Origin of the sequence: Phenylobacterium sp., from assembly GCF_035309685.1 — a bacterium.
Taxonomy (GTDB): domain Bacteria; phylum Pseudomonadota; class Alphaproteobacteria; order Caulobacterales; family Caulobacteraceae; genus Phenylobacterium.
Map to the genome: position 1 here is coordinate 1 of NZ_DATGEX010000056.1, position 56,448 is coordinate 56,448.

Annotated in this window: 51 protein-coding genes (1 of these 51 only partly in view); 26 read left to right on the top strand and 25 right to left on the bottom strand. The window is 68.7% G+C overall.

Annotated features, from left to right (window positions below):
* The coding region (locus VKQ35_RS17335) for a hypothetical protein (RefSeq protein WP_324363881.1) at positions 1 to 256 on the top strand (256 nt) is incomplete at its 5' end.
* A gap of 24 nt (positions 257 to 280) precedes the next feature.
* Here VKQ35_RS17335 and VKQ35_RS17340 read toward each other — a convergent pair.
* Positions 281 to 1,039, bottom strand: a complete 759-nt coding sequence (locus VKQ35_RS17340; protein WP_324363883.1) for an N-acyl homoserine lactonase family protein — start codon at positions 1,037 to 1,039, stop codon at positions 281 to 283.
* Between the two features lie 11 nt (positions 1,040 to 1,050).
* Positions 1,051 to 2,217 carry an MFS transporter gene (locus VKQ35_RS17345; RefSeq protein ID WP_324363885.1) on the bottom strand — a complete coding sequence of 389 codons (1,167 nt, stop codon included), beginning with the start codon at positions 2,215 to 2,217 and terminating at the stop codon, positions 1,051 to 1,053.
* An 83-nt stretch (positions 2,218 to 2,300) separates the two neighbouring features.
* On the opposite strand from VKQ35_RS17345, the gene VKQ35_RS17350 reads away from it, so the two are divergent.
* From VKQ35_RS17350 to VKQ35_RS17360, 3 genes are read left to right on the top strand one after another with little or no spacing between them, the layout of a single operon-like run.
* A complete protein-coding gene (locus VKQ35_RS17350; protein ID WP_324363887.1) occupies positions 2,301 to 3,581 on the top strand; it encodes an aminotransferase class III-fold pyridoxal phosphate-dependent enzyme in 1,281 nt (426 codons plus the stop codon).
* 10 nt (positions 3,582 to 3,591) lie between these two features.
* Positions 3,592 to 5,004 carry an amidase gene (locus VKQ35_RS17355; RefSeq protein ID WP_324363889.1) on the top strand — a complete coding sequence of 471 codons (1,413 nt, stop codon included), beginning with the start codon at positions 3,592 to 3,594 and terminating at the stop codon, positions 5,002 to 5,004.
* On the top strand, positions 5,004 to 5,381 hold the full coding sequence (locus VKQ35_RS17360) for a DUF423 domain-containing protein (protein ID WP_324363892.1): 378 nt from the start codon (positions 5,004 to 5,006) through the stop codon (positions 5,379 to 5,381). Before VKQ35_RS17355 ends, VKQ35_RS17360 begins: the two co-directional genes overlap by 1 nt.
* Here the strand turns inward: VKQ35_RS17360 and VKQ35_RS17365 are convergent.
* Positions 5,378 to 6,595 (bottom strand): multidrug effflux MFS transporter, encoded by a 1,218-nt coding sequence (locus tag VKQ35_RS17365; protein ID WP_324363894.1) that lies wholly within the window; start codon positions 6,593 to 6,595, stop codon positions 5,378 to 5,380. The genes VKQ35_RS17360 and VKQ35_RS17365 overlap by 4 nt on opposite strands.
* Before the next feature lie 80 nt (positions 6,596 to 6,675).
* Between VKQ35_RS17365 and VKQ35_RS17370 the strand changes: the two genes are divergently transcribed.
* From VKQ35_RS17370 to VKQ35_RS17380, 3 genes are all read left to right on the top strand, one after another.
* A complete protein-coding gene (locus tag VKQ35_RS17370) occupies positions 6,676 to 7,659 on the top strand; it encodes an alpha/beta hydrolase (protein ID WP_324363896.1) in 984 nt (327 codons plus the stop codon).
* A 9-nt stretch (positions 7,660 to 7,668) separates the two neighbouring features.
* Complete coding sequence (pip, locus tag VKQ35_RS17375; RefSeq protein WP_324363898.1) at positions 7,669 to 8,661, top strand: prolyl aminopeptidase; 993 nt, start codon at positions 7,669 to 7,671, stop codon at positions 8,659 to 8,661.
* Between the two features lie 98 nt (positions 8,662 to 8,759).
* Positions 8,760 to 9,161 (top strand): CHRD domain-containing protein, encoded by a 402-nt coding sequence (locus tag VKQ35_RS17380; protein WP_324363900.1) that lies wholly within the window; start codon positions 8,760 to 8,762, stop codon positions 9,159 to 9,161.
* Between the two features lie 97 nt (positions 9,162 to 9,258).
* On the opposite strand, the gene VKQ35_RS17385 is transcribed toward VKQ35_RS17380, so the two are convergent.
* The 6 genes from VKQ35_RS17385 to VKQ35_RS17410 form a co-directional block, all read right to left on the bottom strand.
* Entirely contained in the window at positions 9,259 to 10,350 is a 1,092-nt protein-coding gene (locus VKQ35_RS17385; protein ID WP_324363902.1) for an acyltransferase, read from the bottom strand.
* 245 nt (positions 10,351 to 10,595) lie between these two features.
* Positions 10,596 to 11,750, bottom strand: coding sequence for a rod shape-determining protein RodA (gene rodA / locus VKQ35_RS17390; RefSeq protein ID WP_324363904.1), 1,155 nt, complete (start codon positions 11,748 to 11,750; stop codon positions 10,596 to 10,598).
* Positions 11,747 to 13,720: a penicillin-binding protein 2 gene (mrdA, locus tag VKQ35_RS17395; protein WP_324363906.1), complete on the bottom strand. Its 1,974-nt coding sequence runs from the start codon at positions 13,718 to 13,720 to the stop codon at positions 11,747 to 11,749. The genes rodA and mrdA overlap by 4 nt, the downstream gene beginning before the upstream one ends.
* A gap of 9 nt (positions 13,721 to 13,729) precedes the next feature.
* On the bottom strand, positions 13,730 to 14,239 hold the full coding sequence (locus VKQ35_RS17400) for a hypothetical protein (protein WP_324363908.1): 510 nt from the start codon (positions 14,237 to 14,239) through the stop codon (positions 13,730 to 13,732).
* Positions 14,236 to 15,411, bottom strand: coding sequence for a rod shape-determining protein MreC (gene mreC, locus VKQ35_RS17405; protein ID WP_324363911.1), 1,176 nt, complete (start codon positions 15,409 to 15,411; stop codon positions 14,236 to 14,238). Before mreC ends, VKQ35_RS17400 begins: the two co-directional genes overlap by 4 nt.
* Positions 15,412 to 15,473: 62 nt before the next feature.
* Entirely contained in the window at positions 15,474 to 16,517 is a 1,044-nt protein-coding gene (locus tag VKQ35_RS17410) for a rod shape-determining protein (protein WP_012522835.1), read from the bottom strand.
* 227 nt (positions 16,518 to 16,744) lie between these two features.
* Here VKQ35_RS17410 and VKQ35_RS17415 point away from each other — a divergent pair, with 227 nt between their 5' ends.
* Complete coding sequence (locus tag VKQ35_RS17415) at positions 16,745 to 17,539, top strand: TOBE domain-containing protein (RefSeq protein ID WP_324363923.1); 795 nt, start codon at positions 16,745 to 16,747, stop codon at positions 17,537 to 17,539.
* 2 nt (positions 17,540 to 17,541) lie between these two features.
* Here VKQ35_RS17415 and VKQ35_RS17420 read toward each other — a convergent pair whose 3' ends face one another.
* The 8 genes from VKQ35_RS17420 to VKQ35_RS17455 all read right to left on the bottom strand — a co-directional run bounded on the left by VKQ35_RS17420 (position 17,542) and on the right by VKQ35_RS17455 (position 25,718).
* Positions 17,542 to 18,546, bottom strand: a complete 1,005-nt coding sequence (locus VKQ35_RS17420; RefSeq protein WP_324363925.1) for a cytochrome-c peroxidase — start codon at positions 18,544 to 18,546, stop codon at positions 17,542 to 17,544.
* 4 nt (positions 18,547 to 18,550) lie between these two features.
* On the bottom strand, positions 18,551 to 19,012 hold the full coding sequence (locus VKQ35_RS17425) for a homogentisate 1,2-dioxygenase (protein ID WP_324363927.1): 462 nt from the start codon (positions 19,010 to 19,012) through the stop codon (positions 18,551 to 18,553).
* Between the two features lie 146 nt (positions 19,013 to 19,158).
* Complete coding sequence (locus VKQ35_RS17430; RefSeq protein WP_324363929.1) at positions 19,159 to 20,727, bottom strand: hypothetical protein; 1,569 nt, start codon at positions 20,725 to 20,727, stop codon at positions 19,159 to 19,161.
* Positions 20,724 to 21,485 (bottom strand): ABC transporter ATP-binding protein, encoded by a 762-nt coding sequence (locus VKQ35_RS17435; RefSeq protein WP_324363931.1) that lies wholly within the window; start codon positions 21,483 to 21,485, stop codon positions 20,724 to 20,726. Before VKQ35_RS17435 ends, VKQ35_RS17430 begins: the two co-directional genes overlap by 4 nt.
* Before the next feature lie 86 nt (positions 21,486 to 21,571).
* Positions 21,572 to 22,453, bottom strand: coding sequence for an EamA/RhaT family transporter (locus tag VKQ35_RS17440; protein WP_324363935.1), 882 nt, complete (start codon positions 22,451 to 22,453; stop codon positions 21,572 to 21,574).
* Positions 22,454 to 22,598: 145 nt separating this feature from the next.
* Complete coding sequence (locus VKQ35_RS17445; RefSeq protein ID WP_324363937.1) at positions 22,599 to 24,182, bottom strand: 2-isopropylmalate synthase; 1,584 nt, start codon at positions 24,180 to 24,182, stop codon at positions 22,599 to 22,601.
* Between the two features lie 211 nt (positions 24,183 to 24,393).
* Complete coding sequence (locus tag VKQ35_RS17450; protein WP_324363939.1) at positions 24,394 to 25,014, bottom strand: glutathione S-transferase family protein; 621 nt, start codon at positions 25,012 to 25,014, stop codon at positions 24,394 to 24,396.
* Positions 25,011 to 25,718, bottom strand: a complete 708-nt coding sequence (locus VKQ35_RS17455) for a TVP38/TMEM64 family protein (protein ID WP_414692361.1) — start codon at positions 25,716 to 25,718, stop codon at positions 25,011 to 25,013. Before VKQ35_RS17455 ends, VKQ35_RS17450 begins: the two co-directional genes overlap by 4 nt.
* Positions 25,719 to 25,850: 132 nt before the next feature.
* Here VKQ35_RS17455 and VKQ35_RS17460 point away from each other — a divergent pair, with 132 nt between their 5' ends.
* From VKQ35_RS17460 to VKQ35_RS17470, 3 genes are all read left to right on the top strand, one after another.
* Positions 25,851 to 26,972: a calcium-binding protein gene (locus tag VKQ35_RS17460; RefSeq protein WP_324363943.1), complete on the top strand. Its 1,122-nt coding sequence runs from the start codon at positions 25,851 to 25,853 to the stop codon at positions 26,970 to 26,972.
* Positions 26,973 to 26,999: 27 nt separating this feature from the next.
* The gene (locus VKQ35_RS17465) at positions 27,000 to 28,112 is read left to right on the top strand and encodes a calcium-binding protein (RefSeq protein WP_324363945.1); all 1,113 of its coding nucleotides are present in this window, start codon (positions 27,000 to 27,002) and stop codon (positions 28,110 to 28,112) included.
* 91 nt (positions 28,113 to 28,203) lie between these two features.
* A complete protein-coding gene (locus VKQ35_RS17470) occupies positions 28,204 to 29,406 on the top strand; it encodes a pyridoxal phosphate-dependent aminotransferase (protein WP_324363947.1) in 1,203 nt (400 codons plus the stop codon).
* A 57-nt stretch (positions 29,407 to 29,463) separates the two neighbouring features.
* Here VKQ35_RS17470 and VKQ35_RS17475 read toward each other — a convergent pair whose 3' ends face one another.
* A complete protein-coding gene (locus VKQ35_RS17475) occupies positions 29,464 to 30,852 on the bottom strand; it encodes a M28 family metallopeptidase (protein WP_324363949.1) in 1,389 nt (462 codons plus the stop codon).
* Between the two features lie 97 nt (positions 30,853 to 30,949).
* On the bottom strand, positions 30,950 to 31,186 hold the full coding sequence (locus VKQ35_RS17480) for a DUF2171 domain-containing protein (protein WP_324363951.1): 237 nt from the start codon (positions 31,184 to 31,186) through the stop codon (positions 30,950 to 30,952).
* Between the two features lie 64 nt (positions 31,187 to 31,250).
* Between VKQ35_RS17480 and VKQ35_RS17485 the strand changes: the two genes are divergently transcribed.
* Positions 31,251 to 31,427 (top strand): DUF4169 family protein, encoded by a 177-nt coding sequence (locus tag VKQ35_RS17485; protein ID WP_324363953.1) that lies wholly within the window; start codon positions 31,251 to 31,253, stop codon positions 31,425 to 31,427.
* A 289-nt stretch (positions 31,428 to 31,716) separates the two neighbouring features.
* Positions 31,717 to 33,759: a hypothetical protein gene (locus VKQ35_RS17490; protein WP_324363954.1), complete on the top strand. Its 2,043-nt coding sequence runs from the start codon at positions 31,717 to 31,719 to the stop codon at positions 33,757 to 33,759.
* A 59-nt stretch (positions 33,760 to 33,818) separates the two neighbouring features.
* Here VKQ35_RS17490 and VKQ35_RS17495 read toward each other — a convergent pair whose 3' ends face one another.
* Complete coding sequence (locus tag VKQ35_RS17495) at positions 33,819 to 34,571, bottom strand: Coq4 family protein (RefSeq protein WP_324363956.1); 753 nt, start codon at positions 34,569 to 34,571, stop codon at positions 33,819 to 33,821.
* A gap of 141 nt (positions 34,572 to 34,712) precedes the next feature.
* Here VKQ35_RS17495 and VKQ35_RS17500 point away from each other — a divergent pair, with 141 nt between their 5' ends.
* Positions 34,713 to 34,931, top strand: a complete 219-nt coding sequence (locus VKQ35_RS17500) for a ribbon-helix-helix domain-containing protein (protein ID WP_324363958.1) — start codon at positions 34,713 to 34,715, stop codon at positions 34,929 to 34,931.
* Here the strand turns inward: VKQ35_RS17500 and VKQ35_RS17505 are convergent.
* Together VKQ35_RS17505 and VKQ35_RS17510 are read right to left on the bottom strand one after the other, a co-directional pair.
* Entirely contained in the window at positions 34,913 to 35,524 is a 612-nt protein-coding gene (locus VKQ35_RS17505) for an HAAS signaling domain-containing protein (RefSeq protein WP_324363962.1), read from the bottom strand. The two genes, VKQ35_RS17500 and VKQ35_RS17505, sit on opposite strands and share 19 nt — an antisense overlap.
* A complete protein-coding gene (locus VKQ35_RS17510; protein ID WP_324363963.1) occupies positions 35,521 to 35,898 on the bottom strand; it encodes a PadR family transcriptional regulator in 378 nt (125 codons plus the stop codon). Before VKQ35_RS17510 ends, VKQ35_RS17505 begins: the two co-directional genes overlap by 4 nt.
* A gap of 64 nt (positions 35,899 to 35,962) precedes the next feature.
* Here VKQ35_RS17510 and VKQ35_RS17515 point away from each other — a divergent pair, with 64 nt between their 5' ends.
* From VKQ35_RS17515 to VKQ35_RS17525, 3 genes are read left to right on the top strand one after another with little or no spacing between them, the layout of a single operon-like run.
* Positions 35,963 to 36,637, top strand: coding sequence for a type II CAAX endopeptidase family protein (locus VKQ35_RS17515; protein ID WP_324363965.1), 675 nt, complete (start codon positions 35,963 to 35,965; stop codon positions 36,635 to 36,637).
* Between the two features lie 59 nt (positions 36,638 to 36,696).
* The gene (locus VKQ35_RS17520) at positions 36,697 to 37,038 is read left to right on the top strand and encodes a hypothetical protein (protein ID WP_324363967.1); all 342 of its coding nucleotides are present in this window, start codon (positions 36,697 to 36,699) and stop codon (positions 37,036 to 37,038) included.
* Positions 37,039 to 37,095: 57 nt separating this feature from the next.
* Complete coding sequence (locus VKQ35_RS17525) at positions 37,096 to 39,441, top strand: ATP-dependent helicase (protein ID WP_324363969.1); 2,346 nt, start codon at positions 37,096 to 37,098, stop codon at positions 39,439 to 39,441.
* A 4-nt stretch (positions 39,442 to 39,445) separates the two neighbouring features.
* On the opposite strand, the gene VKQ35_RS17530 is transcribed toward VKQ35_RS17525, so the two are convergent.
* Positions 39,446 to 39,691: a hypothetical protein gene (locus VKQ35_RS17530; RefSeq protein ID WP_324363971.1), complete on the bottom strand. Its 246-nt coding sequence runs from the start codon at positions 39,689 to 39,691 to the stop codon at positions 39,446 to 39,448.
* A gap of 86 nt (positions 39,692 to 39,777) precedes the next feature.
* Between VKQ35_RS17530 and VKQ35_RS17535 the strand changes: the two genes are divergently transcribed.
* Together VKQ35_RS17535 and VKQ35_RS17540 are read left to right on the top strand one after the other, a co-directional pair.
* Complete coding sequence (locus tag VKQ35_RS17535) at positions 39,778 to 40,260, top strand: hypothetical protein (RefSeq protein WP_324363972.1); 483 nt, start codon at positions 39,778 to 39,780, stop codon at positions 40,258 to 40,260.
* A gap of 41 nt (positions 40,261 to 40,301) precedes the next feature.
* On the top strand, positions 40,302 to 41,168 hold the full coding sequence (locus VKQ35_RS17540) for a 50S ribosomal protein L11 methyltransferase (RefSeq protein WP_324363974.1): 867 nt from the start codon (positions 40,302 to 40,304) through the stop codon (positions 41,166 to 41,168).
* On the opposite strand, the gene VKQ35_RS17545 is transcribed toward VKQ35_RS17540, so the two are convergent.
* Positions 41,165 to 41,626 (bottom strand): hypothetical protein, encoded by a 462-nt coding sequence (locus tag VKQ35_RS17545; RefSeq protein WP_324363976.1) that lies wholly within the window; start codon positions 41,624 to 41,626, stop codon positions 41,165 to 41,167. The genes VKQ35_RS17540 and VKQ35_RS17545 overlap by 4 nt on opposite strands.
* A 24-nt stretch (positions 41,627 to 41,650) precedes the next feature.
* Positions 41,651 to 41,995 (bottom strand): GIY-YIG nuclease family protein, encoded by a 345-nt coding sequence (locus VKQ35_RS17550; RefSeq protein WP_324363978.1) that lies wholly within the window; start codon positions 41,993 to 41,995, stop codon positions 41,651 to 41,653.
* A gap of 108 nt (positions 41,996 to 42,103) precedes the next feature.
* Between VKQ35_RS17550 and VKQ35_RS17555 the strand changes: the two genes are divergently transcribed.
* The 7 genes from VKQ35_RS17555 to VKQ35_RS17585 all read left to right on the top strand — a co-directional run.
* On the top strand, positions 42,104 to 43,918 hold the full coding sequence (locus tag VKQ35_RS17555) for an aminopeptidase P family protein (protein WP_324363980.1): 1,815 nt from the start codon (positions 42,104 to 42,106) through the stop codon (positions 43,916 to 43,918).
* A gap of 581 nt (positions 43,919 to 44,499) precedes the next feature.
* Positions 44,500 to 47,499: a TonB-dependent receptor domain-containing protein gene (locus VKQ35_RS17560; protein ID WP_324363982.1), complete on the top strand. Its 3,000-nt coding sequence runs from the start codon at positions 44,500 to 44,502 to the stop codon at positions 47,497 to 47,499.
* 118 nt (positions 47,500 to 47,617) lie between these two features.
* Entirely contained in the window at positions 47,618 to 49,306 is a 1,689-nt protein-coding gene (locus VKQ35_RS17565) for a tetratricopeptide repeat-containing sulfotransferase family protein (protein ID WP_324363984.1), read from the top strand.
* A complete protein-coding gene (locus VKQ35_RS17570) occupies positions 49,303 to 51,048 on the top strand; it encodes a tetratricopeptide repeat-containing sulfotransferase family protein (RefSeq protein WP_324363986.1) in 1,746 nt (581 codons plus the stop codon). The genes VKQ35_RS17565 and VKQ35_RS17570 overlap by 4 nt, the downstream gene beginning before the upstream one ends.
* A 91-nt stretch (positions 51,049 to 51,139) precedes the next feature.
* Positions 51,140 to 51,646, top strand: coding sequence for a hypothetical protein (locus VKQ35_RS17575; RefSeq protein ID WP_324363988.1), 507 nt, complete (start codon positions 51,140 to 51,142; stop codon positions 51,644 to 51,646).
* 404 nt (positions 51,647 to 52,050) lie between these two features.
* Positions 52,051 to 54,510 carry a TonB-dependent receptor gene (locus VKQ35_RS17580; RefSeq protein WP_324363990.1) on the top strand — a complete coding sequence of 820 codons (2,460 nt, stop codon included), beginning with the start codon at positions 52,051 to 52,053 and terminating at the stop codon, positions 54,508 to 54,510.
* Between the two features lie 109 nt (positions 54,511 to 54,619).
* Positions 54,620 to 56,448, top strand: the 5' portion of a protein-coding gene (locus VKQ35_RS17585) for a tetratricopeptide repeat-containing sulfotransferase family protein (RefSeq protein WP_324363992.1). It continues 148 nt past the right edge of the window; only the first 1,829 of its 1,977 coding nucleotides appear in the window; the start codon lies at positions 54,620 to 54,622; the stop codon falls past the right edge of the window.

Below are 56,448 nucleotides of genomic sequence, written 5' to 3' on the forward strand. Positions count from 1 at the left end.
CGGCGCCGACACCGTCGTCACCCTCGCAACCGGCGACCACATCACCCTCACCGGCGTCTCCATGACCGCCCTCAAGGCCGGATGGATCACCGAGGTCGACAGCCTCTTCGGATCACCCTCCGTCGCACCACCACCTATCGACGACTTGACCCAGTCGACCGGCGACGCCGCCGCTGTGGCGCCCGACGCCAACTCCATCATGGCGATGATGAACGGCGTCGGCATGTCGCTGTTTACGATGGGCGTGGACCTCTAGCCCTCCGCGGCGCCTATCCAGGGCCTAAGCCCTCGCACTCGGCAAAACCGGCGTCTCGCCCCATTGCCCGGGATCATGACCGAAGACCATCACGGTCTCCGGGCCACCCAGGGTCAGCAGAGCATCCAGGGACCGGTTCATCGCCTGCGCGTCGGCGAAGGCTGGGAAGGCGCGGGTTTCGACCACCTCGCAATTGTAGCAGGCGTCGCCGACCAGGATGTGGTCGCCCTGGGCGTTCCTCACCCGCAGGGACTGGTGGCCGGGCGTATGGCCGTAGCTGGGGACGCAGATGGCCGAGCCGTCGCCGAACAGGTCGTGCTCCCCGTCGACCAGCTGGACCTTGTGGCCGAGGTCGAAGTAGCGCCGCGGCAGGAAATAGCTCGCCGCGACCTCGCGGTCGAAGCCGGCTTCCCATTCGCGGCGCTGGACCACCAGGGTGGCGTTCGGGATCTGATGCAGGCCGCCGGAATGATCGAAATGCAGGTGCGACAGCACCACGTGGCGGACGCGGCCCGGATCGATGTCCAGCCGCTCCAGATGCGCGGTCACCGTCTCGTCGGGCGCGAAGGTCACGTCCTGCCCCTGGCTCCGCAGCGCCTGCCGGTAGTCGTCGTTGGGGTCCGCCATGGCGGTCGGCAGGCCGCAGTCGAAGAGCGCCACGCCGTTGGGATGCTCCAGCACATAGAAAGGCACCGGCGCGGCGATCGGCTGGTCGCCGCCCCTCATGCCCATGCCCGCCGCCGTCGAGTGGAACTGGCCGCAGACACACCCGAACAACCGCATCGCCGTCTCCCTCAGACAGGGTCCAGTTTGCGCACGCCATAGAGGCGCGCCACACCCACCATACCTGCCGCGCACATGGCCGCCATAAGCAGATAGCCGTGGACCCCGGCGTGGTCGAACAGCCAGCCGGAGAGCAGCGTCGCGATCCCGGAGAGCACGCCGCCGGACAGCGCCGAGTTGATCGCCTGGGCGGCCGAGGCGTTGCGCGGCGTTGAAAGCTGCTCCACCAGCAGCAGCGAGGCGATGAAGGTCGCCGCGTAGCTGAAGGCATGCAGCGCTTGCAGCGGGAACAGCGCCCAGAGCGGCGGCGAAAACGCCAGCGCGGTCCAGCGCACGACCGCGCCCAATCCGCCCAGCGCCAGCAGGTTGCGCGGCCCGATCCGGCGGCGCCACGGCTCCAGGAACCACAGGAAGCCGATCTCGGCGGTCACCCCGGTCGCCCAGAGGACGCCGCTCATGTCCTCGGCGATCCCCTGCCGCTTCCAGGCGAGCGTCGAGAAGCCGTAGTAGAAGGCGTGCGCCGACTGGATGAGGCCGGCCGAGACCACCGCGGTCATGAATACCGGATCCTTCAGCAGGCCGGAGAGCCCCGCCATCCGATCTGAAAACGCGGCGACGTGGTCGCCCTCCTCGTGCACCGGGTCGGGCGGCAGCAGCAGGCGGGCGGCGAGCGACGTCGCCGCAACGGCGGCCACCATCCAGACCAACACCGCCTCGGGAGAGCCCCTGGTCAGGATGAACCCCATGCCGAGGTTACCGACGATGAAGGCTGCCGAGCCGATGCCCCTGGGCCAGCCGAAGTTGAAGCCGTCCAGGCGCGCGCGCCGCAGGGTGATCACGTCGGCCAGCGGCGGAATGGTGGTGAACATCGACGACGCCGCGAACCAGACCACCGCCTGCCAGGCGAACCCCCAGGGAAGCGCCATCAGGGCGTAGGCCACGGTCACCGCCAGCGACAGGAACAGCAGCGCCGTCCGCCGCAGCGCGAAGCTGTCCGCCCAGACCGCCAGCAGCGGGGCGCTGACGACCCTGGCCAGCATCGGCAGGGACAGGATCAGCCCGATGCGGCTCCCCGACATCCCATGATGGTGGAACCACACCGGCAGGTAGGGCGAGCTCACGCCGGAGCCGATGAAGACCGCCCCGTAGAAGAGGCCAAGGCGCACGGTGAGCGGCATGGAAGCCGGACTTACACGGAGTCGCTGTGGACGCCGCCGCGCCCTCGCGTAATGTCGCTGATCGTCGATAAGGGAGACGCCGCATGGCCCGCACCAACAGCCACGATCGGGAGCTGCGCGCCCGCGCCGAGGCGGTGATCCCCGGCGGCATGTACGGCCACCAGTCGACCGCGCTGCTGCCCGACGACTATCCGCAGTTCTTCGAGCGCGGCGAAGGCGCCCACATCTGGGACGTCGACGGGCGGCGCTACCTCGACATGATGTGCGCCTACGGCCCGAACCTCTTCGGCTACGCCAATCCGCAGATCGACGCCGCCTTCGTGCGCCAGCTGGGCCTGGGCGACACCCTGACCGGCCCGACCGCCCTGATGGTCGAGCTGGCCGAGACCATGGTCGGCATGATCAGCCACGCCGACTGGGCGATGTTCTGCAAGAACGGCACCGACGCCACCACCATGGCGCTGACCTGCGCGAGGGCCCACACGCGCCGCAAGACCGTGGTGCGGGCCAAGGGCGCCTATCACGGCGCGGCCCCCTGGTGCGTGCCCAGGCCCACCGGCACCCTGGAGAGCGACCGGGCGCATCAGATCCTCTGCGACTACAACGACGTGGCGAGCCTAGAGGCCGCGGTCGCCCAGGCCGGCGACGACCTCGCCTGCATCTTCGCCGCGCCCTTCAAGCACGACGCCTTCATCGATCAGGCCGAGCCGGACCCGGCCTACGCGCGCCGCGCCCGCGAGCTTTGCGACCAGACCGGCGCGCTCCTGATCATCGACGATGTCCGCGCGGGCCTGCGCCTCGCCCGCGACTGCTCCTGGTCGAAGATCGGGGTGCAGCCGGACCTGTCGACCTGGGGGAAGTGCCTGGCCAACGGCCATGGCCTCTCGGCCCTGCTGGGCAGCGACAAGGCGCGCGAGGCGGCCTCGAAGATCTTCGTCACCGGTTCCTTCTGGTTCCAGGCCGCGCCCATGGCGGCGGCGCTGGAGACCATGGGGCTGGTGCGCAACACCGACTATCTCGAGCGGATCACCGCGCTCGGCCACCGCCTGCGCGACGGCCTGGCCGAACGAGCGTCGGCCGCTGGCTTCGCGTTTCGCCAGACCGGCCCCGTGACCATGCCGCTGTTCCTGTTCGACGACGACCCGGACCTGCGCAAGGGCTTCTGCTTCTCGTCGGAGATGCTGGACCGCGGGGTCTACGTGCACCCCTGGCACAACATGTTCCTCTGCGCGGCGATGACCGAGGGCGACATCGACGATCTGCTGAACGCCGCCGAGGGCGCGTTCGGCGCGCTGAAGGCGCAATCGCCCAGCCTGCAGCCCGTCCCCAAGCTGGCGTTCCTGAGCACCGGCGGCACGAGGTAGTCCCATGGAAATGCCCGAGTACTCTGACTACGACGGCCTCGGCCTCGCCGAGCTCGTCGCCAAGCGCGCCGTCACGCCTTCGGAGCTGGTCGAGGCCGCCATCGAGCGGATCGAGCGGCACAATCCGGTGGTCAATGCAGTGGTCTACAAGGGCTACGACGACGCTCGAAAATGGGCGACGGGCGACCTGCCGAATGGGCCGTTCCGGGGCGTGCCCATGCTTCTCAAGGACCTCCACATGCCGGTGGCCGGATGGCCGCGCACCTCGGGCAGCCGATACTGCCGCGACGTGGTGGACACCTCAGACGGGGGTCTCACCCGCCGCTATAAGCAGTCCGGTGCGGTCGTCCTCGGCAAGGCCAACTGCTCGGAATTCGGCATCCTCGGCACGACCGAGAACGCCTTCCTGGGGACCTGTCGAAATCCCTGGAGTCTCGGCCATTCCGTGGGCGGATCGTCGGGCGGCTCGGCCGCCGCCGTCGCCGCCGGAATCGTGCCGTTGGCCCACGGCGGAGACGGCCTCGGATCGATCCGTATCCCGGCCGCTTGCTGCGGACTTGTCGGCCTGAAGGTCACGCGCGACCGCGTGCCCAACGCCCCGGCCGGCTACGACTACGCCTATGGCCTCGTCGTCGACAATGTGATGACCCGCACAGTCCGAGACTCGGCCGCCATGTTGGACGCCACCGGCGTCCCCGAGCCCCATAGTCCCTTCGCGCCGCCCGCCAAAGCGCGGCCCTACATGGAAGAGATCGAGGCGAGCCCTGGACGCCTGCGCATCGGTTGGCGCGGTCGCCCGGGCCTGCACCCTGACGTGGAGGCTACGCTCCACGCCACCATCGACCTGCTCACCCGGCTTGGCCACGAGGTCTTTGAGCACCGTCTCGACATCGACCTGCGCGCCCTCAACACCGCCCGCGGCCCGTCAGGCGGCGGCAACTTTGCGGGGGGTATGGCCGGTCTGATCGAACAGGTCGGGCGCGAACCCGAAGAAGAAGACTTCGAGCCTATGACCTGGGCGTCGCTGAAGTCCGGCCGTCGCGTGACCGGCTCCGAAGCGATGCGTTCGCTGCAAGAAATGCGGCGCCTCTCTCATCAGCTGATTGCCGCCTTCGACGATCTGGACGCCTATCTCTCCCCAGTGATGACCGCGCCGGCCGCCGAGCTTGGCTGGCTCGATCCGCTCAAAGCCTCGCCGCGCGAACTCTCGGAGCGTCAGGGCGAGCTCTATCCCTTCTGCGCGCCCTTCAATTTCTCGGGCCAGCCATCGATCTCACTGCCGCTCGGAATGTCGCAGGACGGCCGCCCCATCGGCATGATGTTCTCCGGCCGCTACGCCGACGAGGCGACGCTGTTCCGGCTGGCCGCCCAGCTGGAGAAGGAAGCCCCCTGGAAGGACCGCCGGCCGCAGGTCTGGGGCTGATGGGCTTCTGGAGCCGCCGAAACTGGATGACGCTGGCGGCGGCCGGCGGCTTCGTCGCCGTCGCGGTCGGCGCCTTCGCGGCGCATGGCGTAACCGATCCCCGGGCGCAGGAGCTGCTGCGCACCGGCGCCATGTACGGCTTCATGCACACCATGGCGACCTTCGCCTGCGCGACCTTCATGCAGGTGGGCGCCAAGCGCGCCCGGTTTGCGCCGGCCTTTTTCCTGTCGGGCGTGCTGCTGTTTTCCGGTTCGCTCTACGCCATGGCCTTCGGCGCGCCGCGCTGGATCGGCGCCGTGACGCCGATCGGAGGCCTTTGCTTCCTGACCGGCTGGGCGATCCTGGCCTGGGCCGCGCGCGGGGTCGATCCGGTCTAGGCTGGGACCGTTCCGCGGTCCTTCGGTAGCGCCAGGAACCGCAGACAAAGCGCCGAACCCACCAATGCCGCGAACATCACCACCGCCATGGGCCTGGGCGTGCCGTCATGGAGCACGCCGGCCGCGGCCGAGGCCACCGCGCCGGTGCCGAACGACACCGCGCCCATCATGGCCGAGATCGCGCCGGCGCGGCGCGGATCGACGTTCAAGGCGCCGGCCATGGTGTTGCCCTGCATGAAGCCATAGGTCGACAGCAGCAGGAACAGCAGCGGCAGCACGCTCCAGCGCTCGCCAAAGCCGGTGACCGCGGCGATCATCAGCAGGAAGCCGAACCCGACCGCGATCAGGCTTGATTTCGCGAGGATCTGATCGGTGGTGTGGCGCCGCAGGAAATAGCGGTTCACCTGGTTCGATCCGATGATCCCCACCGCGTTCAGCCCGAACACCCAGCCAAAGGCGCTGGCGGGGATGCCGTAGATCTTGATCAGCAGGTCCGGCGACGAGGCGAGGTAGGTGAAGAGCGTCGCCCCGTTCAGCGAGCCGGCCAGCGCATAGCCCATCAGCCTGGGCTCCTGCAGCAAGGCCAGATAGGCTTGGATCGGCGTTTCGCTGGCCGCGTGCGCCGTGGTCTCTTCCGAGCGGCTTTCCTTCAGGCGGAAATAGCCGACCACGCCGACGATCACCCCGAAGGCGGTCATGAACCAGAAGTTCAGCCGCCAGCCGCCCAGGCCCAGCAGCGCGCCGCCGAGCAAGGGCGCCAGGATCGGGGCCAGCCCCATGATCAGCATCATCAGGCTGAGCGCCCGGGCGGTCTCGGTGTGGTTGAAGCGGTCGCGGATGATGGCGCGCGAGATGACGCCGCCGGCGCAGGCGCCCAGCGCCTGGATGAAGCGTCCGCCGATCAGCATGGCCGGCGAGATCGCCAGCGAGCAGGCGATCGAGGCGGCGATATAGACCACCGTCCCGAACAGCAGCGGCGGCCTGCGCCCCAGGCGGTCGGACGCCGGGCCGTAGAACAGCTGGCCGATCGCCATCCCCGCCAGAAAGGCCGAAACCGTCGCCTGGGTCTCGCTGGTCGTGGCGTGCAGGCCCACGCCGATCGACGGCAGGCTCGGCAGGTACATGTCGATGGCCAGCGGCCCCATGGCGGTCAGCGACCCCAGCAGGATCACAAGGCCCCAGGGTGTCTTGTCGGCGGTCTGCACGGCGCTCATCCCGCGCCTTCTGAACGGCTTTGCCGTTGTTGTCTTCCCTCGCCGCTGCAAAGGTGCCGGCAACAGGGAGCCCAAGCAGAATGTCCGCGCTCGAAAGCCAGATGCCGCCGGTCAAGCGCGCCCAGGTGAACGGCATCGAGATGGCCTACTACGAGGTCGGCCCGCGGCAGGGTGTTCCCATCGTTCTCTGCCATGGCTTCCCGGAACTGGCCTTCTCCTGGCGTCACCAACTCAAGGCGCTGGGCGACGCCGGCCGCTGGGTGATCGCGCCGGACCAGCGCGGCTATGGCCTGACCTCGCGCCCCGAAGCGGTGACCGACTACGACATGGAGCACCTGACCGGCGACCTGGTGGCTCTGCTGGACCATCTGGGCGTCGAGACCGCGATCTTCTGCGGCCACGACTGGGGCGGTTTCGTTGTCTGGCAGATGCCGCTGTTCCATGCGGGCCGCGTCGCCGGCGTGATCGGGCTCAACACCCCGTTTCTGCCGCGCGCGCCGATCGATCCGATCGTCGCCATGCGGATGCGCTTCGGCCCCGACATGTACATCGTCTGGTTTCAGACGCCGGACGAACCGGAGGCGGTGCTGGGGGCCGATGTCGAAAAGACCATGCGCTTCTTCATGCGCAAGCCGCAGGGCCTGGCCGCGACCGCGGCGCCGGCGCCCGAAGGCGGCTCGACCTTCGCCTTCAAACAACTGCTTGAGCAATGGGACGCCTCCGACCTCGGCGGCCAGCTTCTGGACGCCGAGGAACTGGCCGCCTTCGTCGAGACCTTCCAGCGCACCGGCTTCGGCGGCGGGATCAACTGGTACCGCAACTTCAGCCGCAACTGGGAGCGCTCCGAGGGTCAGCCCGCGCGCCTCGACAACCTGCCCTGCCTGATGATCACCGCCGAGCTCGACCCGGTGCTTTCGCCGGCCATGGCTGAGGGCATGCCCGGCCTGATCGGCGACCTGGAAATGCACATGGTGGCCGGTTCTGGCCACTGGACGCAGCAGGAAAAGCCGGAAGAGGTGAACCGGCTCATCCTTGACTGGCTGCGACGGCGCTTCCCGACGTAAGATCGGACCATGGAACGCAGCACCCCGCCGCCCGCCGTCTCGGCCGCCTCGAACCGGCGGGGCCTGTTCGCGGACAACGAGCCGTTCGGCTCGGGTTGGCTGCCGCGCGATGGGGCGCACGAAATCTATTACGAGGAATGCGGCAATCCGCACGGCAAGCCCTGCGTGATCCTGCACGGCGGCCCGGGCGGCGCGATCAACCCGACCATGCGGCGGTTCTTCGATCCGGGGAAGTGGCGCATGGCGCTGTTCGATCAGCGCGGCTGCGGCAAGAGCCGGCCGAACGCCAGCCTGGAGGACAACACCACCTGGAGCCTGATCCGCGACATCGAGCGCCTGCGCGAGCATCTGGGGATCGAGAAGTGGTGCGTGTTTGGCGGCTCCTGGGGCTCGACGCTCGCGCTGGCCTACGCGATCCAGCATCCCGAGCGGGTTGAAAGCCTGGTGCTGCGCGGCGTCTTCCTGCTCACCGAGCGCGAGCTCTCCTGGTTCTACCAGGACGGCGCCTGCATGATGTTCCCCGACGCCTGGCAGAGGTTCTGCGCGCCGATCCCCGCGGCCGAGCGCGGCGACATGATCGGCGCCTATCACAAGCGCCTCACTCACCCCGACCGCCGCGTCCAGGCCGAGGCCGCCGCCGCCTGGAGCCAATGGGAGGGCGACACCATCTCGATCCGCGGCCCCGAGGCGCGGCCGTCGAAGTTCAACGAGATCGACTTCGCCATCGCGTTCGCCCGCATCGAGTGCCACTTCTTCGCCAACCACGGCTTCTTCCCGGAAGAAGGTTGGATCCTGAAGAACGCCGCGGCGCTGAAGGACATCCCCGGCTGGATCGTCCAGGGCCGTTTCGACGTGGTCACGCCAATGGAGGCCGCCTGGAAGCTGAAGGCCGCCTGGCCGCAGACCCGTTTCGAGGTGGTCTGGGACGCGGGCCACGCCTCCACAGAGCCGGGCATCGTCGACGCGCTCGTCCGCGCTACCGATCAGGCCCTCAGCGTCTGAGGCAGTTGCGGCCGCCGCCAAGGTTGCGTCGCCGCGCTCGGGCGCGCAACCTGCCGCCCGGTCCGGGGGAAGCCCGGAATCCGAGGGAGAAACATCCGATGCGTCATACTCTGTTCGCCGCGGTCGCGGCGATGAGCCTGCTGGTCGCTGGGGCCGCGTCCGCCCAGATGGCCCACTACACCGCCAAGCTGGCCGGCGGCGCCGGCGTCAAGGGCAGCGGCGATGTCATGGCCATGCTCGACGGCAAGACCCTGACCTACACCGTGAACTACAAGGACCTGACCGGTCCGGCGGTCGCTGCCCACTTCCACGACGCCCCCACGCCGGGCGGCAACGGCCCGCCGATCGTGCCGGCCAGCAACGTCGGCACGAGCCCGATCAAGGGCACGGCCACGCTGACCGACGCCCAGATCGCCGATCTGAACGCCGGCAAGGTCTATTTCAACATCCACACCGCGGCCAACCCCGGCGGTGAAATCCGCGGGACGCTCTCGAAGTAGACCTGAGAAACTGCGGCCGTCGGTCCAGGAACCGACGGCCGTCACGGAGGCCCGGCGCCTCGGCGCTGCCCGCACTGCGCTCGCATATCGCGTGTGGTCAGGGCGGCGCCAGTTCGCCGCCGGGAACCGCATCGCGACGTGCGCGTGAAAGGGGAATTCGTCCTTTCAGCGCGAGGGCGGGTTTTTCCACCAAGCGCCAACTGATCGCGCCGCAGACGGCCGCCCCAACCAGCGTTACCATCACTAACGCCGCCAGGGACACATCGCGCCAGTACCAGATGGTCAGTTCGCTGATCGGCCATGCGTAAAGATAAACGCCATACGAAATATCGTCCTCGGCGTTCAGGACTAGCATCGGCCGCCATTTGACCTGCAGCGCGACCCAGAAAAGCACGTAGCCACCTGCGGTCATGACGGCAACTTCCGCCAATGCCGGAAAGGAAAGCGCCGCCGCGAGAGTTGCGACGCAGGCCAGGGCGATCCACCCGTGATAGCGCATCCCCTGCACCCGAAAGACCACGCCGCATAAGAAAGCGCTGGTTAGGCGCACGGCCGGAACAGGTTCGCCAAAAATTGCCCAGACCGGGCGCGTGGCCGCCACAACAGCTTTCCCGAACGGGAAGAGAAACACAAAATTCGCCAGCACCACGGCCAAGGCGATGGCGAACAACAGTCTCCTGTGTCGATAGAGGCCGCATAGGCCTAGGAGAGCGGCCAGCACATAGCAGCGCGCTTCGTAGGCGATCGTCCACATTGAACCATCAAGAGCGGGGATCGGCAGTCCCACGAAGGCGCTGTCGATCTGCGGGGCCTTCAGGACGGCCGCGCGGGCGACAAGCAACGCCCAGTTTTTCGGACCGAGTGCGTTGAAATTCGCTCCCGCCAAAGGCGCGACGAAGAAGATGCACAGCAGGTAGCAAAGAACAAAGGCTGGATAGATTCTCAGTATCCGTTTCCAGGCATAGAATTTCGGATCCGCGACGAAACTGGCACTGATCAAATAACCACTGATCAAAAAAAAGCCATCGACTGCAAGGGACCCGAGGCTGAGGGTACCAAATACCAAGTGCAATGGTTCTCTCGACATGTTGCCGTCGAGCATCTGAGGTGCATGGGAAAAGATGACAAGCGACGCCAGGAGCAACCGCAAGGCTCCGAAGCTCCCCTGTCGCGCCATCTTCGCATCCATGCGCCAGCCCCTCCGCCGAGCCGGCAGGTCGGGTTCCCCAACGCGCCGCTGGTCGAACGGGATCGCCGTGGGGTTGCGGCGCCGTGGCGCCGCACAACGAGGCTTCCCGCCCATTCACTGCGTGAACGCAGACGGGACTCAATCGTTCCGGGTGATAAACAACCCTGCATAGTGAAGCTTGTTTGACGGCGAAGTATGGCGCGCACTTGAGCTTGGCTGACCGCCGATGGCGCAGCGCCGCTTTTTTACAGCAAGGAGCCCTTGCCGCTGGTGATTTCGGAATAGCGGTGGACGCGCACGGCCATGACCAGGCCAAAGCCCACCATGACGGTGAGCATGACGGTGCCGCCGTAGGACAGCAGCGGCATCGGCACGCCGACCACCGGCGCCAGGCCCATGACCATCGATCCGTTGATCAGCACATAGAGGGCGAAGGTCGCCGTCACACCGGCCGCGGCCAGCCGGCCGAAGTGGCTGTGGCTCAGGTACGCCGTGCGCAGCGCCATGAAGATCACCATGGCGTAGAGCACCAGGATCGCGACGCAGCCCACGAAGCCGAACTCCTCGGCGAGCGTCGCGAAGATGAAGTCGGTCTGCTTCTCCGGCAGGAAGTTGAGCTGGCTCTGTGAGCCCAGGCCATAGCCCTTGCCGAGCAGGCCGCCGGACCCGATGGCGATGGCGGATTGCAGGTTGTGATAGCCGGCGCCCGAAGGGTCGGCCTGCGGATCGAGGAAGGTGGTCAGCCGCGCCTTCTGATAGCCGTGCAGAGCGAACATCACCACCGGCGGGATCATCAGCGCCACGCCCAGAAGCCCGGCCGCGATCAAGCGCCAGGAGAGCCCCGCCAGGATCACGACGATAGCGCCGGTAAGCAGCATGACGATGGCGGTGCCGAGGTCCGGCTGTTTGTAGACCAGGTACACCGGCGCCAGGATCAGGACCGCCGGGATCAGCAGCCACCAGGAGAGCTGCGCGCTCTTGCCGGATAGGCCGTGATAGAAGCGCGCCAGGGCCAGAACCATGCCGATCTTCATGATGTCCGACGGCTGGATCTTGATCGGCCCCGCCTGCAGCCAGCGCTGGGCCCCCAGGGCGTGATGCCCGACAAGCAGAACGGCGATCAGGAGCAGGAAGCCGATGCCGTAGATCGGATAGGCCAGCGCGAACCAGACCCGCAGGTCGATCAGGCTGAGCACGATCATGATCGCGAAGAACAGGGCGAACCTCGCCAGGTGCGCGCCGGCCCAGGGGGTCCAGGACGACCCGGCGATGGAGAACAGCATCACCGCCCCGGCCCCGGCGATCAGGCACAGCACTAGGCAGAAGATCCAGTCGATCTCGCCGATCTTGACGATCAACCGGTCGCGTTCGCCGGGACGGGTGAGCGCTGAAACGGTCACGTGGTCGCCTGGGTCGCAGTCTGGACGGCGGCGGCGGCCGGCGTCGGCGGGTCGACCACATCCGGATCGGTGTTCACGGTCGGCGCTTCAGGGATCGGCAGAGGGTGCTCGACCTTGGCGCGGATTTCCGGGTCCTTCAGCAGCGCCACGCGCAGCAGCTCGCGCGCCAGCGGGCCCGAGGTGCTCGCGCCGAATCCGCCGTGCTCGACGAGCACGCTGACGGCGTAGCGGGGCTCGTCGACCGGAGCGAAGGCGATGAACCAGGCGTGGTCGCGGTTCTTCCATTCGCCGGTGGCGCCTTTCTGGCCGCCGTGGCCGGCGGTGTAGTTGAACGCCTGGGCGGTGCCGGACTTGCCGGCCATCTTGATGTCGCCCAGCCCCATGTCGCTTAAGCCCGTGCCGGTGCCGGAAACGGTCACGGCGGCCATGGCGCCGCGGATGAAGTCGATGTGCTTGTCGTCGAACGGCAGGTCGCCGAAGGCCGCGCCAGACGGTTGCTCGACCCCGCCGATCGAATGGATCAGCCGAGGGTGCAGCGCCTTGCGGCCGTTGGCGAGCCGCGAGCACTGCACACAGAGCTGCAGCGGATTTAGGTGGGTGTAGCCCTGGCCGATCCCCATGCTGGGCGTCTCGCCGGGGTGCCAGACCGGGTCCTTGGGGAAGGCGCGGCGCTTGTAGGCGGTGTCCGGCACCAGGCCCTTCTTCTGGCCGGGGATGCCGATGTTGAATTCCTCGCCCAGGCCGAAAGCCCGGGCCACCTTGGCGATCTTGTCCGGCCCGACGGTCAGCGCCGCCTGGTAGAAATAGATGTCGCAGGACTGGGCGATGCCGCCCTTCAGGTCCAGCGCGCCATGCGCCTTGTCGCAGTGCCAGACGCGACCGCCCCAGGCCCAGGCCTTGCCGCAGACATGCACCGTGGCAGGATCGTAGCCGTTCTCCAGGCAAGCCAGCGCCACCATGGTCTTGAAGGTCGAGCCAGGCGGGTAGTTCGCGGTCAGCGCCTTGTTGAACAGCGGCTTGTGGTCGTAGCTGGCGAGTTCCTTGTACTCGGCGCCCGTCAGGCCGCGGACGAACTTGTTCGCATCGAAACTGGGGCCCGAATACATGCACAGGATGTCGCCGGTGCGGCAGTCCATCATCACCGCCGCGCCCGACTGCTCGCCGAACACCTCCATGGCGCGGTTCTGGATGTCGGCGTCCAGCGTCAGCACGATCTCCTTGCCGGGGATCGCCTTGATGTCGCCGGCCGGGTCGGTCGCCACCTCGTGGCCGTTGGCGTCGACCTCCACCTTCTGGGCGCCCGGCTTGCCCCGCAGGTCCAGGTCGAAGGCCTGCTCGACGCCCTGGCGGCCGATGCGGAAGCCCGGGTTGAGCAGGATCGGGTCGGCGTTGGGGCCGGTCGGCGTCAGGTCGGTCTTGTTGACCTTGGCCACATAGCCGATCACGTGGGCGAAGGCGCCGCCGTAGGGATAGACCCTGACCTCGCCCATGTCGGCGGTGACGCCCGGCAGCTCCGGCGCGCGGATGTTGATCGCGCTGAACTGCTCCCAGCTCATGTCCTCCATGATCTGCACCGGCGACTTGCGCGGGGCGTTGGAGATGTCCTTCAGGAGGCGCGCCTGGCGGTTGTCGTCCAGCGGCACGAACTCGGCGAGCGTCTTCAGCGTCGCGCGCGGGTCGATGCCTTTGTCCTTGGCGACCATCAGCCGGAAGTTCGGGCGGTTGGAGGCCAGCACCACGCCGTTGCGGTCGACGATCAGGCCGCGCGGCGGCGGGGTCATCTTGAAGTTGAACTGGTTGTTGGCCGAGAGCTTCGTGTAGCGCTGCGTCTCCAGGAGCTGCAGGTGCGCCAGCTGGGCGCCGAGCGCCACCAGCCCGACGCCGGCGAAACCGCCCAGCAGGAAGGCCCGGCGGTGGAAGACCCCCTGCCGCTCGTTGACCTCGGCGAAGAAGATGGACGGCTCTGCCATCCCTAGCCCCTACCGGAAGCGCACATCGGCGTCCTCGAAGAGGTCGATGAGCCGCTGGGAGAATGGATAAAGCACGATTGTGGCGAGGAATTGCCAGGCCATTGGGATCAGGCCGGGGCTGGATCGGGAATCCAGCATCACAAAGAGGTAGCCGGCCACCATCGCCGTCGCCACCGTCAGCCCGTACCAGGCCCACAGGATCAGGCGGCTCTGCCCAGCCATCATATTGCGCCCGGCGAGCGCCACGCCATAGGCGATCAGCAGGCAGAGCGCCCACAGCCCCATGGGCCCGCCCCAGAAGAGATCGAGGAACAGGCCCATCAGCAGGATCGCGAAGGGCGCCAGGATCGAGGGCCGGATCACCGCCCAGGCGAAGGCCAGGGCCAGCGGGAAGACCGGCTCCGGCAGCTGCAGGCCAAAGACCCGCAGCGGAATACCGAACAGCACCGTTGCGGTCAGGACCTGCAGCATCGGCACGCCCAGCCAGCGCCAGGGCTCCAGCGGCCGCGCGCCGCTCACGGCTGGCCCCCGTCCGCCGGCGGCTTGGGCTTGGGTTTCGTGGGCGCCGCCGGCTTGGGGGCGGCGTCGGGCTTCTTCGCCGACGGCGAGGTCGTAGCCGGCTTCTTCTCGCCGCGCGCCGGTTCGGCGGCCTTGGGCTTCGGCGGGGCCGAGGGCGACTGGGCCGAGGGCGACTGGGCCGAGGGCGATTGGGCGGTGGGCGGCGCAGCGGGCGGTTTGCCGACCGTCGGCGGCGCTGGGCTGTCTGCGGCCTTGGCGGACTCCGCGCCATTGGGCCCGGGGGTCGGCGGCGGCGCTGGCGCTTCGTTGAGCGCCTTCTGGTTCACCACCTGGGTGAAGTCCTGGAACAGCAGGATGCGCACGAAGTCGATGGGCGCCTTGTCCGAGGCCAGCACCACCCGCCAGCGCCCGTCCAGCCCCTTGACCGCCGTGCCGACTGGCAGGCCGCGCGGCACCACCCCGCCATCGCCGGAGGTCAAGAGCCGGTCCCCCTCGCGGATCGGGTCGTGGCCGCGCAGATAGTCGAGCCTGGGGTTCGGCCCGCCGTCGCCTGTCAGGATGGCCCGCGCATTGGTCCGGTCGATCATCACCGGCGTGCGCGAGGCGATGTCGGTGAGCAGCAGCACCCGGCTCGCGCCATCGGTGACCCCGATGACACGGCCCACCAGGCCGTTCTCGCTCATCACCGGATTGCCGACCTTCACCCCGTGCTCCGAGCCGGTGTTGGCGAGCCGCGTGTCGGCGAAGGGGCCTCGGGAGTCGGTGACGATGCGGGCCGCCACCATCGGGATCGGCGGATCGGTCTTCAGGCCCAGCAGGGTCTTGTAGCGGGCGTTCTCGTCCTTGAGCGCGATGGCGACGTCGCGCCACTGCTTCATGACCTTCAGTTGCGCCTTCAGTTCGGCGTTCTGCGAGCCGGCGGCGAAATAGTCGCTGACCGTATCGACCCCGGCGCCCGTCCAGCGGCCCGGCGCGGCCAGCACGTCGCCGACCGGCGCCAGCACCGTGTCGCTGGCCTTGCGCGAGACGCCATAAGCCTCGGCCTTGAAGGTCTCGCGGCGGTCGGAGAGCAGGATGGCGGTCGCCGCCACCACGGCCACGATGAGCGCAATGGCCGCCGCCCAGGTCAGCGGGACCTTCAATTCACCGAGCGGATTGTCCCTGAAGGACACGTTCTAAGCCTCGTTCGACCGGTGTTGCGACAGCCCCCGCTGCGCAGCGACTCAAGCCGTCCCTAAGCTAACGTGGATTCCAGAACGCCCTTCATCCATTTCGGATGTTCTAGCACCTTGCCGCACCCCAGCGCCACGCAGGAAAGCGGGTCGTCGGCCACGGTCACCGGCAGGCCGGTGTGGTCGCGGATCTCGGCGTCCAGGCCGCGCAGCAGCGCCCCGCCGCCGGTCAGCATGATGCCCTTGTCGGCGATGTCGGAGGCAAGCTCAGGCGGCGTGGCTTCCAGCGCCATCTTCACCGCGTCGACGATCTGGCCGACCGGTTCGCTCAGCGCGTCGGAGGCCTGCTTCTCGGAAATCCGCACTTCACGCGGCACGCCCTGCATCAGGTCGCGGCCCTTGACCTCGATGGAGAGGCCCTCGCCGTCGGCCGGCGCACGGGCGGTGCCGATCTCCTTCTTGATCCGCTCGGCGGTGGTCTCGCCGATCAGCAGGTTATGGTTGCGGCGCATGTAGCTGATGATCGCCTCGTCCATCTTGTCGCCGCCGACCCGGACCGAGCGCGAATAGACGATGCCCGACAGCGACAGCACCGCAACCTCGGTGGTGCCGCCGCCGATGTCGACGACCATCGAGCCGGTCGGCTCGTGTATCGGCAGGCCCGCGCCTATCGCGGCGGCCATCGGCTCATCAATGAGGCCCACGCGGCGGCCGCCGGCGTTCAGGCAGCTGTCGTTGATGGCCCGGCGTTCCACGGCGGTCGCGCCCGACGGCACGCAGACGATGACCTTGGGATTCACGAAGCCCTTGCGGTTGTGAACCTTGCGGATGAAGTACTTGATCATCTCCTCGGCGACTTCGAAGTCGGCGATGACCCCGTCGCGCATCGGGCGGATGGCTTCCATGTGGCCGGGCGTGCGGCCCAGCATCTGCTTGGCCTCGATGCCGACCGCGTGGACAACCTTGCGTCCGCCCACGTTGCGCAGCGCCACAACCGAGGGTTCGTTCAGCACGATGCCCTTGCCCTTCATGTAGATGAGCGTGTTGGCAGTGCCCAGATCGATGGCGATGTCGTTGGAGATGGCGCCGAAGAGCGAAGAGATCATGGAAGGCCCTGGAGACTGGGGGCTGAAAGGAGATTGCCGGCCGGAAATCCGAAACGATCCCGTCTACGCCCAAAAGGCGTCCTGAGTCGTTACGATTTACCGGAAGGCGTCGGCACCCTCTGCCCTGTGCCATGCTCGATTTCAAGGCATAAAGAGCCGTATGCGGTGTACCGCCGCTAACCAACGAGGCCTGCGCGCCGCGAGGCGTCCCGGTATAGGTTGTTTCCATGTCTGCAAGTGACGACCTCAGCGCATCGCTCACGCTTCGCCGCGGCGCCATGGCGCGCGTCGGCCTGGACCGCGTGGCCCTGGTGGAAGCCGTCGCCGAGCTGGGCTCGATCAGCGCCGCCGCCGGCCGGCTTGGCGTCAGCTACCGCAGCGCCTGGGAGGCGGTGCAGGCGCTGAACAACCTCTTCGACGGCCCGCTGATCGAGGCCACCACCGGCGGCAAGGCCGGCGGCAAGGCCGTGGTGACCGCGCGCGGCAAGGCGGTGGTCACCGCGTTCCGGCGCGTGCAGGCCGAGATCGACGCGGCGCTCGTGAAACTCGAAGGCAATCTGGCGGGCGACCCGGCCCGCGACCTCTTCTGGAGCCTCGGCATGCGCACCAGCGCCCGTAACGCCCTCCGTGGCGTCATCGCCCACGTCACGCCCGGCGAAGTGAACAGCGAGGTGACGCTGCGGCTCGGCGAGGGCGTCGACATCACCGCCATCCTGACCAAGCGCAGCGTCGAGGACCTGCAGCTCGCGCCCGGCAAGCCGGCCATCGCGCTGATCAAGTCGAGCTTCGTGATCCTGGCCAAGGGCGACAACCTCCGCACATCGGCGCGCAACCAGATCGCCGGCGTGGTCTCCAGCCGCGAAGACGGGGCGGTGAACAGCGAGATCGGCCTCGACATCGGCGGCGGCAAGACGCTCACCGCCACCATCACCCTGGAAAGCGCCCGCGCGCTCGCCATCGAGGTCGGCGAAAAGGTCACCGCGCTCATCAAGGCCCCGCACGTGATCCTGGCGGTCGAGTAGCCCTAGAGCGGCTTGCCGCAGCGGGTCTTGGGCAGGCCAAGCTTGGGATCGGTGACGAAGGTTTGATCGGTGAGCGCGCCCAGGAAGGCGGTCAGGTCGGCCATCTCCGCGTCCCCGATCCCCGCCGCGCCGTCATGGCGGCGGATCGCCTCTGCGAGCGTCTTGGCCGAACCGTCATGCAGATAGGGCGATGACAGCGCCACATTGCGCAGGCTGGGCGTGCGGAAGCGGCCGGCGTCGTCCGTCTTGCCGGTGATCTCCGACAGGCCGGGATCGCGCGCGTTGGCCGGCTCGATCCGGTGGAAGGCGCTGAGCGGATCGGCGGCGTCGGCGTCGGTGAACAGCCGGCCCTTATGGCACGCCGCGCAGCCCAGCGTCGCGAAGACCCCCTGCCCGCGCTTCGCCGCCTCGTCCAGCGCGCCGCGGTCGTAGGCCGAGCCGAAACTGACCAGGGTCCGCTCGAAGGCGGCGATCGCCTTGGCCACATGCGGCACGTCGATGGCGGCCGGCTCGCCGGGAAAAGCCTCGGCGAACTGGCGGCGGTAGCAGGCGTCGGCGGAGAGCCGGCGCGTCAGCTCCGCCTCCTGGCCCTTCATGCCCATCTCTACCGGGTGCTCGCCGGTCAGCGGGGTCAGCACCTGGGCCTCCAGGCTCCGCTGGCGCGGATCGGCCCAGGTCAGCGCCGACAGATAGGCCACGTTGCCCAGCATCATGGCGTTGCGGCGGCCCGGCGCGCCCTTGACGCCCGGATGCACGGCGTTGCTCTCGGTGAAGCCGCGGTGCTGGCCGTGGCAGTTGAAACAGCCGACCGTGCCGTCGACGGAGAGGTCGCCGTCGTAGAACAGCCGGCGCCCCAGCTCGACCTTGGCCGCGCTCATCGGATTGTCGGCGGGAACCGGCGGCGGGGCGACTCCGGGCGGCAGGTCCCAGCGCCATTGCGGCGGCGCGAAAGCCGCCAGGAAGACCGCGGCCGCGGCGAGGGCCAGACTTGCGGCCAGCGCCTTCACGGCGTCAGGGCCGTCTCGCCAGCAGGATCGGCAGCTTCGCGTCGGCGTTGGCGGAAACCTGCAGGACGTAGCGGCCCGGCTCCAGCGGGAAGTCGACCATCTTGCGCAGCGTCGAGCAGGCCGGGCCCGGGCTGTGGGCGGTCGAGGTGAGCGGCTTGCCGTCCTTCAGCACGTCGATCCAGGCGCCGGACCCGAGCGCGATCAGATAGGTCCCGGCCTTGTCGATCTTCAGTTCGAACATGCCGCCGTGGCTGACCGACCCGCCCGGCCGCTCCGGCTGGGTGACGAACTTGACCGTCGAGGTCTGCGGCAGGTCGCCGGCGATCGCCTTGCCGGGCGTGATCGTCGCCTTGGCGAGGCCCGCGGGGCTGGCGGCGGCGGCGAGCGGCGTCTGCACGGTCCAGCCGGCCAGATCGGCGGGCAGGTTCTGATCCATGGCCGCGCAATTGGCTTTGGCGGCGGGCATTTCCTGCGCGCCGGCGGCCAGGGGCAGAAGGCCGAGAGCGGCCGCAATCGTCATCGTCGCAAGGCGCAAGGGCGATCTCCGTCCGAACCGTTGTGAACCGTCCGGTTATATCGCTTTCCGGGCCGTGGACGCCAGCGGACGCGCGCTCACGTGGCGGCGCGCAGGGCCTGGGCGATCTGGGCGTCGGAGCGGCTGAGCAGCAGCACGCCCACCAGGGCCAGCGCGGCGGGGATCAGCGCCCAGCCGAACGCGCCGAACGCGACCAGCGACGTGGCGGCGGCGATGATCAGGCCCAGGAAGAACTCCGCCAGCGTCACGAACCACGAGGCCTGCCGCGCGCGGCGGAACTCGGCCCGCTTGCCCGGCCGCTGCCACCAGACGTTCAGGGCCGCGGTCATGGCCATCGAGGCCGCGCAGCCCGCCGTCGCCGCGATCCCGGCCAGGGGCGCCATCACCGTCAGCGCGAGCAGTACCGGCGCGAGCAGCGCCGCCACCGGGGCTATGGCGGCGATGATCTTGGCCCGGCGGAGGGTCTTCACCGGGGTCGGCGCGCAGCTGAGAAGGTCCGGCGCGTCCTCCGCTGAGACGGTGATCCAGGCCAGGCTGCCGACGATCTGGCCGGCGATCAGGCTGAGCGCGCCAGCGCCGCCCGGCAGCGCCAGGGTCTGGCCGCTGCCTGCGTTGCGCAGCAACAGGAACCCCAGCGGCAGGATGTAGAGCACCCGCAGCAACACCTGTGAGATCAGCGCCGGATCGCGCAGGATCAGCCGCAGTTCCTTGATAAGCGTGGCGCGGAACGCGCCGGCGGCGAAGGCCATGCGGCCCGACGCCTTGGCCTTGCGCCCGGAATTGCCGACCCCGGCCGCAGCCGCCGCATCCTCGGCGAAGCGCGCGCCCAACACCTGATTGGCCAGCAGGAAGACGCCCGCTCCGGCCGCCACGACGGCGACCAAAGGCAGGGGCTCGCCCAGCATGGCGCGCAGCGGCCAGTCGAAGCCCGGCGGCGGCGTGAACCCCGAGTGGGTCGCCGCCTGCACGATGCCGGCCCAGAAGCTGGCGCTCTGATGGCGGCCCAGGATGTTGTAGGCCTGCCCCGACAGGAAGGCGGCCGCGCCGGTGATGGCGGCCAGCACCTGGCCGAGCGTGCGCGTGCGCCTGGGCCCGATCAGCCGGAACAGCGCGCCGGCCAGCAGCAGGCCAGCCCCGGTGGCGGCCAGCGCGGTGGCGAACAGCACCGGCTCCAGCGCCAGCCAGCCTGGATGGCCCATGAAGGCGCTGGGCAGCAGGATCGGCGTCGTCAGGATGCCGAACAGGAAATAGACGTTCGCCGCCACCGCCAGGAACCGCACGGTCAGCACCCGGCGCGGCTGCAGGGGCGAGGAGAACAACAGGTCCAGGTCGGCCCGCTCGTAGAGCGCGTCCACCGCCGCGCTCAGGGTCTGCGAGAGCATCAGCGTGAACAGCGCCACGGCGATCACCGCGGCGATCGCCGCCGAAAGCGGCATGACCGGAACCTGCACGTGGCGGAGCGCGAAGCCGAGCGGCAGACCGGCTGTGACCAGCAGGATGACCGGCAGGATCGCCGTCAGCCACAGCGTGCGGAACCGCCCGCCGCCGCGGCCGGACCCGCGCATGCGCCGCCCGACCAACCCGCGCCAGGTCAGGCGCAACTCATGGCGCAGCAGCCACAGCGTCGATCCGGCCGGCGCGATCACGCCCGAAGACCTTCGCTCGCGCCCTCGTCCGCGCCGGTCAGCTCCAGGAACAGGTCCTCCAGCGTCGCCTTGCCCTCGCCGGTCCGCGCGCGCAGCTCGTCCAGCGTGCCCTGCGCCACCAGACGGCCGTTCTGGATGATGCCGATGCGGTCGGCCATCCGCTCGGCGACCTCCAGGATGTGGGTGGTCAGGATCACCGTCGCCCCGCTCTTCACCCGCGCCTGCAGCAGGTCCTTCACCTGGCGCGCCACCGCCGCGTCGAGACCGGTCAGCGGCTCATCGAGGATCAAGAGCTGTGGGTCGTGGATCAGGGCGCCGGCCAGCGCGGTCTTCTGCTTCATGCCGCGCGAGAAGCCCTCGCAGCGTTCGGACCGGTTCTCCCAGAGGCCCAGCCACTTCAAGAGCTCCTCGGCCTTGGGCATGGCGACCGCCGGCTCGATGCCCCACAGCCCGGCCACGAACTCCAGGTATTCCAGCGGCGTCAGCCGGTCGTAGAGCATCGGCTCGTCCGGCGCCCAGGCGATGATCTGCTTGGCCGCCGCCGGGTCGGCCAGGACGTCGTGGCCGAAGACCTCGATCTGGCCGGCGTTGGGCTTCAGGAGGCTGGCGACCATCCGCAGGGTCGTCGTCTTGCCGGCGCCGTTGGGGCCCAGAAGGGCGTAGAGCTCGCCGGCCCGCACGCTCAGCGACAGATCGTCCACCGCCACCTTGCCGCCAAAGGTCTTGGACAGGCCCCGGATACTCAACGCGTCGGTCATGCGAACTCCCCGAACCGATGGGGACTATGTCCGAACGGCCCCTCGCGGAATAGTCGCCGCGAGGGCCGAAAACGGATGCGGGTGCGTTAGCCGAGCGCGGCGGCGACGACGCCCAGCGCGGCCATGATCCCACCCGCGAGTTGGCGGCGCGACAGGGTCTCCTTGAACAGCCTGCGCCCGACGCCGGCGGCGATCGGCGCCTCGATGACCCCGACCGCGCGGACCGGTCCGGCCGCGTGCAGCGCCAGCGCCGCGAACCAGCAGGCCGACGCCGCCGCCCCAAAGAAGCCCGCGCCCAGCGACGGCTTCCAGGACTGCGCCACGGCCCTGAGCGCGCCCGGCCGCCAGATCGCCAGCGCGGTCAGCAGCACCGCCGACTGGATCGCCTGGGCGACACAGACCGACGCCGTGCCGGCATAGATCGCATGGTGCGGCTCCAGGCCAAGACCCGCCTGCCGATAGGCGTTCAGCGCCACGGCGAAGGCCGCGCCGGAGGCCAGGCCCAGCAGCGAACCCAGCCCCGCGCCCGCCAACTGGTCGCGCCGGGGCCAGGACAGGATCGCCAGGCCCAGCGTCGTCACCGCGATGCCGGCCCAGGCCTGAACGCCGATCTTGTCGCCCAGCGCCAGCCAGCCGAACACCGCCGAGAGCGGCAGGGACGACTGCTGCATCACCGTCGCCACCGCGAACCCCGCCCGGCGCATGGCCATCAGCAGGGCCGCGGTCGCGCCCATCTGGGCGATCGCCCCGATGAACACCGCCTCGCCATAGGCGCCCGTCAGGTGCGGCGCCGCGCCCGGCGTCAGCAGCGCCACCACGCCGAAGATCGCAAAAGAGAACGGCAGGCCGAACAGGAAGCGGACCAGCGTCGCGCCCCACGGCCCGGCGTCGCCCACCAGCCCGCGCTGCAGCGCATTGCGCGCCACCTGAAGCGGCGCGGCCGCCGCCGTGAGAAGGATCCAGAGCATCTACATTTCCAGTGTCATCCCGGTTTCGCGGCACGCGAAGACCGGGACCCATAAACACCGCGGTTCATGGATGGCCGGAGGACTTCGTGATCATGGGTCCCGGACAAGCGCTGCGCGCTTTCCGGGATGACACGAGGATGGGACGCTAAAAGCCCGACGCGATCGCGCCGGGGTCGGTCTTTTCCTTGCGCGCGGTGAGGTTGTTGAGCGCGTTGACGTAGGCCTTGGCCGAGGCCGTCAGCGTGTCGGTGTCGGCGGCCTGGCCGGTGGCGATGCGGCCGTCCTCCTCGAGCCGGACCGAGACCTGCGCCTGGGCGTCGGTACCCTCGGTCACCGCATGCACCTGGAACAGCCGCAGCACCGCCTCGTGCGGGGCGACCTTGTGGATGGCGTTGAACACCGCGTCGACCGGACCGTCGCCGGTGGCGTTGGCGCTCTTCTCCTCGCCGTCGATGGTGACGGTCAGGAACGCCTCCTGCGGCCCCTCGGTGCCGGCGATGACCCGCAGGTTCTTCACCTGGATGCGGTCGGCGCCCGACGCCAGCGCATCGTCCACCAGCGCGATGATGTCGTCGTCGAAGACGTGCTTCTTCTTGTCGGCCAGGTCCTTGAAGCGCTGGAAGGCCTCGTTCAGCGCGTTCTGGCCGAGCTCGTAGCCCAGCTCCTTCAGCTTCTCGCGGAAGCCGGCGCGGCCGGCGTGCTTGCCCATGACCAGGTTCGACGCGCCCTGCCCCACCGTCTCGGGGCTCATGATCTCGTAGGTGCCGCGATCCTTCAGCATACCATCCTGATGGATGCCGCTCTCGTGGGCGAAGGCGTTCTTGCCGACGATCGCCTTGTTGAACTGCACCGGGAAGCCGGTGATCGCCGAGACGTAGCGGCTGGCGCGGGTGATGTGCTGGGTCTCGACGCCGGTGTGGAAGGGCAGCGCGTCGCCCCGCACCTTCAGCGCCATGACGATCTCTTCGAGCGCGGCGTTGCCGGCCCGCTCGCCGATGCCGTTGATCGCGACCTCCACCTGCCGCGCCCCGCCCTGGACGCCGGCGAGCGAGTTGGCGACGGCCAGGCCCAGGTCGTTGTGGCAGTGGGTGGACAGGATGACCTTATCGGCGCCCGGCACGTGCTCCAGGATATCGCGGAACATGTCGGCGTATTCGGATGGATAGCTGTAGCCCACCGTGTCCGGCAGATTGATCGTGCCGGCCCCGGCCTTGATCGCCGCCTCGACGCAGCGGCGCAGGAAGTCCTGCTCGGTGCGGGTGGCGTCCTGAGCCGACCACTCGACGTCGCCGCAGAGGTTGCGCGCGTGTTCCACCGACTTGGTGATCATCTCCAGGATGTCCTCCTGCGAGGCATGCAGGATGTGGTCGCGGTGGCTGGGGCTGGTGGACAGGAAGGTGTGGATGCGGCCGCGCTTGGCCTTCTTGATCGCCTCGGCGCAACGGTCGATGTCGGCCATCCCGGCGCGGGCCAGGCCGCAGACCGTGCTTTCAGTGACCAGTTCGGCGATCTGGCGCACGGCTTCGAAATCGCCGTTCGAGGCGATCGGGAAGCCGGCCTCGATCACGTCGACGCGCATTTCCTCAAGGATCTTGGAGAGCTCGATCTTCTCTTCCAGCGACATCGAGGCGCCGGGCGATTGCTCGCCGTCGCGCATGGTGGTGTCGAAGACGATGACCCGATCGCGCTCAGCGCGCGGGGCTACGGATTCATTGGCGGGGGCAGTCATGATGTTTGGTCTCTTCGCGGGGTTTCGTTGGGGTCAGATGGCTTTGGAAAACCCCTGAACGCCCGGCCGCGAAGACGCGCAGCCTAGAGAGGCGCCCAGGGGCGGCTAAGCCCCAGCGAAAGAAGAAGCAGGCTGGCGGTGCGCGTGCGCATGACGCAGCGTCCTAGCGAAAGGGCCTTAACGGCGCAACCATCTTGCGTCGAATGGCCGCTCAGGACCCCTGCAGAGCAAGAACCTTGCGCACGGCCGGCCGGGCCGCCACCCGCGCGCTGTGCTCATACAGGCGGCTGAACTGGCTGGTGTCGACGCCGTCGCCCGGAAGCCAGCCGAACAGCGTGAAGAGATAGGCGTCGCAGACCGAGAAAGCCTCGCCCAGCACCCAGGGGCCTTGGAACATCTCGTCCTCGATCAGCCGGAAGCAGGCGATCTCGTTCTTCGGCACCGCGGCGGTCATCGCCGCCTGGGCGGCGGCATCGTCTGTCCAGCGGTAGCCGCGGTGCTTGTGGGCGTGCGCGACATGCACGGTGGAGCAGAGGTAGGAATTGAACGCGTGCGCCTGGGCCCGCACCCAGGCGTCGACCGGCAAGAGCCCCGCGGCGGGATAGGTCTCGGGGATGTAGGACAGGATCGCCGGCGTCTCGGTCAGCACGCCCAGGTCGGTGACCAGGGCCGGCACCCGGGCCTTGGGGTTGATCTTCATGTACTCCGGCGTGCGCTGGTCGCCGGCCTTGGTGTCCATGATGACGAGCTCGTAGTCGGCGCCCGCCTCCTCCAGCGCAATCAATGAGGCCAGCGAGCACGAGCCCCAGGCGTGGAACAGCTTGATGGTCATGTCGCCTCCTTTTCACGTCGCTTCAGCCAGGCCCGCGCGATCAGGCCGATCAGCACCCAGGCCGCGGCGATCGCCGCCAGCCAGACGGCGTCCTTGCCCACCTCGCCCTTCATCAGCCGGACGATGGAATTGCCCGCGAAGGCGACCAGCACGATCTTGGGCACGATCCCCAGCGCGGTGCCCAGCGCGAAGGCCGAAACCCGCATCGGCGTGACGCCGGCCGCCATATTGACCACGATGAAGGGCGCCGAGGGCACCAGCCGCACGATGAAGCTGGCGAAGAAGCCGTTGCGGCCGACCAGGTCCATGAACCGCCTGACCCCTTCGCCGGAGAACCGCTCCAGCGCCTTCGCGCCGGCGACGCGGCCCAGGTAGAAGCCGACCAGGGACGAGACCATGGTGCCGATCCAGCTGTAGGCGAAGCCGGCCTCCGGACCGAAGGCCACCACCGCGGCGGCGATCAGCATGATCTGCGGCACGCCGGCGAAGGCCAGCACCGCGAAGGCGGCGACCGCCGCCGGCAGCGACCACGGCCCGGACGCGGCGTGCAGCCACGCCTGCACGGTGACCGCCTCGTTCAACCCCAACAGTGGGGCGCCCAGCACGAAGACTAGACCCACGCCGCCGAACAGCAGGAACGAGATGAGCAGGGTGCGCCACGCCTGGGCGTCCATGTTCGACAGGACCTGGAAAAGGCGGCGCATCACGCCTCCTGAGGTCGCCGAGAACGCCTGGGGGGTCAAGCCGCGCCTTGGCGAAGATCGGATTCGGGGCCTAGGCTGCAATCTGTTCGGCGAACCGGCTCCGGCCGGCGCAGCCCAGGGGGGCCAGTACAGATGTCGACCTTTGCGTTTGAAACCATCACCGCCGCTCAGGCGCTCGCCATCGGCTCAGCGGACTCGCTGACCGTCGCCGCGGCGACCGGGACCGCCGTGGGCGCCACGGTCCTCTACCAGGGCGATGGAACCATCGACCTCAATTTCGTCGGCGGCCAGACGCTGGTGTTTGGCCCCAACCTCGCCGCCCTCAGCCAGGCAGGGCTGCTGACCTTGGCCGACGGCAGCATCCTCTATGTGGGCGACGCCAACAGCAACACGTTCAATACGCTGTTCTTCAACGGCGTCAGCAACGGCGCTCAGGCGGCGGCCTTCGGCGGCGCCGGCGACGACAGCCTTTCGGTCAACGGCGCGCACAACCTGCTGCAGGGCAACGCCGGCAACGACAGCCTGACCGGCGCCCAGGGCGACGACACCATCTACGGCGGCCAGGACAACGACGTCATCGATGTCGGCGGCGGCGTGAACTTCGGCCAGGGCAACAAGGGCAATGACACCCTGACCGGCAGCGGGACCTCCGACACCCTGCTGGGCGGCCAGGGCAATGACAATATCACCGGCACGGGCTTCCTGGACGGCAATCTGGGCGACGACCACGTCTCCGGCTCCGGCCAGCTGTTCGGCGAGGGCGGCAACGACACCCTCACCTCCATCGGCTCGGGCAAGGACACGCTGAGCGGCGGCGACGGCAACGACTCCCTCGTGGCCGGCCAGGGCCAGGACTCGATCACCGGCGACGCCGGAGACGACACGATCAGCATCACCGGCGGAGCTCAGGTGATCGCCGGCGGCCCGGGCGCGGACAAGTTCATCTTCGGCGCCGGCCTCACCTCGACCGGCAACGTGCCGACGATCATCGACTGGGACGGCACGCAGGACACGATCAGCTTCCTGGGCTTCACGCCAAATCCCTCGGACTACACCACCGCCACGGCGGCCACCTACGCCGACGCCCTGGCCGATGCGCAGCGGCTGACAATGCAGAACCATTTCAGCTTCGTGGGCGTCCAGGTGGGCGCGGACTTCATCATCTTCGCCGGCGGCTCCGGCGGCCCCAGCAGCGTCGTCGATCTGGTCGGGCGCTCGATGGCCGACTTCGATCCGCATCACAACCTGATCTGATCTCGTACTCGTCCTGGGACCCCGCGCATGCCGTCGACCTTCGCCTTCGAGACCATCACTGCGGCCCAGGCCCTGGCGATCACCCCCGCCGATGCGCTGATTTTCTTCAGCAATCCGCCGAACACCAGCATCCACGCCTCGGCGGCGACGGTGATCTACGACAGTCCCTCGCTGGTCACCATCTCGGTGGGCGGCCATTCGGTGGATTTTGGCGTCGGGATCGAGGGCGCGAGCCTGGCCGGCCATCTCGGATTCTTCGACACCTCCAGCCTCTACATCGGGGACACCGGTTCCAACGCCATCGCGGCCGGCGCGACGGTCGGCAGCGCCCTGTTCGGCGGCGACGGCAACGACAGCCTGTCGGGCAGCGGGTCGGCCGACCTGATGCAGGGCAATGCGGGCAACGACAGCCTGCAGTCGACCGGGGGATTCAGCACCCTCTACGGCGGCCAGGACAACGATGCGATCGTGGTCTCCGGCGCCAGCAACTTCGTCCAGGGCAACAAGGGCTCGGACACCATCCAGGGCCAGGCGCTGGGCGTCGACACCCTGCTGGGCGGCCAAGGCGACGACCACATCACCGGCGGCGGCATACTCGACGGCAACCTGGGCGACGATGTCCTCACCGGCACCGGACAGCTGCTTGGCGAGGACGGCAACGACACCCTGATCTCGCCGGGATCGCACGACGTCTTGAGCGGCGGCGACGGCAATGACTCGCTGTCGGGCGCGCATGGGGCGGAGTCGATGAACGGCGGCGCCGGCGACGACACGATCGACGGCTCATCCAACGCCAGCACCCTGGCGGGCGGCGGCGGCTCGGACAAGTTCATCGTCAACACCGGCAGCGTGGCGGCGGGCGCGGGACCGCAGATCGTCGACTGGGACGGCGCGCACGACACCATCCACTTCGTGGGATTCACCGTGAGCGCGACGAACTTCGCCACGGCCACGGCGGCCGACTACGCCACCGCGCTCAGCATGGCAGGCAGCATCTCAAGCGACCAGGGCGTGAACTTCATCGAGGTGCAGGTGGGCGCCAACGTCTTCGTCTTCGCCGGCACGCCAGTCGGGATGACCGCCGAAGTCGAGCTGGTCGGCCGCAGCCTGGCCGACGTCACCGTTCACAATCTGATCTGACACAGCCTGGGCGGGTTCACCGGGCCGGCGGCTTAGGCTAAAGCCTCGCCGTTCCGTCAACTCGAACCCCACGGGAGCTTCGAAGCCCGCCATGTCGCTTGAATCCGCCGCCCTGTCGCGCGTGAAGCCGTCCGCCACCCTGGCGGCCGACCAGAAAGGGCGCGAGCTGAAAGCGGCCGGTCGCGACATCATCTCGCTCGCCGCCGGCGAGCCGGACTTCGACACCCCGGACAACATCAAGGAAGCCGCCATCAAGGCGATCCGCGACGGCAAGACCAAATACACCACCGTCGACGGCATCCCGGAGCTGAAGGAGGCCATCGTCGGCAAGTTCGCCCGTGAGAACGGCCTGACCTACAAGGCCTCCCAGGTGAACGTCTCACCCGGCGGCAAGCCGGTGATCTGGAACGCCATGATTTCGACGCTGAACCCCGGCGACGAGGTGGTGATCCCGACGCCCTACTGGGTCAGCTACTGGGACATCGTGCGCCTGGCCGGCGGCGAGCCGAAGGCCGCCCCGACCTCCGCCGAGAGCGGCTTCAAGCTCAGCCCCGAAGGCCTGGAGGCGGCGATCACGCCAAAGACCCGCTGGCTGCTGCTGAACTCGCCGTCCAACCCCTCGGGTGCGGCCTATACCCGGGCCGAGCTGAAGGCGCTGGCCGAGGTCCTGCTGCGCCACCCGCAGGTCTGGATACTCACCGACGACATGTACGAGCACCTGGTGTTCGGCGACTTCGAGTTCACCACCATCGCCCAGGTCGAGCCGGCGCTCTACGACCGCACGCTGACCATGAACGGGGTCTCCAAGGCCTACGCCATGACCGGCTGGCGGATCGGCTACGCCGCCGGCCCCGAACCGCTGATCAAGCTGATGGCCAAGGTGATGAGCCAGACCACGTCCAACCCCTCGTCGATCTCGCAATGGGCGGCGGTCGAGGCGCTGAGCGGGCCGCAGGACTTCATCAAGCCCAACGCCAAGCTGTTCGAGGGCCGCCGCGACCTGGTCGTTTCCATGCTGAACCAGGCGAGCGGCCTGCATTGCCCGACGCCAGAGGGCGCCTTCTACGTCTACCCTTCGGTGAAGGGCCTGATCGGCAAGACCGCGCCGTCGGGCAGGACCATCGCCTCGGACGAAGACTTCGCGGTCGAGCTCTTGGAGACCGAGGGCGTCTCGGTGGTGTTCGGCGCGGCCTTCGGGCTTTCGCCGCACTTCCGGATCAGCTACGCGACCTCGAACCAACAGTTGGAAGACGCCTGCAGCCGTATCCAGCGGTTCTGCGCGGCGCTGAAGTAGGCGCGCAGCGTTTCCGGCCGACGCAGTCGGACGATCAGGAAGTGCGCCCAAGCAAAGCTAGGGCTTCATCCCCGGCAGCCAGTCGGGCTTGAAGTCGCTGTTCAGGAGCCAGGTCACCGGGCCGACCATCGAGCCGATCACCGCATCCATGAACTTCAGGTCCACGTGGGCCAGGTCGTCGCTGGCCGCGTGATAGGTCGGCGGCACCGGCCAGGCGCTGACCGTCTGGGCGACCACCCCCTTCAACGCCAGCTGGTAGTTGTCCGAGCGCTCGAAGAACCGCTGGCCGGGATAGAGGTCGGGGCCCACATGGGCGCCGTGCTCCAGCAGGGTGGGCCCAAGGTTGGTCCGCTCCCAGCCGGTCAGCATCAGGGCGCCCGGCCGCTGCGGGTCGTCGACGCCGATCATCTCGAACTCCAGGTTGGCGATCAGGTCGCCAAGCGCCATCGGCGGGTGGGCCATGATGTACTGCGCGCCGAGCTCCCCCTCCTCCTCGCAGCCGAACAGGCCGAAGTAGACGGTCCGCCTGGGCCGCGCGCCGCTCCCCAGGATGCGGGCGAACTCCAGGACCGCCGCCGTGCCCGAGGCGTCGTCGTTGGCGCCGTGGAAGATCACCCCCTTGCGCACGCCCAGGTGATCGTAGTGCGCGGTCAGCAGCAGGGCGTGGCGGTCGGCGTCGGGCGCCGAGCCGTGCAGCACGCCCACGACGTTGTAGGTCGTCCGCTCGCGCGGGCTACCCCGGGGCGCGTTGAGGTTCGCCTCGCCGCCGGCCATGGCCCGCAGCTTCTTCATGCCCTCCGGCGTCGCGAAGATGGTGGCGCCCAGCTTCGGCCCGCCGGCGCGCTGTTCGACGCCCACCACCTGGGTGCGGCCCGGGCCGCGCGCGGCGAGCTCGTCCCAGTGCTCGCTGACCTGCTCGTTGGCCGGCGCGATCACCGCCGCGGCGCCGGCCCGCAGCAGGACCTGGACGCCCGGCAGATCGTGGATCGGCGTGTCGAACACCACGACCTTCCCCTGCACCGTCTCCGGCGCGACGTGGGCGTCGGTCACCACCACCAGCGGACCGGAGAGCGTCTCCGGCGGCTCCAGCACGACGATCTCACGCCCCTGGGCCAGCGACAGCGTCGCCTCGCCCTTGCGGACCTCCAGGCTCGGCGCCTGGGCGGTGGTCGGGGTCAGAAGCTGCACCGGCTGCAGCCAGGCGTCCTTTCCGAACGCGGCCTCGATCTTCGACTTCTTCAGGGTGTCGGCGATGAAGCGGGCGGCGGCGTGCTCGTCGTCGGTCCCGCAGCCCCGGCCGCGCAGCTCGTCGCCCGCCAGACGCTCGAGATTGGCTTTCACGCACTCGGCGCAGACGGCAGGCGGCCTGGCGGCGCTGGAGAGGGGCGGCGCAAGGGCCGCAACGGCTGCCGCGAGGGCGGCCGTGAACAGGACTGAGGACTTCACCGAGGCTCCGGATCGTACCGGGCGACGGCGTCGCCCCATGTCAACCGGGCGAGGTTGGCATGGGGCCTTGCGTTACGCCAGACGGCGCGAGGGCAGGCTAGTGCTTGGTCCGCCAGGCGGCCTTGGCGGCGTCCTTGGTCATGCTGAGCCGCACGGTGTCGTCGTCGATCATCTCGACCCAGCTCACCGGGATCATGTGGTGCTTGAGGCCGGCGGCGAGATCCAGCTTGGTCAGTTCGATCTCCTCGCCCATCACCTTGTCGACGCGCCCGACATGGCCGCCGTCGGAGCCCACCACGTCCATGTGTTCACGGATCTGGGATGCCTGAATCATTGTGTCGTCTCCTCAAAGCGGTTGATGCTTGGGTAACGACAGGGAGCCGGAGTAAGTTTCGCCGATGGTCGAGCCGATCAATCTCAACAAGGCCCGCAAGGCGCGCGCGAAAGCTGAGGCCAAGGCCAAGGGCGCGCAGAACCGAACCCTCTTCGGTCTGAAGAAGACCGAAAAGATCGTCGCCGAGATGGAGGCGATCCGCGCCCAGCGGAAGCTGGATCAGGCCAAGCGCGAGGATTGAGGGACGGAGACGGAGGCCCCCACTCTACCGCTTTGCGTGTGACCTCTGGCGACGCTATTTTGCGTTGCATTTTCTGAAATATCGCAGTTAGCTGACCCTCGATAGTCGGGGGACGATCGTCATGCCGCCTGCACGAATAGTCTCGGCCCTGGCGTTTGCGGGGCTCACGGTTGCGGCCTTGGCCGCGCACGCACAACCTGCCGCGCCGCCCGCACCGGTGAGCGCATCGCCGCCCGCGGTCGCGCCCTCACCGGCTCCGGCTCCGGCCCCGGCGCCCATCCAATGGCGGGTGGAGAACCGGTTCCGGCTCTTCGAGGATGAGCAGCCGGTCATCGACCAGGCCAACGCCTTGCTCGACAGCCTTACGAGCCGCCCGAACGTGAAGTCGGCCTACGGGGACATTGTCGCCTTGCTGCAGGCGCGGCCGCCTGGCGTCACCCGGCCGGCCATCGCCAAGATCAATCTCCACCAGCACACGCACTATCGACTTGGCCCGGGCCGATACGACCCCAGCTACATCGCGCCCACTGAGCAGAAAATCCTCGCCTGGTGGCCGCAGAAGATGCCGGACGGTTCGCGCTGCTCGTGGAGCGTCGACGGCCAGGAGCAGGTCCACGACATTCCCTGCGAGAACTCCGCCGCGCTCCGCCTGCCCTTTCCCAAGGGCGCGTTCGGCTATCAGGGCACGCTGAGCGTGAGTTCCGGCGGCGCGGTGCTGACCTCCTTGCGAATGGCGACAAGCGACACCTTGATCTTGTCCATGGGGGACTCCTTCGCGGCCGGCGAGGGCAGTCCCGATCAGCCGGCGCAGGTCGATAAGTTCAAGGTGGGATATCCCTACGCCGCCAGGCAGCCCTACCTCTGGTGGACGAAAGCCGATGCGCCCAGCGCGCCCGGTCTCCTGCCGGAGACGGCGTCCGCCGACTGGTGGAGCTGGGAATGCCACCGCTCGCTGTTCTCCCCGCATGTGCTGGCCGCCCTGAAGCTGGCGGCGAACGATACGCACAGCAGCATCACCTACGTCTCCTACGCCTGCGCCGGCGCCTCGGTGCTCGACGGCCTGCTGACCAAGCAGGTCAGCCCTCCGGGCCTCGACCGCCTCGATGCGTTTGGGCGCGACCATCCGAACCGCGAAAAGCCGGAGGGGCGGGCCACGGAACTCTCGCAACTGAAGATGGCGGTCGACGACCTCTGCGCCGGGACGCCGGGACGCAAGGCCTATGCGTTCGACGTCAAGAAGATCAGCAATTGGTACCGCATCCTGACCGGGCCGGGCGCGAACAACACCCTGCCGGACATCCCGACCTGTACGTCCTGGATTCGCCGCCCGCAGGTGATTTTCCTGACCATCGGCGGCAACGACGTCGGTTTCGCGGGCCTCGGACGCTGGGCGCTCTCGCCCGACCATCTCGTCAACATCGGAGGCCCGGTCGGCGCGGCCCTGAATCCCTATCTGAGCGGCGTCGCCACCAAGATCGCCGGTGATGACGCCTGGAACGGCATGGCGTTTGTCTGTCCCTGGCAGCCGTATGGAACCAGCGTGCTCTCGGCCATCCCGTTCGTCGGCGCGCAGATCGGCAAGGATCCCCGGTGCGATGTCGCGTGGTCGACCAACGACGGGGCCCGCCATTTGATCGAAGACGAGTTGCCCTACCTCCTGCAAACCGCTCAGCAGTTCTTCGCTCAGTCGGGCCTCCTGACCAAGGACGCCGTCGTGGTGCAGGAAAGCTATCCCGCGCCGCTGCGCGACGAGACCAAGGCCATCTGCGGCTCGAAGTCGCCCATCTTCACGGACGAAACGCGGATGCGTGAGCCCTGGCTCTCCGACGAGGCGCAACTCCCGCCGCAATTGCTGCGGTTCGGGCCGGTCCCGATCTTTATCCGCTCCGACGCGGCGAAGGCCGTGGAGGACGTCGCCTTCAATGGCGGCGTTGGGCACAAGTCGCTGATCGGCGTGATCAAGTCCGCCGAAGTTGCTGGCTGGCGGATCGCGATGTCACCGCCCGAGTATCTGACGCACGGCGTCTGCGCGACCACCCCGAAACTGAGCGATCCCTTCAAGCTGGATTGGCAGTTCGCCCGCTGGAAGCCCGACCCGCGTCCCGGCGATTGGGCCAACCCGCCGACGGCCTGGTCCGCCTACGCGTCGCGCGGGCGTTGGCTGCGCACGGCCAACGACAGCCTGCTGACCGAAGCCGTAAGCGACGCGAGCGGGGTGCTCTTGGACGAGTCCTTCGCCGGGACGATCCATCCGACCGCCGAGGGCCAGACCGCCGTCGCCGATCAGCTTCTCAAGCGCATCCTCCCGCCGCCCTACAATCCCGGCCCATAGCCGCGCGCCTCGCCCGCCAACGGCGGCGCTCCGCGTCCGGGACAGGGGCGGCTTGGCGGCTACGCCGCCTTCGGCAGCGACTGGTCGCGGGCCTCGGCCGGGATGGCGTCGTAGACGGTGGCCGGGGTGATGTTCAGACGCCGCCGCGCGCTTTCCAGCGGCTCGCTCATCAGCCGCTCGTAGTCCTCGCCCAGCAGCCACTTGGCGGCCTTGCCGCGGCGATAGCCCTGCCAGATCGCCTTCACGTAGGGATGGGTCCTGGCCTTGCGGGCCCGGGACGCCGCGCCGACCGCGATCAGCGCCCAGCCGAGCCCGCCGGTCTGCGCGAAGGAGAAGGCCACCAGGCATGCCTCGCCCAGGCCGTCGCGGTGATAGCCCGACAGGATGTGCCAGATGTCGTGCACGTCGCGGGTGCGCCGGCCCATCCAGGCGTAGGGGTGCTGCTCGTCCACGTGGGCCGAGTTCTGGCGGCTGATCTCGATCAGGCCGTCGGCGGAGATCTGCTCGGAGCGGATGAAGTGGCGGTAGGCGGCGCCGACGCTGCCCTCGGGCAGGCTGTCCAGCCAGGCATCGTCCATCAAGAGGTTGGCGAATTCCTGGCGCTCGAAGGCGATGCGGCCGCCCTGCTGGGTTTCCAGGAGGCGAAGATAGCCCTTGGCGGTCGAGGTCCCGTTCAGCGCCCGCATGATCTCGAAGACCGCGGTGGTGTCTTCCTTGTCGTTCAGCAGGCGGCGCAGCGACTTCAGCGCATGGCCCCAGTCGAGCTTGGGCGAGGTGGTGCGGAAGGCGGGGCGCTCGGCAACTTCGGTCATGGCCATGGGTCGGTCCTCACTCCAGCTGACTCGGCAAAGATGACGCCACCGTCAACTTAATGCAAGCAAAAAGATGACGCATGCGTCAACTTTATCCGAAGAGGTCTTGCGGGGGCCCGCGAACGGCGGACATATCAGGCCATGAAGAGCTTGCGAAAGCGTTCGGTGCAGCTCAGCGGCCATGCGACCTCGATCGCGCTCGAGCCAGAGTTCTGGGCGGTGCTCGAGGCCATGGCCGGGGCGCAGGCCCTGAGCCTCGCCGCCCTCATCGGCCGCATCGATGACGCCCGCGCGGGCCGTCCCCTCGCCTCGGCCTGCCGTCTGGCGGCGCTGGCCTTCGCTCAGGCCCGTCCGCGCTGAACTGAGCGGCGCATGTGGCGGACGCTGAACAGGCCAAAGCGCCAGGTTAGCCAGCCGAGCAGCAGGCCGAGCGCGATGCCGATCGGGATGATCCAGACGCCCAGCACCTCGTGCCCTCGGTGCGCATTGTCGCTGACGCCGAGCGCCCAGGAGGCCGAAAGGTCGTCGGGAGCCGTCGACCAGACCCACAGCCCCGCCCGGTTCCAGGCGAAGGGCTTCACCGCCGCCGTGGCCAGGAACGCCAGCGCACTGCCGTAACCGGTGAATGAGACCAGGAAGGCGAAGAGACCGTAGAGGCTGAGGCTCGCCAGCCGGCCGATCGCCTGGAACACCCGCCAGGGCGAGCGATTGGTCTCCAGCTCGGCGGCCACCCGCTCCGTCACATTGATCCGGGCCACGTCGCGCGGCGCGCCCAGCTCGGACAGCGCCGCCTCGATGCGGGCCACCGAAAGATCGCCGGCCACCTTGTCGAGCACGTGGCTGCGCAGTTCGGCCAGTGTCTCGCGCGCCTCCATGGGCGGCAGGCCCGCAAGGTGGCGCTGCACCTGGTTCAGGTAGGTGTCGAGATGGGCCCGGCCTGCGTCACCACTCATTGGGTATCTCCATCCATCGGGGCGAGCAGCCGCTCCAGCCCTTCGGCGAACGACCGCCAGCTGCGGGCCATGTCGCGCACGCGGCGGCGGCCTTCGTCGGTCAGTTGGTAGTATTTGCGCGGATGCCCGGCGTCGGCCTCGACCCATTCGGAGTCCACCAGGCCGTCCGCCTTCATCCGGCTGAGCAGCGGATAGATCGTGCCCTCGGGGATCGCCATGCCGGCGTCCGCGTCCAGCCGCTTCAGGATCTCCAGGCCGTACAGCCGTTCGGGCCAGAGGATGGCCAGGACCGCCAGGCCCAGGCCGCCTTTGCGGACCTGTGTCTCCCACCCGCTGAGGTCGCCGGCGGGCGCGCTGGCTTCATTTCGTTTCATGCACGATACCTTGCATATCTATGTATCATGTGTCAACAGGTCATGCCGCAGACAGGAGGCGCGCATGGCGGCCATCGAAGATCGGACGGAATCGAGGGCGCGGGTGATCAGCGCGGCGGAAGTCGCCTGCGCGGCCTGGGCGGTGATCGGCCACAACGTGCTGCACGTCCTGCCCAACGAGGTCCCCATCCTGGTGCTCCTGGCGCTGGTCTCGATGCGGTGGCGCGAAGGCGGCTGGGCGGCCCTGGGCTTCGTGCGGCCGAAATCGTGGCGCCTGATGATCGCGCTGGCGGTGGGCGCGGCCGTCCTGCGCCTGGTGCTGGGCGACCTGGTCATCGAGCCGCTGGCCGCGCATGTCTGGCCGCCGATCGTCGCGCCGAAGGGCGCCGAGCTCATCCCGCACGACGCCAAGGCCGCGTTGGCCGCCCTGGCGCTCGTCTGGACCTTCGCGGCGTTCGGCGAGGAGATCGGCTACCGCGGCTACCTGATGAAGCGGATCGCCGATGTTGGCGGCGGCGGGCGCCTCGCCTGGATCGTGGGCCTTCTGGGCTCGGCGGTGCTGTTCGGCTTCGGCCATTTCTACAAGGGGCCGGCGGGCATCCTCGATTCCGGCGTGGCGGGGCTGATCCTGGGCGGGGTCTATCTGCTGTCCGGGCGCTGCCTGTGGACGACGATCCTGGCGCACGGAATGATCGACACAACCGCGGTGATCCTGACCTACCTGGGTCTGAACAACTGACGGCGGCGGTGCTATGGAATAGGGAAAGCCCGCCTTGCTGACCGGGCCCAAGGAGCCCGATGTTCGCCGAGCCGCCGCCTGCCGCTGCGCCTGCCGCCATCTCCGCGATGCAGCAGTCGGACCTGGAATGCCTGAGCGTCGGCTATGTGCTGGCCAACGCCACCCATAGCGGCCTGCCCAGTCCGTCGGGAACCCGGCTGGTGCGGGTCTACCTCGGCCGGCTGCGCGGCAGCGACCCGTCGCGGGAATGGCTGCGGATGATGGTTCCGGACTCGGAGATGACCTACGGCTGGTTCCTGAGCCGCCTGCGCGATTGCCAGCGGCCGCTGCGTCCGACCGGCGTGCGGGCCGCCCCGACCCAGGCCGCGCCGCCACCCGCCGCCACGCCCACCGGAAGCTAGAACGCATCGCGAACACCCGGGCGCCCATTTCGTGCGCGGCATGCTAGACAAACCCCGATGTCTCCGTCCGAATCCGACTTCGATCCGCCCGCGCTGCGTGTCAGCGACCTGGCCCGCGCCGACGCCCGGCCCGCCGACTACCTCGACGGGCTGAACCCCGAGCAGCGCGCCGCTGTCGAGGCCACCGAGGGGCCCGTGCTGGTGCTGGCCGGCGCCGGCACCGGCAAGACCCGCGTGCTGACCACGCGGCTGGCCCACATCCTGGCCACCGGCAAGGCGCGGCCGTGGGAGCTGCTGGTCGTCACCTTCACCAACAAGGCCGCGCGCGAGATGCGCGAGCGGATCACCCACATCATCGGGCCGCAGGCCGAGGGGCTGCGCTGGCTGGGCACCTTCCACTCGGTGGCCGCCCAGATCCTGCGCCGCCACGCCGACCTGGTGGGCCTCAAATCCAACTACACGATCATCGATCAGGACGATGGCGAGCGGCTGATCAAGCAGGTGCTGGAGGCCGAAAACGTCGACGCCAAGCGCTGGCCGCCGAAGATGCTGGCCGGGCTGATCGACCACTGGAAGAACCGCGGCTGGCGCCCCGACCAGGTGCCGCCGGCGGAGAGCGGCCATTTCGCCAACGGCAAGGGCCAGGCGATGTACCGGCTCTACCAGGAGCGGTTGCGCGTGCTGAACGCCTGCGATTTCGGCGACCTGCTACTGCACAACCTGACCATCTTCACCCAGCACCCCGATGTGCTGGAGGAGTTCCACAACCGGTTCCGCTATCTGCTGGTCGACGAATATCAGGACACCAACGTCGCCCAATACCTGTGGCTGCGGCTGCTGGCCCAGAAGCGGCAGAACGTCTGCTGCGTCGGCGACGACGACCAGTCGATCTACGGCTGGCGCGGCGCCGAGGTGGACAACATCCTGCGCTTCGAGCGCGACTTCCCGGGCGCCAAGGTGATCCGGCTGGAACGCAATTACCGCTCCACCAGCCACATCCTTGCCGCGGCCTCGGGCCTGATCGCCGCCAACAAGAGCCGGCTCGGCAAGACGCTCTGGACCCAGGAAGAAGGCGGCGAAAAAGTCGTGGTGCGCGGCGTCTGGGACGGCGAGGCCGAGAGCCGGCTGATCGCCGACGAGATCGAGCGCGCCAGGAAGGGCTCCACGGACAAGGACCCCCGCAAGTTCCGCGACATGGCGATCCTGGTCCGCGCCTCGTTCCAGATGCGCGCCTTCGAAGAGCGGTTCGTGCTGCTGCAGATCCCCTACACCGTGGTCGGTGGCCCGCGGTTCTTCGAACGCGCCGAGATTCGCGACGCCCACGCCTACCTGCGGCTGATCCAGTCGCCCGACGATGACCTGGCCTTCGAACGCATCGTCAACGTCCCCAAGCGCGGCATCGGCGAGACCACGGTGCAGAAGCTGCTGCAGGTCGCGCGGCTGGGCGGCGTGCCGGCGGTGACCGCAGCGCGCCAGCTGGTGTTGACCGACGAACTGGCCGGCCGCACCCGCACCGCGCTGGCCAATTTCCTGCGCGATCTCGACCGCTGGCGTGTGGAAGCCGACCGCACCGCGCACCCTCGCCTGATGGAGGCGGTGCTGGAGGAGAGCGGCTACACCGACGCCCTGAAACTGGACAGGAGCCCGACCGCCCAGACCCGCCTGGAGAACCTTAAGGAACTCGTCCAGTCGATGGGAAACTTTGAGAATTTGCAGGCCTACCTCGAACACGTTTCCCTGGTCATGGACCTCGACCGCGGACCCCAGGCCGACGCCGTCCAGATCATGACCCTGCACTCCGCCAAGGGCCTGGAGTTCCCGCTGGTCTTCCTGCCCGGCTGGGAGGAAGGCGTCTTCCCCTCCCAGCGTTCCATGGATGAAAAGGGCGAGAAGGGCCTCGAGGAGGAGCGCCGCCTGGCCTACGTCGGCATCACCCGCGCCCGCGAGGAGGCCCGCGTCTCCTTCGCCGCCAACCGCCAGGTCTACGGCCGCTGGACCAGCCAGCTGCCCAGCCGCTTCGTCGACGAACTGCCCCTGGCCAACGTCGAGGCGACGTCGGAGACCGGCTACTACGGCGGCGGCCCCGGCATGCAGCAGCACGGCAGCCGCTGGGACGAGACCCCGGCCTTCGGCGCCGGCTACTCCTCGCCTGGCTGGCGGCGCGCCCAGACCGCCGGCTACAAGGGCAGCCACCCCGGCCGCCAGCAGGTCATCGAGGGCGAAGGCCGCCTGGTCGCCACCTCGGCTGGGAGTGCGGCCAGCGACTACAAGCGCGGCGACCGCGTCTTCCACCAGAAGTTCGGCTACGGCGCCGTCACCGCGGTCGAGGGCAACAAGCTTACCGTCGCTTTCGAAAAAGCCGGCGAGAAGAAGGTCATCGACAGCTTCGTGGAGATGGGCTGAGCGCCTATTTCCGCCGCGCCATGCCGCGGATCGCGAAGAAGCTCAGGCCCGCCACCAGCATCAGGCCGCCGGCGACAAGGGCGCCGCTCCATTTGGAAGGGGCGTCCAGGGCCTGGACGATGGCGGGCTCGTCGGCTTCGGGCGCGAGTTCCACCGCGGGTTCCATGGCAGGTTTGGGGGCCGCCTGGCGCTTCCTTGTCGAACCGGCCTTGGCCACCGCCTGAGCTCCCGCCGCCACATCGCCGGTCATTCGGCGGATCCGGCATCTTAGCCCTGAACCAATCGCGCGCCCACACGCTGTAGGGCCCGACCTCTTCGCAAGATCGGACAGCACGCGTGAAACTCTTCTTCGCCGACGATCTGAAAGTGTTCCTGCCCGGCGCCGCCGTGGCCCTGGCCGTCGGCCTGCTGCTCGGCGGCGCGATGCAACCGCACCTCGGCGACGACGACCGGCCCGGCGGACCCCAGATCATCGCCGCCGCCTCCGGCGAACGCGGCGCCGACCCGGTCGACTCCGGCCTGGCGCTGGCCGCCTATCATGGCCGGGTTCCGGACTATGTGCTCGGCACCGACTGGAAGAAGACCATGGCCTGGCCGTCCGAAAGCGCCGCGGTGTCGGCGCCCGCGCGGATGGCTGTGCAGGACGATCCGGCGCCGGTCGAGGCCCCCGCGACGCTGACCCGCGCGGCCTACAACGAGCCGTACCCGCAGCCCCACGTCTATCCGTCGCTGAGCGGCGGCGCGGGCCGCAGCGCGCACGCCGCCACCGACCCTGACGTCGCCGCCGACGACGACACCCTGCCGGCCGATCGGGGCTGAAGCCCCTCGCCTTTCGGCTTTCCGCCCGCTAGAGGCGGCGGATGAGTTCCGACGCCGTTCAGACCATCGCCAGAGGCCCGCGCGCCGTGGCCGAGGCCGCCGCACTGGCCATCGACGCCGAAGCCGCCACCGAGAGCCTCACCTATTCCATCCTGGAGGAGGACGAAGACCACGACGTCTGGCGGATCGACGCCTTCCCGACCACCGACGAAGAACAGGCCGCGCTCGTCTCGACCCTGGCCGGCTTCCCGGCGCTGCGGGTCGTCACCGAGAAGCTCGCCGACGCCGACTGGCTGGCCATGGCGCTCTCCGGCCTGCCGCCGGTCCGCGCCGGCCGCTTCTTCGTCTATGGCGCCCACGACCGGGGCCTTGCGCCGCCCAGCACCGTCAACCTGCGCATCGAGGCGGGCGCGGCCTTCGGCACTGGTCACCATGGCACGACCGTCGGCTGCCTGCTGGCCTTCGACCAACTCCTGAAGCGCCGGCGGTTCCCCCGCGTGCTGGACGTGGGCTGCGGCACCGGCGTCCTGGCCATCGCCGCGGCGCGGACAGGGTCGAAGGCGGCGCTCGGCACCGACATCGACAGCCCCTCCGTCCGCATCGCCAACGAGAACGCTAAGCTGAACCGCGCCAAGGCCCGCTTCGTCCACGCCAGCGGCCTGAACGAAGCGCGCGTCCGGGCGCCCGCGCCCTACGATCTGGTGTTCGCCAACATCCTGGCCCCGCCGCTGGTGGCGCTCTCGCAGGACATCAAGGGCGCGCTGAAGCCGGGCGGCTATGCGATCCTGTCGGGCCTGCTGCGCACCCAGGAGCGCCGGGTAACCGCGGCCTATGTCTCGCGCGGCTTCCGCCTGGAGCGGCGTATCCGCCGCGACGCCTGGTCAGCGTTGGTGCTGCGCAGGGCTTAGTCCGTCGCCGAGCGGCAGGAGACCTTGGCCGAAGCGCTCATCCCGATAATCCGGACGATCCGCCAGCCGTCGGGGAATCGGCGCAGCACATAGAGGCTCGCGCGGTCCTTCGGCGGCAGGGCCGTCCCATCGGTCTTGAGGCGGGAGAAGCGCATCTCGGCCAGGGCCTGGTCGGGCCCGACCAGGCAGGCCTCGATGCCGGCATTGGTCGAGTGGTCGTAGCCCTGCGCCTTCAGCCGCGCGAACTCGGCGGCGATGCCGGCCTCGCTGGCCATGGGGTTCGGGGGGTCGAGCCGGTAGATGCGCGCGTTGATCGCCGCCGCGTCGTGGGCGTTCCAGAGGCTGAGGTACTGCTCCATGAACGCCTTCACCTCGGCGCCCCGCTCGTCGGCGCGGGCGGGCCCGGCGACGACAGGGGCGGCGATGAGCAGGGCGGCAAGCAGGATCGGGCGGCGCATGCGCCCATCTGACCCGAAAAGCCGCTAGCCAACCAGCTTGTTCGCGCCGAGCTCGGCGCGCCAATGGGCTGCGCGTTCCTTCAGCAGCGTCTCGCGCCCGATGGGACCGAGCTCCTCGGTCTCGAGTTCTTCCAGCACTGCGAAGGAAAACGCAGCCTCGCCGTGCGCCCGCCAGGCCGCCAGAACGGCCCGGTTCGGATGCCCGCCCTGGCGCAGACCGAACCAGATGCGGTTCTGCATCTGAGTGACGTTCGGCGCGACACCGATCCAGGCCTCACCGCTCGCCGCGCAGCGCACGGCGAAGATCCCGTGGGAGACCTTGCGGTCCTTGTAGTCGCGGATCGCATCCCGGCGGCTCTGCTTGTCCATAGCCGCCGTCTAGGCCGCGAGGCGCCGCCTGTCAATTTCATCCGGGTATAAATCGAAAGCGATGGCCACGCTTGGCCCGCCCGGTCCAAACGGATTACATCCCGCGCCATGCGCCAGACCTTTGACGAATCCACCGACCGCTCCTTCGGCCCCAAGCACGTGCCGCTGATCCGCAAGGCGATGGCCGACCAGGGCCTCGACGGCTTCGTCGTCCCACACGAGGACGAGCATCAGAACGAGTACCTGCCCGCCGCCAACGACCGGCTTGCGTGGGCGACCGGCTTCACCGGCTCGGCCGGCGCCGCGGTGATCCTGAAGGACAAGGCCGCGGTCTTCGTCGACGGGCGCTACACCTTGCAGGTGCGCGACCAGGTGGATCAGGGGTCCTTCGAGATCCGCGACCTCGTCGAGGGCGGCGTCCCGGCCTATATCGAAGCCGCCACGGCGCGCGGCCAGGTGATCGGCTACGATCCGCGCCTGCACAGTCCCGACGCGCTGGACCGCCTGAGGAGCGCCGCCGCCAAGACCGGCGCGGAACTGCGGCCCGTGACGCCGAACCCGCTGGACACCGCCTGGGGCCAGGCGCGACCGCCACAGCCGGCCGCTCCTGTCGTGCCGCATCCCTTGCAGTACGCCGGCGAAGATTCGGCCTCCAAGCGCCACCGGCTGGGGGAAGGCCTGGCCGCGCGGGGCGCTCAGTCCGCGGTGATCACCGCGCCGGCCTCCATCGCCTGGCTGTTCAATATCCGCGGCGGCGACGTCATCCGCTCGCCCCTGCCGCTCGGCCAGGCGATCCTGAACGCCGATGGCTCGGCGCGGCTGTTCCTCGATCCCGCCAAGGTGACGCCGGACCTGCCGGCCTGGCTCGGCAATGAGGTGCGGCTGGAGACGCCGCCCGATCTGCCCCAGGCGCTCGCCGAACTGCGCGGCCAGCAGGTGCTGGTCGATCCGGCCGTCTCGTCGTCCTGGTACTTCGAGGCGCTGGCGGGCGCCGGGGCCACGGCCCAGCGCGGCGACGACCCCTGTGTCATGCCCCGGGCCTGCAAAAATCCGGTGGAGATCGCCGGGACCAAGCGCGCCCACGTCCGCGACGGCGCGGCGCTGACGCGCTTCCTGCATTGGGTCGCCACCGAAGGCCAGATCAACCCGCCGGACGAGATCGAGGCGGTCTCCAAGCTGGAGGCCTTCCGCGAGGAAACCGGCGCGCTGAAAGACCTCTCCTTCGACACCATCGCCGGCGCCGCCTCCAATGGCGCGATCGTCCACTACCGGCCCACGCAACGACTCAACAAGCGCACGGAAAAGGGCTCCCTGCTGCTGGTCGATTCGGGCGCCCAGTACCTGGACGGCACCACCGACGTCACCCGCACCGTCGCCATCGGCGAGCCGACGGCCGAGATGTGCGAGCGCTTCACGCTGGTGCTGAAGGGCCATCTGGCGCTGGCCCGGGTGCGCTTTCCGGCCGGCACGACCGGCTCGGCCCTGGACGCGCTGGCCCGCGTGGCGCTCTGGGCGCATGGGCTGGACTACGACCACGGCACCGGCCACGGCGTCGGCTCCTACCTGGGCGTGCACGAGGGGCCGCACCGGATCGCCAAGGCGCCCAACATGGTCCCGTTGAAGCCCGGGATGATCGTCTCCAACGAGCCCGGCTACTACAAGGAAGGCGGCTACGGCATCCGCATCGAGACCCTGCAGTACGTCACCGAGGCGGCGATGATTCCCGGCGGCGAGCGGCCGATGCTGGGCTTCGAGACCCTGACGCTGGCGCCGATCGACCGGCGTCTGGTGGTCGCCGCGATGCTGACGCCGGAGGAAACGGCCCAGCTCGACGCCTACCATGCGCGGGTTCTGGCCGAGGTCGGCCCCCTGCTTCCGGCCGAGGTTCGGACATGGCTCGAAGGCGCCTGCGCGCCCCTGTGAGCGGCCCACCCGGTCAGGGCGAGAAATAGTCAGGCCTGCGGCAGCCTGCCGCAGGTGAAACGCGCGTTAGGGTGGCGCCTGTCCAGTCACTGATGGCTCGCCCGCCTGAATCTCCAGAACGCAAACGCCGTAAATTCTGTGGAACTCGCCGGCATTCTGACCGTTCGGCCAATAGAGATCGAAAACCGCTCAAACGGCCGACGCATTCTACTTCGTGACATATTCGTTATGTTCTAATGCATTAGAATATTCAGCGAAGCATCGGCAAGTTGTGGTTATCGAGATAACGCCACCCGATCCGGCACAGCCAAGCTGCGCGGGCTACCGGCGTTCGCCATATTCTATGTTGCGGCGCCACATTTCATACGAGTGTTTGCGTGCCGGCGCTCGGCGTCTCGGCAGTTATGTGGCCATTATGCGACATATTGGCAATCGGATGGCGGAAGACTTCGCAAAGCGCGTTGACCCAAAACTCTAGTCGAAGCTAACTCCGCAATAATCGGGGCCAAATGTGGTCCTGGGTTGGCAATTGTTGGGGAGCGGATCCGCCGTCATCGGTCGACCGCTGGAGGATTTAGACCTTGAAAATTCGAAACACTCGGGAGCGCCTGCTGGCCTCATCGATGATCTGCGGGGCGGCCTTCCTCGGCCTTTCCGCGACCCAGGCCGCCGCCGCCGCGGCTGACACCACGTCGGGTGAAGTCTCCGAAATCGTCGTGACCGGCACGCGCATCCCGTCGCCGAACCTGACCTCGATCGCGCCGGTGACGACCATCGGCAACGCCGACATCAAGGCCCAGGGCGTCACCCGGATCGAAGACATCACCAACTCCCTGCCGCAGGTGTTCGCCGGTCAGGGCTCGTCGATCTCCAACGGCTCCACCGGCGCCGCCACGGTCAACCTGCGTGGCCTGGGTTCGTCCCGCACCCTGGTGCTGGTCGACAGCCGCCGCCTGATGCCGGGCGACCCGACTGACCCCGCCGCCGACCTCAACTTCATCCCCTCGGCCCTGGTCGAGCGGGTCGACGTGCTGACGGGCGGCGCCTCGGCGACCTACGGCGCCGACGCCGTGGCCGGCGTCGTCAACTTCATCATGCTGAAGAACTTCGAAGGCGTGCGGATCGACGCCCAGTACTCGGGCTACCAGCACGACCAGCATGAAGACGCCATCCAGGCCGTGGTCCGCAACAATGCGGCGCACGCCAGCGATCCGAGCCAGTTCGCCCTGCCGCAGCACAACATCTGGGACGGTGAGGGGTCGGAAGTCACCCTGATCATCGGCGCCAACGCGCCGGACGGCAAAGGCAACGTCACCGCCTACGCCGCCTATCGCCAGAACAACCCGATCCTGGAAGGCGCCCGCGACTTCAGCTCCTGCACGCTGAACTCCGGTACGCCGACCTTCGCCGAATTCGGCTGCGGCGGCTCCGGCACGGCCTTCCCGGCCCGCGTCGGCAGCTTCCTGGTCGACCCGACCACCTTCAACACCTTCCGGCCGCGGACCAGCGCCGACGTGTTCAACTTCGGGCCGCAGAACTACTTCGTGCGTCCGGACGAGCGCTACAACCTTGGCGCCTTCGCCCACTACGAGATCGCGCCCTGGGCCGACGCCTACATGGACGCCATGTTCATGGACGACCGTTCGACCGCCCAGATCGCCGCCGGCGGCATCTTCGCCGGCACCTTCTCGATCAACTGCGCCAACCCGCTGCTCAGCGCCCAGGAAGCCGGCCTGTTGCCGTCCACCACAGGCGCCACCTGCGCGGCCAACCCGACCGGGACCTTCACCGGCACGGTCGCGCGCCGCCTGCAGTCGGCCGAAGCTCAGGGCCGCCAGACCGACCTGCGACACCAGGACTACCGGATCGTCATCGGCCTGAAGGGCGACCTGGGCAAGAACTGGAACTACGACGGCTACATGCAGTACGGGTCGGTCTTCTTCTCGCAAGAGCAGACCGGCAACTTCAACTCGAACCGCATCCAGCAGGCTCTGAACGTCGTTCAGACGCCGACCGGTCCGCAGTGCGCCCCCGGCGCCGACGCGGGCTGCGTGCCGCTGAACATCTTCACCGCGCACTTCATCTCGCCCGCGGCGCTCAACTTCCTGAACGCCAACAGCTTCGCCCAGGGCAACACCCAGGAGCGCGTTGTCAGCATCGCCTTCACCGGCAAGCTCGGCGACTACGGGATCAAGAGCCCCTGGGCTTCGGAAGGCGTGGGCGTGGCGTTCGGCGGCGAATATCGCCGTGAGCACCTCGACAGCGTCGCCGACTTCCTCTCGGCCAACGGCCTGGTGGACGGCAATGGCGCGGCGGCCCCGCCGGTCAACGGCGGCTTCGACGTCTACGAGCTGTTCGGCGAAGCGCGCATCCCGCTCATCAGCGATATGCCCTTCGCCAAGTCGGTCTCGGCCGAGTTGGGCTACCGGTTCTCCGACTACTCCTCGATCGGCGACACCAACACCTACAAGGTGTCGGGCGACTGGGAGATCATCGACGGCCTGCGGGTTCGGGGCGGCTACAACCGCGCCGTGCGCGCGCCGAGCGTGATCGACCTGTTCGCACCGCAGAACGTGGTGCTCGACGGCACCACCGACCCCTGCGCCGGCCTGACGGCCGCCAACCCGCTGGTCGCCACCTGCGCCAGCGTCTTCCATCTGACCACGGCGCAAGTCCTGGCCATCGAGAAGAACCCGGCCAACCAGTACAACGGCCAGGTCGGCGGCAACCCCAACCTGAAGCCGGAAACCGCCGACACCTATACCGGTGGCATCGTGTGGCAGCCGAGCTTCGCGCCGGGCCTGAACCTGTCGGTCGACTACTTCAACATCAAGGTGAACTCGTTCATCGGGACCGTCGGCGAAAACCTGATCCTCAATCAGTGCATCACCGGCGCGAACTCAAGCTTCTGCAGCCTGATTCACCGCGAGCCCGGCAACAACTCGCTGTTCCTCGACCCGACCGGCTTCGTGCAGGACACCACCCTGAACACCGGTTCGCTGAAGACCACCGGTGTCGACTTCAATGCGTCGTACCGCACGGACCTGTCGGCGATCGGTCTTGGCGACAACGGCAGCCTGAACGTCACCATGGTGGGCACCTGGCTCGACAGCCTGATCACCCAGCCCCTGCCGGGCGGCCCGAGCTACGACTGTAAGGGTCTCTATGGCACGGTCTGCGGCGTCCCGGCTCCGGAATGGCGCCACAAGGCTCGTCTGACCTGGAACACGCCGTGGTCGTATGGCGACTGGCTCAAGTCGGCGAGCTTCTCCGTTCAGTGGCGCTACTTCGGCAAGGTCACGCTGGACGCCTACAACGCCAACCCGCAGCTGAACAACCCGGGCATCCAGTACGAAAGCGACCGGACCTTCGGGGCGCGCAACTACATCGACCTGACGGCGAACTTCACGGTCCACAACAACCTGAACTTCCGGGTTGGCGTGAACAACGTGTTCGACAAGGACCCGCCGATCACCGGCTCGTCCAACTGCCCGGTCGGCTTCTGCAACGGCGGCACCTACGCGCAGGTCTACGATACGCTGGGCCGCTTCGTGTTCGTCGGTCTGAGCGCCGACTTCTAAGCGCGTCAGTTCAACTGGCTATCGGGGGCGGCGGAGCGATCCGCCGCCCTCTTCTTTTGCGCCCTGCCCGCGACATCGGCTAATCAGAGAGCGTAGGCCGGGTTCGATCCTAGAGGACATGGCGTTGACCAGCTGGAAGACCGGCCCGATCAAGCTCAGCGTGGGCGCCACGGCGCCGGCGGCCAGGCCGAACGCCGCCGCCTTCGCCGAAATCCGCGCCGCGGTCGATGCGCGAAACTACGACCTCGCGAGCCAGCTTGCGGAGCGCGCCGTCGCGGCCGGCGTCGAGCATCCGGTGATCTTCAATCTGGCCGCTCTGAAGTGCGAGCAGGAGCAACGGTTCGATGACGCCGTGGCGTTGCTGGAACGCGCCGTGGCTCTCGCGCCCAATGACGCGGCCGCCCGCAACGCGCTTGGCCTGACGCTCAACCGCCTGGAGCGCCACGCCGAGGCGCTGGCCCAGTTCGACCGCGCCGTGGCCGCCGCGCCGACCTTCGACGGCGCCCATACGGCGCGGGGCGGCGCCCTGGAGGCGCTGGGCCGCCTGACCGAGGCCGACGCCGCCTTCCGTCGCGCCCTCGAGCTGCAGCCTGAAAGTCTCGGCGCGATGGCCGGCCTCGCCAACCTCATGAGCCGCCGCGGCGCCCATGCCGAAGCCCGCGGCCTGGCTGAGCGGGTGTTGACCGCCCAGCCGGGCTTTCCCGACGCCGTCAACGTCGTCGCCGCCGCCGAACTGGCCGCAGGCGATGCGCCGGCCGCCCAGGCGCGGCTCGAAGCCGTGATCGCCGACCCGCGGCTCACCGCCCAGCAGCTGGCCATCGCCCAAGGCCTGCTGGGCGACACGCTCGACGCCCAGGATCGCATCGCCGAGGCCTTCACGGCCTACGCCGCCTGCAACATGGGCCTGTGGCGCGCCTATGCGCCATCCTACGGCCAGCCCAGCGCGCTCGCCTTTGCCCAACAGATGATCGAACGGCTCGACGAAATCGGCCCCGACGCCTGGCGAGCCCAGCGCCGAACTGAGGCCGAAGCCGCGCCCGACAGCGCCCCGGGTCATGTCTTCTTGCTGGGCTTTCCGCGCTCCGGCACGACGCTCCTGGAACAGGTGCTGGCGAGCCACCCCGCGGTCGAGGCCCTTGAGGAACGCGAAACCCTCACCGACGCCATGCGCGCCTTCTTAGGCGCGCCGGACGATCTGCACCGCCTGGCGCAAGCCGACGAGCGCGAGCTCGCGCCGCTCCGCGCCGCCTATTGGGAGCGGGTCCGCGCCGAGGGCGCTGAGGTCGCCGGCAAGCTCTTCGTCGACAAGCACCCGCTGAACACGCTCAAGCTGCCGCTGATCGCCAGGCTGTTTCCCGACGCCAAGATCCTCTTCGCGCAACGCGACCCGCGGGACGTGGTGCTGAGCTGCTACCGCCGCCGCTTCGCAATGAGCGGCTCGGCTTATCAGCTCCTGACGCTCCCCGGCGCGGCCGGCTACTACGACGCGGCCATGAGGATCGCGGCGCTGTTGGAGCCCGCGCTGGGCGCGCGCACCCACGTGGTGCGGCACGAGGCGCTGATCGCGGATTTCGATGCGGTGGTGGGCGCGGTGTGCCAGTTCCTCGGCCTGTCTTGGACCGACGCTATGCGCGGCTTCGCCGAGCGCACCCGCGACCGCGGCATCGCCACGCCCTCCGGCGCGCAACTGGCGGGCGGCCTCAGCGCCGAGGGCGTCGGCCAGTGGCGGCGCTACCACCAGCAGCTGGCCCCGGCCCTGCCCAAGCTCGCGCCGTGGGTGGAGCGCTTCGGCTATGAGTCACAATGAGCGCAGCCCAGGCGGGTCTTGAGCCGGACCGGCGTGACGCCCGCGGCTGGGGCGCGCTCGGCGACCGGCTGCGGCTGGAGGGCGATGGCCCAGGCGCGGACCGGGCCTATGCGTGCCAGATCCGCGCGGCGCTCACCGATCCGGAGCTGATCGCGGCGGCCGACGCGCTCTGCGACGGCGAACCGGTGGACGCCCACCGCCTGCTGCGCGCCATCCTCGTCAAACGCCCGAATGAACCCCGCGCGCTGGCCATGTTCGCCGATCTCGCGGCGCGCAGCGGCCGCCACAACGACGCCGAGCGCCTGCTCGCCCAGAGCCTGGCCGCCGCGCCCGGCACGGCCGCCGCCCGCTGCGCCTACGCGATCGCCCTCCATCAGCAGGGCAAGACCCTTGAGACCCTTGCCCAGGCCGACATCCTGCTGGCCGCAGATGCAAGCCATCCGGTCTACCGGCAGATCCGCGCCGCCGCCCTCATGCGGGCCGGCGAGTTCGCCCAGGCGGCCATCGCCTACCACGGCGTGCTGCAGGCGCATCCCGACCTGGCGCTGACCTGGATGGCCTATGGCCATGCGCTGAAGACCCTGGGCCGGCAGGCCGACGCGGTCGCCGCCTACCGTGAGAGCGTGCGTCTGCGCCCAGCGTTGGGAGAAGCCTGGTGGAGCCTCGCCAACCTCAAGACCATCGCCTTTGGCCCTGACGATACCGCGGCGATGGAGCGCGAGCTGGCGGAGCCCGGGCTGGACGACGAAGACCGCTTTCACCTGCAGTTCGCGCTCGGCAAGGCCTATGAAGACGCTCAGGACTACGCCCGCGCCTTCGCGCACTACGCTGACGGCAATGCGCTGCGCCGCGCGGATCTCGACTACGACCCCGACGAGACCAGGGGCCAGGTCGCCCGCAGCAAGGCGCTGTTGAGCGCGAGCTTCTTCGCGGGCCATGCCGGCCAGGGCTCGCCGCGTCCCGACCCGATCTTCATCGTCGGTCTGCCGCGCTCCGGCTCCACGCTCATCGAGCAGATCCTGGCCAGCCACAGCCAGGTCGAGGGCACCCAGGAACTGCCGGACATCGAGGTCCTGGCCGACCGTCTGGCTGGCCATCCGAAGCGGCCGTCGGAGGGCGCCTATCCCGATGTGCTGGCGGCCCTGCCGGCCGGCGAACTCGCCGCGCTCGGCGAGGAATACCTCCAGCGCGTGGCCATGTACCGGAAGACCTCGGCCCCGCTGTTCATCGACAAGACGCCGAACAACTTCGCGCACATCGGCCTGATCCAACTGATCCTGCCCAACGCCAGGATCGTCGATGCGCGGCGTCACCCGGTCGGCTGCTGCTTCTCCGCCTTCAAGCAGCATTTCGCGATCGGCCAACCCTTCGCCTACAGCCTCGCCGACCTCGCGCGGTATTACCGCGACTATGTGGAGCTGATGGCCCATTTCGACGCGGTTCTGCCCGGCCGTGTCCACCGGGCGATCTACGAAGAACTGGTCGCCGACCCGGAAGGCCAGGTGCGGCGCCTGCTGGGCTATTGCGGCCTTGCGTTCGAGGACGCCTGCCTGCGGTTCTACGAGAACCCGCGGGCGGTGCGGACGGCCAGTTCCGAGCAGGTCCGCCAGCCCATCTTCACCGGCGCCAGCGACCATTGGCGGCATTTCCAGCCCTGGCTGGGACCGTTGATCGAGGGTCTCGGCGATGTGCTGGAGGCCTATCCGGCCCCGCCGGAAACCTGGCGCTCCAGCCCCGCCTGAACGCTCGTCGGCGGCGAAAAATTTTATATGGATTTTATGCCGTTCCGCACGTAACGTCCGTGCAGAAACTGAACTCTTGGTGTGGCGTAGAATGGAAAAATCGCAGTCGCGCGCCGACCAGCCGGCCTTGGTCGGCGGGCCGGCCAATCAAGGCCGTAGCTTCGCCAAGGACATCGCTGAACTGGCGCTTTTCCTTGAGCTGACCGAGCCCGCCGACCCCGCCCAGTTCGACGCCGCCGCGGCGGAAGTCGCCCAGGAGCGGAAGATTCCCGCCACCACCCTCAAGCGCTGCGCTTCAGAAGCGCGGGCGTTGATCGCCTTCGCCCACGAGAGCGGCGTGGTCGCCAAGGTCAAGGCGCAGGCCCACGGCTCCGACTGGGACCTGCGGCAGCGGCTGGCCGCCTGGCTCGACGAGACAAACCTGCGCACGGTCCTGAAGCAGCGGGCGCTGCGCCTCAACCGCCGCCGCGGCGGACGCCCGCCGACGCCCAGCCGCACCCTGCGCGCCGTTGAGGAGCTGATGGCCTTTGCCCGCGCCGGCCGGCCAGGCGCCGCCGACGAGCTGCGCTCGATCCGCGCCTTGATCGCCGACGCCTGAGCATTCTCCTCACCGGCTGAGGTCGCCCTGGCGCGGTCTTCAGTTCATTTCGAGCTCTCGTGGCGTCGGCGCCTCGGTTTTATTTGCGCACGAGTGTCAAAAGCCGCGCGCGGCGCCCAAGAAATGAGCCGTTCGGTGCGATCCGCTGTCTCGGGACTGTAATATTTGCAGGCGCCGCAAGAAGCGGTTTGCGGTCGTTCAGCGCGATTTCAGTCATCGCCTGTTGTCTTGAGCATCGCGCCGTAGACAGGGCCACACACCCCGCCACTCTCAAGGACAACAAAGAAACCGGCGGGGAGAAACGTTCGGTCGGGCCACCATAAAAAAACGGGGGTCATGACGTGAACAAACTATTCGTAGGCGTAAGCCTGATCGCACTTTCTGCTATGACGTCGACGGCGGCCATGGCGGCCGCGGCCGATACATCGTCTGTCGACGAGCTGATCGTCACCGGCACACGCGCCACCGGCATGAAGGCGGCCGACAGTCCGGCGCCGATCCAGGTGCTGGGCGCCACCGCCTTGAAACAGGTCGCCCAGACGGACCTGATGCAGGCCATCGCCCAGAACCTGCCCTCCTTCAACGCACAAGGCTTCGGCGGCGACGCCGCCAACCTGACGCTCTCAGCCGCCCTGCGCGGCGTCAGCCCGAACGACACCCTGGTGCTGGTGAACGGCAAGCGCCGCCACGGCACCGGCAACCTGGCGGTCGACGGCGGCAGCCCCTATTCCGGCTCGGCGGCGGCCGACCTCGGCCTGATCCCGATCGGCTCGATCGACCACATCGAAGTCCTGCAGGACGGCGCGGCGGCCCAGTACGGCTCCGACGCCATCGCCGGCGTCGTCAACATCATCCTGAAGAGCAACGACAACGGCGGCTCGCTCTCGGCGACCGGGGGGCAGTACTATGAAAATGGCGGCAAGACCGGGGCCTGGTCGTTCAACGACGGCAGCAAGATCGGCGACCATGGCTTCGTGAACTTCACGCTCGAGGAACGCTACCACGAGCATAGCATCCAGGGCGGCCCGGACCGGCGTCTCTACGACATCACCGGCAAGCTGCTGGCCACCGACAGCGCCGTCGACGCCGGCGTGGCCAACGCTCCCGGCGCGCCGAAAGTCAATTTCATCAACGGCGACCCGGCCTACAACCTCTACAACTTCTTCTACAACGCCGGGTACGACCTGGGCGGCGGCATCGAGGCCTACAGCTTCGGCAGCTACAGCCACCGCAACGCCTCGTCCTATGAGAACCTGCGCGTGCCCAGCAAGGTCAGCGGCACGACCTCGACCGGCGTGAAGTACTTCCCCTTCCCGGCCGGCTTCGATCCGGTCGAGGTGCTGGCGGAGGACGACTTCTCCTTCACCGGCGGCATCAAGGGCTCGATCGACGGCTGGAACTGGGACCTGTCGACCACCTATGGCCGCGACCGCGACGCGATCTCCACCGACGGCTCGGCCAATGCCCAACTGTTCCCGGTCCTGGCTGCGGTCTCGGCGACGCCGATCGCCCCGCAGCGTGATTTCTACGACGGGTCCTTCATCAACAGCGAATGGACGACCAACCTCGACATCGTGAAGAACATCGAGGCCGGCATGGCCAAGCCGCTGGTCCTCGCCTTCGGCGCCGAGACCCGGGAAAACACCTTCGAACTGACCGCCGGCGAGCCCTCCTCCTACTTCGGCGCCGGCGCCCAGTCCTTTACCGGCTATGATCCCTCCAACGCCGGGCGGCACACCCGGCGCGACTATGCCGGCTATGTCGATGTGGCTGCGGACCCGATCGAGAACCTGCACCTCGACGTGGCGGGCCGCTATTCGCACTACAGCGACTTCGGCGACGCCACGGTCGGCAAGCTGACCGGCCGCTACGACTTCAGCCCGATGATCGCCATCCGCGGCACCATCTCCAACGGCTTCCGCGCCCCGACGCTCGCCGAGGAGTACTACTCGGGCACCAACGTCTCACCGTCCTTCGCTGAGGTGCAGCTGCCGCCGAACTCGCTCTCGGCGAGCATCGCGGGCTTCACGCCGCTGAAGCCCGAGAAGTCGACGAACTACAGCGTCGGCTTCGTCGCCCACCCGATCGAAGGCCTGCAGATCAGCTTCGACGCCTATCAGATCGACATTCGCAACCGCATCGTCGTCACCGGGCTGATCTTCGGCTCCGATGTCAGCGGCGGCGTGAACCACGTGATCTCGCAGGCGGTGCTGAACGCCATTACGGCGCACGGCAACACGCTCGACAGCGGCATTTCCTACGCCGGCATCGCGGTCTTCACCAACGGCGTGAACACCCGCACCCAGGGCGCCGAATTGACCGTCAACTACGCCTCCGACTTCGGCGAATACGGCCACGTCGATTGGACCGGAGGTCTGAACTATAACAAAACCTCCGTCACCGGGGTCGCCGCCCTGCCGGCCGCCGACTTCTCCGCGGCGCCGACGATCATCACCCAGAACACCCTGCTGACGCCCAGTGCGCTCTCCGCGCTCACCACGGCCACGCCGCGGGAGAAGTTCGTGGGCAACGCCTACTGGACGCTCAGCAAGTGGAGCGTGAACCTGCGCGAGACGGTCTATGGCGAGACCTCAGAACTGACGACGACCAGCAACATCACCACGGACCTGAAGGTGCCCGTCTCGGCGATCACCGACCTGACCGTGGGCTACAAGGTCACAGACTGGGCCAAGGTCGAAGTCGGCGCGAACAACCTCTTCGACAAGAAGGCGCCGACCGTCCCCAACCTCGCCGGCCTCAACAAGCCAGCGAACGGCAGCAACGTCTGGAACTCGCCGATCGGCTTCACGCCCTGGGGTATAAACGGGGGCTACTACTACGGACGCCTGACCGTCAGCTTCTAGACGGCGGCGTCTTTCCAGGGCGACGGTGGGGCCGGGCGGAGGCTAACCTCCTCCCGGCCTCGTTCGTGTGGGGCCGGAGTCGCGAACCCGATGAGAAGATGCTCCCGACATGAGTGACGCCGGCGCCGGATCGCCGGCCGCGGTCATCGCGCGCGCCGCCGCCCTGCTGGCGAGCGATCCGCGGCAGGCTGGCCGCGAAGCCGAGCGCGTGCTGGCCGCCGCGCCGAAGGACCCGCGCGCCCTGCTGATCCTGGCCTCCGCCAAACGCCGGCTGGGGGACGCCGCCGGCGCGAAGACCTTGCTGGCGCCCTTGGCGCGAGCCTGGCCGAACGCCGCCAACACCCACTACGAGCTGGGGCTGGCGCTGACCGACCTGGGCGAGGCTGGCGATGCAGCTGGGGCCCTGCGTCACGCCGTCCGCCTGAACCCAGATCTCGCCGACGCCTGGCGGGCGCTGGGCGACCTGGCCTTCAAGGCCGGCGACATCGCGGGTGCGGACGCGGCCTATGCGGAGCACCGCATCGCCGCCGTCACCGAGCCCGCCCTAAAGCCCGCGGCGCGCGCGCTCTACGGCGGCCGGTTCGTCGAGGCCGAGGCGCTGCTGCGCCCCTATCTCGCGGCGCGCCTGAACGACGGCGCCGCGACCCGCCTGCTGGCCGAGGCCCATCTGCGTCAGGGACGCTATCCCGACGCCGAGGTGCTGTTCTCCCGCTGTCTTGAACTGGACCCGCAGCACGACGGGGCGCGGTTCAGCCTCGCCGACGCCCTCTTCCGCCAGCAGAAGGCCGCCGAGGCGATCCCGCTGGTCGAAGGCCTGCTGGCCCGGCGGCCGGACGACCCGGCCTACCTCAACCTGCTGGCCGCGTGCCTGGCCCTGGTCGGCGAGGACGCCCGGGTCATCTCCCTCTACGATCGCCTGCTGGCCGACTATCCGAAACAGCCGAGGCTTTGGCTGAACTACGGCCACACCCTTCGCGCCGTAGGCCGCCGGGACGAGGCCGTAGCCGCCTACCGCCAGTGCCTGGCCCTCGCCCCGGCCTTGGGCGACGCCTACTGGAGCCTGGCCAATCTGAAGGTCGGCGGCCTGACCGACGGCGACGTGGCCGCCATGCAGACGGCGCTTTCCCGCGCGGGCCTCGAGGCCGACGACCGGCTGCACCTGCATTACGCGCTTGGCAAGGCGCTGGAGGATCGCGCCGAGGCGGCCGGCGCCTTCAGGCACTACGCCAAGGGCGCGGTCCTGCGGCGCGCCGAAGTCCCCTATGACGCGCGTGAGCTGACCGATCATGTGCGCCGCGCCAAGGCGCTCTATTCCGCGGATTTCTTCGCCGAGCGGGCGACCGCCGGATCCTCCAGCGCAGCGCCGATCTTCATCGTCGGCCTGCCGCGCTCGGGCTCGACGCTCATCGAGCAGATCCTGGCCAGCCACAGCCGGGTCGAGGGCACCATGGAGCTGCCGGACATCGGCCTCATCGCCCGCGGCTTCGCGCCCAACTACCCCGAGGCTGTCGGGCGGTTGTGCGAGACGGAACTCACTGCCCTGGGCGATGGCTATGTCCAGGCGACCCGCATCCACCGGAAGCTCGGCCGCGACCGCTTCATCGACAAGATGCCCAACAACTTCCTGCATGTGGGCCTGATCCAGCTGATCCTGCCGCACGCCCGAATCATCGACGCCCGCCGCCATCCACTGGGATCGGGGTTCTCGGCATTCAAGCAGCACTTCGCCCAGGGCCAGGCCTTCTCCTACGACCTCGCCGACATCGGCCGCTACTATCGCGACTACGTGGAGCTGATGGGCCACTTCGACGCCGTCCTGCCCGGGCGCGTCCATCGGCTGATCTACGAGGACCTGATCGAGGACACCGAGCGCGAGGTCCGCCGGCTGCTGGACTATTGCGGCCTGCCGTTCGAGGCGGGCTGCCTGGCGTTCTACGA

Excerpts from the sequence above, each read along its gene's own strand:
- VKQ35_RS17340 (WP_324363883.1), bottom strand. The coding sequence starts at position 1,039 with ATGCGGTTGTTCGGGTGTGTCTGCGGCCAGTTCCACTCGACGGCGGCG.
- VKQ35_RS17345 (WP_324363885.1), bottom strand. The coding sequence starts at position 2,217 with ATGCCGCTCACCGTGCGCCTTGGCCTCTTCTACGGGGCGGTCTTCATC.
- VKQ35_RS17350 (WP_324363887.1), top strand. The coding sequence starts at position 2,301 with ATGGCCCGCACCAACAGCCACGATCGGGAGCTGCGCGCCCGCGCCGAG.
- VKQ35_RS17355 (WP_324363889.1), top strand. The coding sequence starts at position 3,592 with ATGCCCGAGTACTCTGACTACGACGGCCTCGGCCTCGCCGAGCTCGTC.
- VKQ35_RS17360 (WP_324363892.1), top strand. The coding sequence starts at position 5,004 with ATGGGCTTCTGGAGCCGCCGAAACTGGATGACGCTGGCGGCGGCCGGC.
- VKQ35_RS17365 (WP_324363894.1), bottom strand. The coding sequence starts at position 6,595 with ATGAGCGCCGTGCAGACCGCCGACAAGACACCCTGGGGCCTTGTGATC.
- VKQ35_RS17370 (WP_324363896.1), top strand. The coding sequence starts at position 6,676 with ATGTCCGCGCTCGAAAGCCAGATGCCGCCGGTCAAGCGCGCCCAGGTG.
- pip (WP_324363898.1), top strand. The coding sequence starts at position 7,669 with ATGGAACGCAGCACCCCGCCGCCCGCCGTCTCGGCCGCCTCGAACCGG.
- VKQ35_RS17380 (WP_324363900.1), top strand. The coding sequence starts at position 8,760 with ATGCGTCATACTCTGTTCGCCGCGGTCGCGGCGATGAGCCTGCTGGTC.
- VKQ35_RS17385 (WP_324363902.1), bottom strand. The coding sequence starts at position 10,350 with ATGGATGCGAAGATGGCGCGACAGGGGAGCTTCGGAGCCTTGCGGTTG.
- mrdA (WP_324363906.1), bottom strand. The coding sequence starts at position 13,720 with ATGGCAGAGCCGTCCATCTTCTTCGCCGAGGTCAACGAGCGGCAGGGG.
- VKQ35_RS17410 (WP_012522835.1), bottom strand. The coding sequence starts at position 16,517 with ATGATCTCTTCGCTCTTCGGCGCCATCTCCAACGACATCGCCATCGAT.
- VKQ35_RS17415 (WP_324363923.1), top strand. The coding sequence starts at position 16,745 with ATGTCTGCAAGTGACGACCTCAGCGCATCGCTCACGCTTCGCCGCGGC.
- VKQ35_RS17425 (WP_324363927.1), bottom strand. The coding sequence starts at position 19,012 with ATGCCCGCCGCCAAAGCCAATTGCGCGGCCATGGATCAGAACCTGCCC.
- VKQ35_RS17435 (WP_324363931.1), bottom strand. The coding sequence starts at position 21,485 with ATGACCGACGCGTTGAGTATCCGGGGCCTGTCCAAGACCTTTGGCGGC.
- VKQ35_RS17440 (WP_324363935.1), bottom strand. The coding sequence starts at position 22,453 with ATGCTCTGGATCCTTCTCACGGCGGCGGCCGCGCCGCTTCAGGTGGCG.
- VKQ35_RS17445 (WP_324363937.1), bottom strand. The coding sequence starts at position 24,182 with ATGACTGCCCCCGCCAATGAATCCGTAGCCCCGCGCGCTGAGCGCGAT.
- VKQ35_RS17450 (WP_324363939.1), bottom strand. The coding sequence starts at position 25,014 with ATGACCATCAAGCTGTTCCACGCCTGGGGCTCGTGCTCGCTGGCCTCA.
- VKQ35_RS17455 (WP_414692361.1), bottom strand. The coding sequence starts at position 25,718 with ATGCGCCGCCTTTTCCAGGTCCTGTCGAACATGGACGCCCAGGCGTGG.
- VKQ35_RS17460 (WP_324363943.1), top strand. The coding sequence starts at position 25,851 with ATGTCGACCTTTGCGTTTGAAACCATCACCGCCGCTCAGGCGCTCGCC.
- VKQ35_RS17465 (WP_324363945.1), top strand. The coding sequence starts at position 27,000 with ATGCCGTCGACCTTCGCCTTCGAGACCATCACTGCGGCCCAGGCCCTG.
- VKQ35_RS17470 (WP_324363947.1), top strand. The coding sequence starts at position 28,204 with ATGTCGCTTGAATCCGCCGCCCTGTCGCGCGTGAAGCCGTCCGCCACC.
- VKQ35_RS17480 (WP_324363951.1), bottom strand. The coding sequence starts at position 31,186 with ATGATTCAGGCATCCCAGATCCGTGAACACATGGACGTGGTGGGCTCC.
- VKQ35_RS17485 (WP_324363953.1), top strand. The coding sequence starts at position 31,251 with ATGGTCGAGCCGATCAATCTCAACAAGGCCCGCAAGGCGCGCGCGAAA.
- VKQ35_RS17495 (WP_324363956.1), bottom strand. The coding sequence starts at position 34,571 with ATGACCGAAGTTGCCGAGCGCCCCGCCTTCCGCACCACCTCGCCCAAG.
- VKQ35_RS17500 (WP_324363958.1), top strand. The coding sequence starts at position 34,713 with ATGAAGAGCTTGCGAAAGCGTTCGGTGCAGCTCAGCGGCCATGCGACC.
- VKQ35_RS17505 (WP_324363962.1), bottom strand. The coding sequence starts at position 35,524 with ATGAGTGGTGACGCAGGCCGGGCCCATCTCGACACCTACCTGAACCAG.
- VKQ35_RS17510 (WP_324363963.1), bottom strand. The coding sequence starts at position 35,898 with ATGAAACGAAATGAAGCCAGCGCGCCCGCCGGCGACCTCAGCGGGTGG.
- VKQ35_RS17515 (WP_324363965.1), top strand. The coding sequence starts at position 35,963 with ATGGCGGCCATCGAAGATCGGACGGAATCGAGGGCGCGGGTGATCAGC.
- VKQ35_RS17520 (WP_324363967.1), top strand. The coding sequence starts at position 36,697 with ATGTTCGCCGAGCCGCCGCCTGCCGCTGCGCCTGCCGCCATCTCCGCG.
- VKQ35_RS17525 (WP_324363969.1), top strand. The coding sequence starts at position 37,096 with ATGTCTCCGTCCGAATCCGACTTCGATCCGCCCGCGCTGCGTGTCAGC.
- VKQ35_RS17530 (WP_324363971.1), bottom strand. The coding sequence starts at position 39,691 with ATGACCGGCGATGTGGCGGCGGGAGCTCAGGCGGTGGCCAAGGCCGGT.
- VKQ35_RS17540 (WP_324363974.1), top strand. The coding sequence starts at position 40,302 with ATGAGTTCCGACGCCGTTCAGACCATCGCCAGAGGCCCGCGCGCCGTG.
- VKQ35_RS17545 (WP_324363976.1), bottom strand. The coding sequence starts at position 41,626 with ATGCGCCGCCCGATCCTGCTTGCCGCCCTGCTCATCGCCGCCCCTGTC.
- VKQ35_RS17550 (WP_324363978.1), bottom strand. The coding sequence starts at position 41,995 with ATGGACAAGCAGAGCCGCCGGGATGCGATCCGCGACTACAAGGACCGC.
- VKQ35_RS17555 (WP_324363980.1), top strand. The coding sequence starts at position 42,104 with ATGCGCCAGACCTTTGACGAATCCACCGACCGCTCCTTCGGCCCCAAG.
- VKQ35_RS17565 (WP_324363984.1), top strand. The coding sequence starts at position 47,618 with ATGGCGTTGACCAGCTGGAAGACCGGCCCGATCAAGCTCAGCGTGGGC.
- VKQ35_RS17570 (WP_324363986.1), top strand. The coding sequence starts at position 49,303 with ATGAGCGCAGCCCAGGCGGGTCTTGAGCCGGACCGGCGTGACGCCCGC.
- VKQ35_RS17575 (WP_324363988.1), top strand. The coding sequence starts at position 51,140 with ATGGAAAAATCGCAGTCGCGCGCCGACCAGCCGGCCTTGGTCGGCGGG.
- VKQ35_RS17580 (WP_324363990.1), top strand. The coding sequence starts at position 52,051 with ATGGCGGCCGCGGCCGATACATCGTCTGTCGACGAGCTGATCGTCACC.